Below are 55,810 nucleotides of genomic sequence, written 5' to 3'. Positions count from 1 at the left end.
GCCCTGCCCGAACTCATCGGCATGCTCGAGGAGTTCACTCCGGTCGTCGAGGCGCTGCCGCCCGACGGGGCGCTCGTGGACCTGCGGGGCGCCGAACGGTACTTCGGCCGGGGCGTCGTGGAACTCGCCTCGGTGATACGGGTGCGGGCCCTCGCGCGTCACGGCGTGGACTGTGTCATCGGGGCCGGCCCCGGACCGATGCTGGCGCGCATGGCCCTGCGGCAGGCCACGCGCGGCGGGACCCGGGTGGTGTCCGGCGATCCCGGCTCCGTCAGGGAGTTCCTCACGGACCAGCCGGTCGCCGCACTGCCCGGCGTCGGCGCCGCCACCGCCCGCACCCTGTGCGAGTACGGCCTCGACACCCTCGGCAAGGTCGCCGCCGCCCCCCTGTCCACCCTCCAGCGGCTCACCGGCGCCCGGGCCGGCCGCGAACTGCACGAGAAGGCCTCCGGCGTCGACCGCGGCCGCGTCGTCCCGAACGCCGCGGCGCGCTCGCTGGCGACGGAACGCCCCTTCGCGCAGGACGAGTTGGATCCCGGACGGCACCGCAGGGCGCTGCTCTCCGCGACTGAGGAGCTGGGCACCCGGCTGCGCTCGCTGGAGCAGGTGTGCCGCACGCTGACGCTCACCGTGCGCTACGCCGACCGCTCCGCGACGACCCGCAGCCGCACGCTGAAGGAGCCGACCGCCCACTCCTCGGCACTCACGGCCACCGCGTACCGCATGTACGAGGCGCTCGGCCTGCAACGCGCCCGGGTGCGGGCGGTCGTCCTGCGCGCCGAGGGGCTGGCCCCCGCCGAACAGGCCTCCTACCAGCTCACCTTCGATCCGGTGGACGAGAAGGTCCGCCGGGTCGAGGAGGCGGCGGACCGGGCGCGGGCCAGATTCGGACCGCATGTGATCGTGCCGGGGACGCTGGCCGCGTAGCCGGCCCCGCTCGCCGCGGCCTCAGTTGGCCCAAGGGGGCGTGATCCGTGTGCCGTCGGCCAGTTCCGCCTCCAGACCGACGGACGTGGTGACCCAGGAGACCGCCGGCTGCCCCGTGGGGTTCTCCACGCCGAGAGTCGCACCGGCGTTGACGATCAGGACGTCGCCCGCGGTGATCCGCTCGGTGCGGCCGTCGAGGGTGACCAGAAGCTCTCCGGAGACGAGGTGGAAGATCTCCTCGCGGTTCACGGTGTGCAGCGGGGCCCTGGTGCCCGCGGGGATCTCCCCGCGCCAGGCACACAGCTCCCGGCTGCCGCTGCGGGGAGCGGCGTACGAGAGGAAACGGGCGCCGTGCATCTCGTGGACGACGGCTTCGGACGAGCGGACGACGGGCATGGCGAACCTCCACTGGGACATATGGTCAAGTTGCTTGACTATATGGTCAGGCAGCTTGACCACTTCGTCAAGGGTGTTTCAATGCTCCTGTGCACAATTCCGAGGCCATGGCCCTGTCCGCCGCCCTGCTCGCCGTCGCCGGTGAGCTGACGCAGCGCATCCACGCCGGTGTCGTCGCGCGCGGCTTCGAGGGACTGCGTCCCGCACACGGCTTCGCGTTCGCCCGGCTCGCCCCGGACGGCGCGACGGCCACCGATGTCGCCGCCCATCTGGGGATCACCAAACAGGCCGCGAGCCAGCTCGTCGACGAGCTGGTCCGCAAGGGGTACGTCGAGCGCCGGCCGCACCCCGGGGACGCCCGCGCCCGGCTGCTCGTGCTGACCGAGCGGGGACGGGCCTGCACGCGAGCCGCGGAGGAGGCGGCGGCGGAGGCCGTGCGGCCGTGGGCCGAACTGCTGGGCGAGGACGAAGCCGACCGGCTGTGCACGCAGTTGACGCGCATCTCGCCCCGGGGCCCGATCCGCCCCGCGTGGTGAGGCCGAACCACAGGACCCGGTCACCCGTGCGAGTTTTTGCCGACGCGTAACTTCACACTTGCGCTACTCGTTCGTAACTTGACGAGTGAACAGCATCCTCGTGATCCGGATCACAGGGCGTACGCCGTCGCCACTCCCTTGAACCGCAAGGAGATCACACGATGCTGCCCTGGAAGCGTGCCCTCGGACCCCTGGCGGCCCTGCTGCTGGCCGCCGCCACCGCCGTCCCCGCCGCCACCGCCCAGGCGGACACCGCCACCGCCCAGGGCCGGGGCCGGGGCTGGAACGACTACTCCTGCAAGCCCTCGGCCGCCCACCCGCGCCCCGTCGTCCTCGTCCACGGCACCCTCTCCAACTCCGTCGACAACTGGCTGACCCTCGCCCCCCGTCTGGTGGACCGGGGCTACTGCGTCTACTCGCTCGACTACGGCCAACTGCCGGGCGTCCCGCACTTCCACGGCCTCGGCCCCGTCGACAAGTCGGCAGGACAGCTCCGGGTCTTCGTGGACAGGGTGCTCGCCGCGACCGGCGCCGCCGAGGCCGACCTCGTCGGCCACTCGCAGGGCGGCATGATGCCCCGCTACTACCTCAAGTTCCTCGGCGGGGCCGCCAAGGTGAACGCCCTCGTCGGAATCGCGCCCGACAACCACGGCACCACCCTCGACGGACTCGCCAAGCTCTTCCCGTACTTCCCGGGTGCCGAGGCCCTGCTGTCCGCGAGCACGCCGGGACTGGCCGACCAGGTGGCAGGCTCCGCCTTCCTCGCCAAGCTCAACGCGGGCGGTGACACAGTCGCCGGCGTCCACTACACGGTGATCGCCACCAAGTACGACGAGGTGGTCACGCCGTACGCCTCGCAGTTCCTCAGCGGCCCCGGCGTCCGCAATGTGCTGGTGCAGAAACTGTGCGCCGCCGACTTCTCCGGGCACGTGGCGATCGGCCTCCTCGACCGGGTCGCGTACCACGAGGTGGCGAACGCCCTCGATCCGGCGCACGCCACCGCGACCACCTGCGCGTCCGCGCTCGACTGACCACCTCGGCCGAGCAGTCCGGCCGCCGCGAGCGGGGTCCGCCCGGCCTGAGCCGCCGGGCGGACCCCGGACCCGTTCGCGACCGGGCGCGAAGTCGCGTCGCGTCAGCGGCCGTGGCGACCGCCGGCCACCGCGCGGCGCCTGACCGAGGCGAACAGCGCCGCGGCGCCGACGGCCAGGGCGGCCGCCCCGCCGACCGCGAGATACGAGGTGCCCGGATCGCCACCCGTTTCTGCCAGGTTCTCCGAAGTCCCCGCTGCGGCGGGCCGGTTCACGGTGCCGGCGGCCGGCTCGGCGTCGTCCGCGCCGGAAGCCGCGGGGAGCTCCGCGTCGTCCGCGCCCGAGGCCGCGATGGGCTCCGCCGACGTGTTGGCATCGTCGTCGCCGTGGCCGTGGTGCTCCACGGTCGACTTGTCGGCACCGTCCTCGATCTGCTCCTCGGAAGGCGCGGAGGCCGACGGGGCGGGGGCGGAACCGCCGCCGCTCCCCGCGGAACCGCTGCCCTCGTCGCTTCCGGCTCCGCCGCCGAAGGCGACGTCCGAGCAGGAGTAGAAGGCCTCCGGGCTGTCCGAGCGCTGCCAGACCGCGTACAGCAGCTGCTTGCCGGAGCGCTGCGGCAGCGTGCCGGAGAAGGTGTAGAAGCCGTTCGCCGCGGCCGGGTCGGTCTTCGCGGCGACCGGGTGAGCCAGGTCCAGGTCGCCCCAGCCGAGCGGCTTCGACGGGTCGTAGCCGTCCTTGGTGATGTAGACCTTGAACGTGCCCCTGTGCGGGGCGGTCACCCGGTACCTGAAGGTGTACGAGCCGCTGCTGACGCTCGTCGCCGGCCAGTCGGCGCGGGGCAGGTCGAGGCCCCTGAACTCGTCGTTGCCGGCGCTGCACAGCGTGCCGTCGGCGATCAGCCGCTGGTGCCGGCCGTCCGCGTCGCCGATCCGGATGCCGTTCCAGTCGTAGAGCGCCTGCGTGCCACCGGCCGCGACGGCCGCCTTGCAGGCGGCCGACTTCGGGCTCTCCGGGCCCTCCGCGTAGCACTGGGACACCCGGCTCACCGGGTCGCCCATCGTGCCGTGCGCCGCGGCCGGCGCGGTGGCGAGCGCGGTCAGCGCGAGCGGGACGACACCGGCGTAAGCGACCGCGGCGGCCGTGCGGCGAGCGGGCATGAAGACTCCTCGAAACGGTCCTGAACTGTGGGGCGCTCAGCAAGCTAGCCCGAGGAATCCGCGAAATCCCCTGCTGGGAGCGGGGCACGGCGATCTTTATGGTGGGGTTAAGGGGGCGCTGAGACTGCGATCAGGTAGGTAACGTTCCGGGTATGGACGAGGCTTCGACAGACGCAGGGGTGCCGGGGATCCGGCCGGCGGGTGCCGCGGACGTGGCCGCCGTCGCGGCCGTGACCGACGCGGCGTACCGGCCGTACATCGCGCGCATCGGTGTGGTGCCCCAGCCCATGGAGGCGGACCACGCGGCGCAGGTGGCGGCGGGGCGGGTGTTCGTCACGGGGGAGCCCGTCACGGGTCTGGTGGTGGTCGAGGCGCGCGTGGACCATCTGTTCCTCGACAGCATCGCCGTCCACCCCGACGCCCACGGGAAGGGCGTCGGGGGACGGCTGCTCGCCTTCGTCGACGCACGCGCGCGTGCGCTCGGGCTGTCCGAGGTCAGGCTTTGCACCAACGCGATGATGTGGGAGAACCAGAAGATCTATCCGAGGTTCGGCTACGAGGTCGTGGAGCGTCGTGTCGACGGTCCCTATGACCGCGTCCACTACCGAAAGCGGCTGCTCTGACGCTCTCCGCAGTTGTCCGGGGCGGTCGACGGTGGGCGGGGCTCAGGAAGGGCGGGCGTCCGGACGGCGTGGATCAGCCGTCGGGCCACCAGGTGCGGTGGATGTCCTTGCGGACCTCCGGGCGCTCCGTGGGGCGCTCGTCGGCCTCGTCCCGCACGCGACGGGAGTCCGACCTCTTCAGGGGCTTCTGCACGGTCACACGGCGCATGGCTGCCTCCTTGGCCTACCGGGTTCCGCGACTCCACGGAGGCAGACCCTGCTGGGGAGCGTTCCTCATCGGTCGGAATCTGTCAGTGGCGGTGGTCACGATCCGACGGTCCGCCGGACTGTCAGTGGTGGGTGTCACCCTGGCCACATGACCATTAACGGCGACGGCCAAACGTCGGGCGTCGACCGGGAAGCGGAGTCCGTCACTTTCGACGACGCGCCGGATCACGGTCTGCGTGGCCCCCCGGTGCGCGATTCCCGGGCCGCCCGGCTGCGGAAGTGGCTGCCGGAGTGGGCCTCGGACGTCCTCGACCTGGGACGGGGGCCGGGAAGTCTGTCACTCCTCGCCTTCGAGCAGGGGCACCGGGTCACCGGTGCCGACCTCTCCGTCCATGGTCTCTCAGGCCCGCGCGAAACTCGCGGGACGCGACGCGGTGTCCATGGCCGGTGACGCTGCGCTGCCACCGGTGAGGGAGGAGCGGTTCGACGTCGTCCTCGTGCGCCACGTCCTGTGGACGCTGCCCGATCCCGGGCGGGTGCTGCGCCACTGGCGCGGGCTGCTGCGTCCCGGCGGGCGGCTGGTGCTGACCGAGGACGAGCGGTACGCGGTGGTGGCGCCGCGTGAGGCGGTGCCGGAACCGAGGATCGCCGTGAGTGACGGGTACCGAGCCCGGCGGGCGCTGCCCGGGGGACTCGGCGACCCGTCGGGCGCGGTGGGTGACGGGTCGCCGGGGCCGAGCGCGCCCCGGCCGCCGCCCCGGTCTCCCGTCGAGCGGTGTTCGGCTCCGAGTCCAGTTGTCCCCGAGCGGTTCTAGAACGAGGACCGAACCGGCCCGGGGCTGTCGTCGGGCCACCGCCGGGCAGTACGGGCCCGGGCCCGGACGCGAGGCCGGCATGCCCGGTCCCGGGGCCGGGCGCGATACCGGGGCACTCCCCGCTCCGGCCCGGCGTCGGCGTCACGTCCCGGCGAGCAGCGCCTCGAAGTCGCCCTCCCGGGCGAGCCGTTCGAGTTCGTCGAGGGCGTGCTCGGCCGCGGCCGCCGCCGCTGGATCCGCCGCCGCGAGACCGCTCGCCGCGAACTCGTCCTCGTCCAGGCGCAGTACGGCCGTCCCGTCGGCCGACCGCCACAGGTCCAGGTCGAGATCCTCCACGACCAGCTCACCGGCGCGGACCACGGCCGGGCGGGTGATGTCGCAGTACCAGCCCTTCAGGGCGCCCCCGGCGTCGCGCACCTCCTTCACCGCGTACCAGCGGTCCCGCCAGTAGTGCTCGGTGAAGACGTCGCCCGGTTCGAACCGTACGAAGCCGAAGTCGCGGACCCCGTCACCGGCCCACGGAGCGCGCACCGTGACCCGGGTGCCGTCGTCGTCGACCAGCACGGCCGGGTAACGGATCTTGACCCGGCCGGACTTGACCAGGACCACCTCCACCTGACGTCCGGGCACCGCGGACCGCGCGTCAGCCGAGTTCGCGGACATACCTCACCTCCGTCGCGCAGACCTCGTATCCGAACCAGCGGTTGATCGCCATCATCGGTCCGTTGCCGCTGTCGTTGCCCGTGAACGCCTCCGTGAAGCCGGCGGCGCGGGCGCGGTGCAGTGAGTCGTTCTTCGCGAGCTTGGCCAGACCGCGCCCGCGATGGGCGCGGCCGGTGCCCGTCATCACGGTGCCGTAGCGGGTGCCGCCGTCGGTGCGCGCGGCGCTGAACGCCGCCGGCCGGCCGTCGACGACGGCGACCGAGGTCAGCTCCGGGCTGAACAGGGGGTGGCGCCAGGTCTCCTCGAGCCAGCTCTCGTAGTCCGTGAACTCGTGCGCGATGTCGCCCGGTTCGTCGTTCGACGTCTCCGCGTCCAGCGTGAAGAGGGGGCGCGGGTCGTCGGCGTAGTCGGACGCCTTGCGGAGTTCGACTCCGGGCGGGGGGTCCTGGAGAGGCGGCAGGGCGCCGTCCAACAGATCGAGGCGGAGGAAGTGCGCCGAGCGGCTCGCGCGGTAGCCGCGCTTCTCCGCGAACGTGCGGTTCGCCGGCTCGTCCAGCACCCAGGCGAACAGCCGCGTGGCACCGAGGGCGCTCAGATGTTCCTCGGCGGCGCGCACCAGCAGCGAGCCCGCCCCGCGACCGGTGCGGTCCGGGTGCACGTACACGTTCAGATAGCCCTGGCCGGGCTGCGGGCTGTCGTACGCGAGGCCGACCTGGGCCGTGCCGACCGGCTCGCCGTCCTGTTCGGCGACGAGGGGCCGGAAGCGGGCGTCGGGATGCGTGTGGGTGGCGTCGTACGCGACGGATTCGGAGGTGGACAACATGTAGGGAAGGGCGAGGCCCCGGATCCTGGCGAAGGCCTCGGTGTCCCGCGGGTCCCCCGGGCGGATGTCGCGAACGATCACTGTCATGGAGCCGCACGCTACGCGCGGTGCGGGTTGTGGTGCCTCCCATTTTCCGCCGCGGGCAGGCAGGCGGGGCGATTGCGCGCCGGGGCGTCCTGCGCCGCGCCTCGTGCGGGACAATCACCGCGTGACCCTGAAGATCCATATCGATGCGGGGGCCGCGCCCTACGAGCAGGTGCGCGCCCAGATCTCCGAGCAGGCCAGGTCGGGAGCGCTGCCGGTCGGCTACCGGCTGCCCACGGTGCGCGGTCTCGCCGAGTCCCTCGGCCTCGCGGCCAACACGGTCGCCAAGGCCTACCGGGCCCTGGAGGCGGACGGGGTGATCGAGACCCGCGGCCGCAACGGCACGGTCGTGGCCGCCGCCGGCCCGGCCGCCGAGCGCGAGGCCGCGTCCGCGGCGCAGGCGTACGCCGAGCGCGTCCGCCGCCTCGGTCTCGCCGAGGACGCCGCCCTCGCCGCCGTCCGCGACGCACTCCGCGCGGCCTACGGCGAGAACTGAGGGCCGGCCAGTGCTGTGACCCGGCAGACCTTTCCGGTCACAGCACTAGGAACCCACGGCCGGGGCCGCCGGCAGGTGCCGTGGGGTGCGGGTGACCGTCAGGCCCGACGCCGTCGCGGCCCTGGCGAACACCACCGCGTCCAGGACCGCCGCGGCATGCGGGTCGTTGTTGAAGTACGTGTACACGTCGTGGTCGTCGGACCAGGTCTCCGCGATCCGCCGGGCCCACGTCATCAGGGACTGCCGTCCGTAGTGCGGCCACCGCCGGGTGCGGCCGACGTGGAAGCGGACGTAGCCCCAGTCGGTGGTCCGCCACAGCGGGGTCACCGGCCGGGCCAGCACATCGGCCCAGCAGAGCGCGGCTCCCCGGGACTCCAGGACCTCGCGCACGGCGGGCGTCCACCAGGATTCGTGGCGCGGCTCGACGGCGACCCGGGTGCCAGCGGGAAAGCGGGCGAGGCAGTCGTCGAGGAGACCGGCGTCGCCGCGCAGCGTGGGCGGCAACTGGAGCAGGATTGGGCCGAGCCGGTCGCCGAGCCCCGCGGCGTGGCTCATCAGCCGCTGCACGGGCTCCTCCGGGTCGCGCAGCCGCTTGATGTGGGTGAGGAACCGGCTCGCCTTGACCGCGACGACGAAGTCCGCAGGAGTACGCTCCCGCCAGTTCTCGAAGGTCTCCCGCGCCGGCAGCCGGTAGAAGGCGTTGTTGACCTCGACGGTGGCGAACCGTGCCGCGTACGCCTCCAGCCAGAGCCGCGTCGGGACCCCGGCCGGGTACAGGACGTCGCGCCAGTCCTTGTACTGCCACCCCGACGTGCCCAGGAACACGGTCATACACCCATCAAAGCACCAGCCGTGGCACGCGACCTGCGGACGAGACCCGCGCGACCTGCGGACGAGACCCGCGCGGCCGCAGACGCGACCCCGGCCCGGCTACAGATACAGACCCGCGTCCGCGCCCTCCCGCTGGTCCGGTACGGACGTCGGCGACGTCCCCCGGCGCAGCGCGTACAACTCGGCCAGGGTCGCCCCCTCGCGTCCGACGCCCTCCTCCGTGCCCAGCCAGTTCACGGACTCCCGGCGGGTCAGCGGACCCACCTCGATCCGGGCGAGGCAGCGGCCGGGACGGACGACGGCGGGGTGCAGACGCTCCAGGTCCTCGTTCGTGGTCACGCCCACCAGCACGTTGCGCCCCTGGCCGAGCAGGCCGTCGGTCAGGTTGAGCAGGCGCGAGAGGGCCTGGCCCGCGGTGTGCTTCGCCTCGCCCCGGATCAGCTCGTCGCAGTCCTCCAGCAGGAGCAGCCGCCAGCGGCCCTTGCCCGTGCCGTCCTCCTCGCCGATCGCGATGTCCATCAGATAGCCGACGTCGCCGAACAGGCGCTCCGGGTCCAGGACGCAGTCGACCTGGCACCAGTCCCGCCAGGAACGGGCCAGCGTGCGCAGCGCGGACGTCTTGCCCGTGCCCGGCGGGCCGTGGAGCAGCAGCAGGCGGCCCGCGATGTCCTCCGGTGTCGTCTTCATCAGCCGGTCCATCGCCTCGGCGACCGGCGCGGTGTAGTTCGGCCGGACCTCCTCCCACGTGCCCGCGGAGATCTGGCGGGTCGTGCGGTGCGGGCCGCGCCTGGGGGAGACGTACCAGAACCCCATGGTCACGTTCTCCGGCTGCGGCTCGGGTTCGTCGGCGGCGCCGTCCGTGGCCTCGCCGAGGATCTTCAGGGCCAGCTCGGGGCTGGTCGCGGTGACAGTGACGTCGGCGCCGCGGTTCCAGCGGGACACCAGCAGGGTCCAGCCGTCGCCCTCGGCGAGCGTCGCGCTGCGGTCGTCGTCACGGGCGGAGCGCAGCACCCGGGACCCGGGCGGGAGCAGGGTCGCCCCGGAACGTACGCGGTCGATGTTCGCCGCGTGCGAGTGAGGCTGCTCGCCCGTCGCGAAGCGGCCGAGGAACAGCGCGTCGACGACGTCCGACGGTGAGTCGCTGTCGTCGACGTTGAGCCGGATCGGCAGAGCGTCGTGTGGGTTCGCAGACATGCCGCCATGATCCGTCACGCGGACGCCCCGTGCACCCGCTTTCCGCGGCGCGCCCCGTGTGCCGTGGCCGCGCCCGCTACTTCCGGTGCGTCCCGCCCACCCGGCTGTGCGCCGACGAGGCCTGTCTCCCGTCGGGCCCCGCCGCTACTGTTGCCGATGATGGGACGTCACGGGTGGAATTCGGGGCCGCTGCGGTGGCGGCTCACCGCGCTGATCGGCGTGGCGGCGGCCGCGCTGGCCCTGGTGCTGACGCTGCTCAACACCCTGCCCGGCGACGGCGGGAGCACCGCGGGGACGACCCCGGACGGGGACAAGGTGCACGGCACCCCCGCCGTCCCGCACGGCACGGTGGGACCGGAGGTGGGCTGGGGCCTCACCCACACCCAGTTCAGCGCCGACCAGGGCAGCGGCGCGGCCACCGCACGCGTGAAGGGACTGCTGTCGAAGCGCAGGCTGCCGCAGATCCAGCACATCATGGGCTGGGGGGCCGGCAACCCCGAGCCGGTCAAGGGGCGTTACGCCTTCGCGGAGATGGACCGCCGCATCGACTTCGTCCGCGCGACGGGCGGCACCCCGGTCGTCACCCTGTGCTGCTCCCCGGACTGGATGAAGGGCGGCGAGTCCGGTGCGGACAGCACCGACTGGAGTCGGGCGGCCCTGGAGAGGGCGCCCGACCGCGCGCACTACGGGGACTTCGCCGCGCTGGCCGCGACCGTCGCCAAGCGGTACCCGGACGTACGCCACTTCATCGTCTGGAACGAGTTCAAGGGCTTCTGGAACGAGTCCGAGGGCCGCTGGGACCACGAGGGCTACACCGAGCTCTACAACCTCGTCTACAAGGCGCTGAAGAAGGTCGACGAGGGCATCATGGTGGGCGGCCCCTACCTGGTCATGGACAGCGTCCATCCGCGCCAGCGGCAGAACGCGTCGACGACCGTCAGAGGGCCCTGGGGCGCCATGGACCAGCGCGTCCTGGACGCCTTCACCTACTGGAACGAGAAGAAGGCGGGCGCCGACTTCGTCGTCGTCGACGGCTCCAGCTACACCGGGGACGACGACCTGCTGCCCGACGAGTTCACCGCGACCGACAAACTCACGGCGGTCGGGACGTGGGTGCGCGAGCGGACGGGCGGTCTGCCGCTGTGGTGGGCCGAGTACTACGTCGAGCCGGCCGACGGGAAGGACGAGCGCACCGGCTGGTCGGAGACCCGTCGTGTCGCCGTGCAGGCGTCCGGACTGATGGCGATGGCCCGCGGTGGCGCCTCCTCCGGTTTCTACTGGAACCCCGAGAAGGAGAAGGGACCCGCGTGCGCGGGCTGCCTGTGGTCCCCGACGGCCGGCGACGACGGGGGCGGTGCCCTGCCGATGCTCGGGCTGATCTCCCGCTTCCACGAGGAGTTCCCGCCCGGCACCGCGTACGAGACGGTCTCCGTCGCGAAGGACGACCGGTCCGACGTCCGCGTCCTGGCCGACGACGAGGCGGTCCTCGTGGTGAACACCCGGGACCGCTCCGTCAGCGCGAAGGTCGACGGAAAGCGGTTCCACCTGGCGGCCTACGAGGTGAAGTGGCGCAACCGGTAGAGCACGTGCCCCCGGCCCACCGCCGCGCCGGTGCTCCGGCGCGCTACGACATCGTCATGAACCGCTGCGCCAGCGAGGCCAGCAGCACCGCGAGCAACGGCAGCGAGAACCAGAAGCTGCCCTGCAGCAGGCGCAGTTGCCGCACCCCGGGCCGTACCGCGACCCGCACGACCTCCCGCGCGGTGAGCAGCACGATCAGCGCGGTCGCCGCCAGCCCGCCGACCACCGACCAGGGAGTCCACGTCACCTGCGGCCCGATCGGCCCGGGGTCCGCCCTCGGGACCGCGCCCGCGGGCTGTTCGCGCAGCGCGTACATCGTCACGTCCTCGTTGGCGAAGACCCTCTTCAGGTCCTTGCGGCCGTCGAGGTGGCCGACCAGTCGCGACTCCCAGGCCGCCGGGTATCCGACGTCCATCCGGAGATAGACCACCTGACTGCGGTTGACCATCAGGTACGAGTTCGGGCCGGCGTCCTTGAGTCCCTTGACCAGCCCGGACACCAGGACCGGGTCGGCGGGTGCGAGCGTCGGCACGTACTCGACCTTCTCCATGTCCCGCGCGCCCCACGGCATCGCGGGCGTCACGTTGTCCACGGTGTCGTTGCTCAGCCACAGCAGCCGGACGGTCGGATCGTCGTGCGCGTACACGTAGTCCATCGCGGCGACCTCGCCCGGCCTGATCCGCTCGAAGGGCTCGTTGCCCCAACGGGCCACCAGGAAGCCGCCCATGAGGACGAGGCCCGCCATGAGCGCGGCCAGCGGCGCCGGGCCCACCCGGTCGCGCGCGCGGTCCCCGCCGGTGGCACCGGTGCGCGGGAAGAGGGCGAGGCCGGCGAGCAGCGCCGCTCCCGGCAGGGCGAACATGAAGACACGCAGGGCCATTTCGCCGCCGTACGACTGCATGCCGAAGCCCAGGAACGGAACGAACGTGAGGATCAGCAGGGAGCGCTCGCTGTACCGGTGGCGGCGCCGGCGCCACCAGCCACAGCAGGCGAGCGCCAGTACCCCGCCGGCGAGCAGCACGCGCGCGTAGAGGACGAGTTTGTGGGTCGGACTGCCGCCCTCGATACGGCCGGACACGGACGACGAGACGTTGCCGCCGACTCCGCCGATCCCGCCGAACAGCTCGTCGAAGTGGCCGGACCAGTACGGCTCGGCCATGAAGCCGACCCAGGAGACGACCAGGACGCCGAACAGCAGCGGCAGCCCGCGCAGTTCACTGCGGCCGGCCAGGACCAGGACCGCGAGTACGCCCAGCATCACGAACGGGGTGAGCTGGTGGGCCGGGACGGTCGCCGCGAACAGGGCGATCAGGACCGTCAGCAGGACGGCCCGCTGCCGGCGGTCGGCCGGTTCGACCTCCGCCTCGCCGGGCCGCAGCCGTGCCCACAGCACCCGCGGCGCCCGGAACCACACCAGCAGGACGGCCACGAAGACCAGGTAGAGGAGGTAGGTGAAGCCCTGCGGGGAGAAGTAGTCCTGGCCGACCCAGCCGCTGAGCACGAAGATCCAGATGCCGGTCCACTTGGCGCGCCAGTCCGCCCGCAACGAGCGCACCAGCAGGAACAGGGGTGGCAGGTAGAGGAGTTGCACGGTCAGCGGCCACCAGCGGATGACCTCCGTGAGATCACCGACCCCGCAGGCCCGGGCGAGGAACGCGGCCAGCGCGAAGAAGCCCGGCCAGCTCCAGCGCGCGTCCAGGTCGGGCACGGCCGACCCGGTCCGGTCGATGTGGTCCAGGAACCCGAGGTGCTGCCAGGCGGTGGCGAACCGGGGCTCGGTCTCGAGGACGGCGGGCAGGGCGTGCAGCGACACCACGGTGGCGAGCAGGGTGACGAGCAGCAGCCCCCGGTGCTCGCGCGCGGGCCACAGGAGTGAGGCGAACACGACGGCCAGCAGGGCGGCGCCTGCCAGCGTCGGCAGCGGCAGCACGGAGATCAGCCCGAGCCCGCCCATCCGGTCGAGGTCGGCCTCACCGAGACGCAGCGCGGGCAGCCAGTAGAGCAGCAGCGCCGCCGTCAGCAGACAGCCGGTCAGCGGGCCGGGCCGGGCGGGGTGGGTGAGCCGCTCCCGCATCGACCGCGAGGGTCCGGCAGGGGTGCCCCCCTGAACCACACCGGCGACACCGGCGACACCGGCGACACCGGCGACACCGGCGACACCGGCGACACCGGCGACACCGGCGACACCGGCGACACCGGCGACACCGGCGACACCGGCGACACCGGTCCCGGACACACGTGCCCCCACGGCCTCGCCGCCGCCGGACAGTTCGGCTTGCCGTCCGCCGGGCACCCCGGCCTCCCGTCGGCGCGGCACCCCGGTTTCCCCGGCGGCAGGTGTTCCGGCCTCGGCCTCCCGTCGGTCCGGCGCCCCGGTCTCCCCGCCGCCGGCCGGCCCGGCCCCCAGTCCGCCCGGCAGCCCGGCCCCCCGTGGGCCCGGACCCCCGGTCCGCACTCCGCCGGGCACCCCGGCACCCCGTAGGCCCGGCCCCTCGGCCGTCCGTACGGGCCACACCCCGCCCCTCGGCACGGCGGGCGCCCGGGCACCCGACGGCGCGTCGTCCCCCCGGACCGGCTCGGCCCGCCCCGGCGACACGTCTGCGCCGGGCTCCCACGCCTCAGTCGGCAGGCCCACCCGCTCCCGCGGTGCCGCCGGGGTCCCGCGGGCCCACGACGGCCGGCGGTCCGCCCGCACCGCCGGCGACCCGGTGGGCGGGGTCCCCGGACCCGGCCGTACGTCCGGCCTGCGCTCCAGGTGCTCGAAGTCGACGTGCAGCCCGAGACCGAGGGTGTCCGAGTCGAGGGCCCAGGCCGGCCCGCGCCTGTGCCCGCCGGTCCGGACCACCGCGATCTCGCGCGCCCCCAGGTCCGCGAGGTCCCCGTCCGGCGCGGCGTCCTCGGGCGGCGCCGGGGCCGGCGCGGTCCGCACGATCCGGTACAGCTTCGGCGCCGCGATCGCCACGATCACCACGAGGCTGACGACCTCCGCCACGCCCGCGCCGGTCAGGCCCGTGCGGGGCAGCAGGGCCACGGTCAGCCCCAGCACCAGTACGCACAACAGGCCCTGCAGATAAGCGAGTCCGGAGGTGCGGCTCTGCGCGCGCAGGACCGCGAAGTACGTCTCCATGACGACCCGCAGCACCGCGCCCACCGCGAAGCAGCGCAGCAACGGCGTCGCCGCGTCCGCGTAGCCCGCGCCGAACACCCGCAGGATGTACGGCGCCCCGAGGAACAGCAGCCCGCACACCGGGAGCATGATCCGTGCCATCCGGCGCAGCGCGGCCCGGGTGTTCGCGGAGAGCCGCGCCGGGTCGTGCGAGCCCTCGACGGTCAGCGAGGCGCCCATGTTGATGGCGAGCAGGTTGACCGTGCCGCCGATCGTCGTGGTGATGTAGAAGTACGCGTTGTCGGTGGAGCTGACCTGCGAGGCGACCAGCACCGGGACCAGGTAGACCACGGCGAGCGAGAAGAGGGAGCCGGTGTAGTCGCCCGCGAGGAAGCGGCCGACCTCCCTGAGCGTGGGCGGCCGCGCGCGGTCCTCGGTCGCCTGTGCGTGCCGGGGTGCCAGACGCCGGAACACCAGCCACCCGAGCGGCACCACGGACATCGCGATCGCGGCGACCCAGGAGACGAAGACACCGGTCGCCGGGATCACCGTGGCCAGGACGACGAGTAGCAGCAGCTTCACCGCGGAGAACACGGTGTTGCCCACCGGCACCCACAGCGCGCTGCGCAGCCCGGTCAGCACCCCGTCCTGCAGTGTCAGGAGCGACCAGGCGATCACCGCGAGGACGAACCCGAGCCCGTGCAGCGGCCCGTCCAGGAAGCGGTACGAGGGTCCCCAGACGTCCAGCGTGAGGAGGAAGACGACGGCCGCGAGACCCACGACTGCCGAACTGCCCGCGTACGTGCGGAGGATGAGACGGCCGGTGGCCCGGCCCGCGACGGGGATGAAGCGGGCGAGGGCGCCGGTCAGCGTCACCGCGGTGAGGCCCGCGAGCAGCTTCATCGCCGCGATCGCGGCGGAGCCCTGGCCGACGGCCGCCTCGGAGTAGTAGCGGGCCGCCACGAGCCAGTACCCGAGGCCCAGCACCGCGGAGATACCGGTGTTCAGCATCAGGGCGTAGGCGTTGCGGAACAGCTGGCTGCCGCCCGCGGCGCCGACCCGGCGGCGCAGGGGCAGCCGCAGCCGGCGTCCCGGCTGCCGCCCGGGTACCTCGGGCGCGGGCGTGTCGGCCTGGGTGGTGGTCGTGTCAGACACGGGAACGGATGGCCTTCCGGCGGACCTGTCGTGCTCTGCGGACCACGGCGTACCCCTTGGTGAGCGCGCGGTCCCTGGCGAAGTTGCGGGCGATCGCGCGGCCTTCGACCAGCCGCTCGAACTCCTCGATTCCGGTCGTACGGCGCACGGTGACCCGCTGCAGGGCGTACGGCCCCTGCCGGCGGCGCGCGAGGGCGTTGCCGACGGCGAGCGACTGGCTGAAGCCCGCCTCGCGCACCGTACGGCGCACCCGGCGGCTGGAGTAACCGTACGGGTACGCGAACGAGCGGGGCGGGGCGCCCAGTTCACCGGCGATGATCTCGTGGCAGCGCAGCAGCTCGGACCGGAGCGCGTCGTCCGGCAGGTCGTCGAGCCTCGGGTGCGTGTGGCTGTGCCCGCCGATCTCGGTCTGCTCGGCGGCGAGCGCGCGCACCTGGTCCCAGTCGAGCATGGTGTCGAGGGCGCCCCCGGTGTCGTGCGCGCCGCGCAGCCAGCCCGTCGAGACGAACAGCGTGGACGCGAACCCGTGCCGGGCGAGCACGGGCAGCGCGTGCCGGTGCACGCCCTCGTAGCCGTCGTCGAAGGTGACGAGGACGGGCCGCGGCGGCAGTGGGGGACGACAGCCCGTCGCCCGCCAGGAAGCGGCCAGGTGAGCCGTGGTGACGGGCTCGAAGCCGCGGTCCCGGAGCAGCGCCATCTGCTCCGCGAACGCCCCGGGGGCCACGGACAGCTCCCGCGTCGCCTCGTTGGGGGCCGTCGCCACGGAGTGGTACATGAGGATGGGAACGGCCGACGTCATCCGGCACCGCCCCCGGCGGGCGCCGAACCGGGCACGCCGTGCGCGCCGCCGCCGTACGGCAGCCGCATCCCGTGCCCCGGACCGCTCCCCGGGCCCGCCGCGCTCATGTCGCCGCCCCCTCGTCGCCCGGGACCCCCTCGATCCCGGCCACGGAGAACACGGCACCGCGCCTGCGCACCTGCAGGCTGCCCATGACGAACCCTCCGGCCGCCGTCACCACTCCGGCCACGATGGCACCCGCGCGTCCCGCCCCGCCGGGCCGGGCGAGCACGGCGTCACGCAGCCCGCGGGCGACCCCCGCGGGCAGCACACGGGTCGTGTAGCGGCGCTCCGACTCGAGGCCCTTGCCGGCGCCGACGCTGCGCGCGACCAGCGCCTTGGACAGGCCCTCGGCGTAGGTGCGCGCGCGGAAGTAGGCGAAGTGCTCGCGCGGCGCGGGCACCCGGTGATGGATGACCGCCCGGTCGTCGATCAGCAGGACGGCGTCCGGCCTGGCGCGGGTGAGCCGGATGCACAGCTCCGTCTCCTCGCAGCCCAGCGGGCGCCTGTCGCCGTCGCGGCCGATGCCGGTCGCGAAACCGCCCGCCACGTCGAACGCCGTGCGGCGGAAGGACGCGTTGCCGCCGAGGACGTTGCGCACCCGCACCCGGCCGGGCGGCAGGCCGCGGTACGTGCAGCCCACCACCCAGTCGAACTCCTCGGGGAACCAGCCGGGCCGGCGGCCCGACGCCCAGATGGGCACCGTCCGCCCGCCGACGGCCATGACCCGCGGATCCGCGTACCCCTCGGCGAAGTGCCGCAGCCAGTCCCGCTCGGCCACGGCGTCGTCGTCGAGGAACGCGATGACCTCGCCGCGCGCGGCGGCGATGCCGGTGTTGCGGCCCGCGGACAGGCCGCGGGGGCCCGCGTTGGCGAGCACCCGCACCCCGTCGGTCTCCTTGTACTCCCCGCTCAGTCGCTCCAGGAGCGGGGTGTTGTGGTCCACCACGAGGAGTGTCTCCAGGGCCGGCAGGGACTGCGCCCGCACCGAGGCGACCGCCGCGAGGATGTCCTCCCAGCGGTCCTCGGTGTAGACGCACACCACCACCGAGACGGCCGGCTCGCTCAAGAGACCTCTCCCCGGCCCAGGGTGAGTGCCTGCGCGTGCGATCTGCGCAGCGCGCGCCGGTTGGAGCGTTCCCCGAGGATCACCTTGAGCACCCGGATCCCGTCCCGCACGGCACGCAGGTTGCTCGTGCCGTGGATCCGCAGATACTCGTGGCTCGGTATCTCCTGGACCTTGAGGCCGGCCTTGACCACCCGGATGTTCATCAGGGTCTCGACCTCGAAGCCGGTGCAGTCGAGGTCGATCTTGTCGAGGCAGTGCCGCCAGAACGCGTTGTATCCGTAGCACAGGTCGGTGTACCGGGCGCCGAACTTCTTGTTGACGACCGTGCACAGCGCCCAGTTGCCGAGCTTGCGGACCGGCGTCATGTCGTCCGTGCCGCCGCCGTTGGCGAACCGGGAGCCCTTGGCGAAATCGGCCCCGGACACCAGCGCGGACACGTACGACACGATCTCGTGTCCGTCGGCGGAGCCGTCCGCGTCGACCATCACGATGATGTCGCCGGTGCACGCCTCGAACCCGGTGATCAGGGCATCGCCCTTGCCTCTGCCGCGCTGCTCGACGACCTTCACGCCGGGCCACAGGTCGCGTGCCACCTCCACGGTGCCGTCGGTGGAATTGCCGTCGACGAGAACCACTTCGTGTATCCAGTGCGGAAGCGTCTTGAAGACGTAGGGAAGATTCTCCGCCTCGTTCATCGCGGGAATCACCACGCTCACCGGCGGTGCGATCGCCAGGTGACAGGAGATCGGACGGTAGTTGCCGGCTGTTGGCTGATCTTGGTTCGAAAAGGCTGGGCGCAGGACTGAACTCATGAATGTGGTCCCTCTCGTCCGGTGGACCGCCCGCCCCCGGGCGGTCCGGCTCTGTGTCCGGTTCGAAAGGGGGGTTCTCACGGACGGCATGCGGGAATGGACCTCCGTGCATGCCGGGTGAGCTGGCAGAACTGGCCGGCTCCGACATCGGGGAAAGCGACATCGAAGACGGTCTCGCGGCACGTCTCGGCACAGGTGTGGTCACCGAGCACGGCACCCCCCTACCGCGCCCCGCGCCGGGGCCATCGCGGACCTGAGCCCTCCCCTGAGCCGCTTGATGATGGACCGGTGCGGGTGAGATGTACGACGGTATTGACGATTGCATCCGTATGGCAAGGCCTGGAACGAGGCCTCACGATTTTTGTAATTCTGGGCGTTATCAATTCCTCGAACGAATCCTTCCCATCCGTTTGAGGGCCCGGTCGGCCGGCTCGAAGAACTCCGGCCGGGACAGCACCGCATTGCGCAGTGCCCGGACAGGGGCGCGCCGCGCCCGGTGTCCGAGTGCGATCGGATGACGTCGTGTCACCCACCCTTCCGACACCTGGAGTTCGCGTGTCTTCAGGGAGTCCTTGTATTCCTTCTGGCCCCGGCCGAGATCCAGATAGGCGATGCCGTCCGCGGCGGCCGCCTCGGCCATGTGCAGATGCAGCGCCAGTCCCGGCGAGTACTTGGCGAAGGCCGGGTCGTATGCCGGGAACCAGCACGCCAGCACCCGCTCGCTGCGCAGCCCGAAGTGCGCGGCGACCGGGCTGCCGCCCGCGTAGAGGACCGACAGGATCCCCGCGAACGGCTCGGAGCGGGTGTGGAACAGCTGCTGCACCAGCCGGGTGATCCAGGGGTGCGCGAAGCGGTCGCTGCGTCCGGTCCTGCGGTACTGGGCGGACTTCCAGCCCATGAGCGTGCGCAGCGCCGCGGGGTCGCACTCGTCGTGCACGTAGCGCACCTCGCCGGCGTCCCGGCCGAGTCTGCGTTCCTTGGCGAGCGTGGTCCTGGTGAACTTCGGCGAGCGTTCCCGCAGCTCCCGCAGATAGGTCTCGTACCCCTGGTCGACGTCCATGACCGGGGAGGGGAAGGTGCCGGAGGCCTCCGCCTCGAACGGCGCCTGGCCCTCCGCCAGGTGGTCGAACTCCCATACGGCGAGCCCGCAGGCGCGCAGCAGCTCGTGGGCGTCCCAGGTGAACCCGGGGCGGTGCACCAGGCCCTGGCAGTCGGAGACGCCGAGGCCCACGGCCCGGCCGACCCCGGTGGCCGTGCGCTGGAACGGGAAGAACGCGACGGGTTCGCCGCCCTCGTGGACCACGCCGATGCGCACGCCGCGCCGGCAGCGGCCCATCGCGAGCGTGAACTCGGGGGAGAGGAAGGGGTTCGCGAGTCCGGGCGAGCCGCCGAGGTGGGCCTTCGACTGGAGGGCCGCCCAGGCCGCCCGGTCGGCGGCGCTCAGCTCGCCGGGGCGGTACACGCCGATGTCCACGTCAGGACGTCCCGTCCCGGCGCGCACGGCCACGCGGCCGCCGTGCCGCCACCAGCAGCAGGATGAGGCAGCTGATCGCGGCCACGGCCGCCACCCCGCCGGGCGCCGACCACCGGTGCACCGCCAGCATTCCCTGGGCCACCAGCATGTCGACCGCGACGGCGCCGGCGACCGACGTCACGACGCGGCCGAAGGCGGGCAGTCCGCGCAGCGCGGCGGCGATGGCCGCCGACGGGGCCGCGAGCAGGAAGAACAGGGTGAACGGCGCACGCAGGGGCGAGTCGATGTCCGCCAGCGCGAGGACCGCGCCGACGCCTCCGACCGCTGTCGCGGCACCTGCGAGCAGCGGCGGCAGGTCCCGTCCGGGACGCACTTCCGACCGAGCGGCACCGTCTGCCGACCGTGCCTTGATACGTATGGTCTGCATGGGCGACTTTGCCCCCCGAAGCGCCGGATGCCGGGCTTCAGAGTCGCGCAGGTTCTGGTGGCCCGTCAAGATGCCCCAGGCACCCGCCCGGCGGCTCCCGGCCTCCCTTGAACAGGTGTTCGTCTGGCCTGACGGTCACTCCCGGCAGGCGAGTTGAGAGCTTGTGTCGGTGAGGTCATGGGCATGTAGGCAAGGGCACGGCGAACGCGCCGGAGGATCCGGCGCGAGTGAAACAGAATTGGCATGGACACTTCCAGTCAACACGCGTAGCTGCTACCACAGTTGAGGCAGAGATCCTGCTAAAGGGAGGTTCCATGAGACGTTCCCGAATTACGGCATACGCGACCTCACTCCTCCTCGCCGTCGGTCTGGCCCTCACGGGGGCAGCGACGGCGCAGGCGTCCCAGACCGCCGCGGCCACCGGGTATGTGGCCCTCGGCGACTCCTACTCCTCCGGCGTCGGCGCGGGCAGCTACCTCAGCTCCAGCGGCGACTGCAAGCGCAGCACGAAGGCCTACCCCTACCTCTGGGCGGCCGCCCATTCACCCTCGTCGTTCGACTTCACGGCCTGCTCGGGCGCTCGTACGGGTGATGTTCTGGCCGGCCAGATGAGCCCCCTGAACACCGGCACGGGACTCGTCTCGATCAGCGTCGGCGGCAACGACGCGGGCTTCGCCGACGTCATGACGACCTGTGTGCTCCAGTCCGAGAGCTCCTGCCTGTCCCGGATCGCCACGGCCCGGGCCTACGTCGACTCCACACTCCCCGGCAAGCTCGACAGCGTCTACTCGGCGATCAGCGCCAAGGCCCCGTCGGCCCACGTGGTCGTCATCGGCTACCCCCGCTTCTACCAGCTCAGCGGCAACTGCATCGCCGGCCTCTCCGACACGGAGCGGTCCGCGATCAACAGTGCCGCCGACTACCTGGACAGCGCGATCGCCCGGCGTGCCGCCGCCCACGGCTTCACGTTCGGCGATGTCAGGACCACGTTCACCGGCCACGAGATCTGCTCCGGCAGTGCCTGGCTGCACAGCGTCAACTGGCTGAACATCGGCGAGTCGTACCACCCCACCGCCGCCGGACAGTCCGGCGGCTACCTCCCGGTCTTCACCGCCGGGGCCTGAGCACCGGCGTCCCGGCCCGGCCGCGCCGTCCGGCGCGGCCGGGCCCCGTCGTCGCATCCCCGCCGCCCGCCCGCAGGACAGACGGGAGTTCGACGGCGGACAGGCCCTAGGGAGAAGCGGACGAGGAGGCCCCGCCGGACGGCGTCTCCGTCTCGCACGTCACCGAGAACGGCACCCAGTCGGACGTCGTGTGCACGGGGCCGCGGACCTCGACACTGATCGCGTTCTCGTACGTCCCCTCCGCGTCGTACGTCGTCACCACGACCGACTTCTGCCTCGTCCTCCCGCCGTCCGCGGGGAACGAGAGGGTCTTCCAGCCGGAGTCGGACACCTCGCCCTTCTTCGTCACCCAGCGGTAGTCGACCTCCACCGGTACGACGCCCACCGTGAACGTCGCCGTGAACGCGGGCGCCTGGCCGGCGGGCGGGGGACAGGGCCCGGAGTAGTCGGTGTGCGTGCCGGTGACACTCACCGTGACGGACTGGGCGGGCGGAGGGGTCGAGTGCCGGGCGCTCGGAGACGTGCCGGAGGGACTCCCGCCGGTCGTGCCGTCGTCGTCACCGCCGCTGCCGTTGGCGCTGCCGCCGTCCCCGCTCTGCTCGTCGCCCCCGCCGGAACCGCTGCCGCCGGCGCTCGAAGCGGCCGAGCCGCCGCTGTCGCCCCCGCCCCCGCCTTCGTGGTTCACCAGCGTGTACACCAGGCCGGTCAGGGCCAGTGCCAGCGCGGCCAGGCCGGCGATCACGGCGAAGGCGGCCCGGCGACCGCGGTCGGGCCGTGCCGGTCCTGCCGTCTGCGCCGTCGCGGGCCCGGACGCGTGGGCGGGAACGGGCCGGGGCGGCGTCGGGGCCTCGTGGGGGAAGGCCACGACCGTCGGACTGCGGGGCGCCGGGGACGAACCCGTCCGGGGAGTTCCGCCCGCGCCGATCAGACGCAGGTCCTCCTCGGCCCGCTCGGCGGGGATGCGGTCCGCGGGGTCCTTGCGCAGCAGACGCTCGATGACCGGGGCCAGGGGTCCGGCTCGGTGCGGCGGCGGCAGTTCCTCGTCGACGACGGCGCGCAGGGTGCTCAGCGGAGTGTCGTGCCGGAAGGGCGAGTTGCCCTCGACCGCCGCGTACAGGAGCACGCCGAGGGACCACAGGTCGGACTCCGGCCCCGGGGTGCGGCCGAGCGCCCGTTCGGGTGCGAGGAATTCGGGTGAACCGATCACCTCGCCGGTCATGGTCAGCGCGGAGCTGCCCTCGACGGTCGCGATGCCGAAGTCGGTGAGGACGACCCGCCCGTCGTTCGACAGCAGGACGTTTCCCGGTTTGACGTCGCGGTGCAGGACCCCGGCCGCGTGGGCGGCGCGCAGGGCGGACAGCACCTCGGCGCCGATGTGCGCGGCGCGCCGCGGGGAGAGCGGGCCCTCCGCGTCCAGCAGGTCGGACAGGGCGATGCCGCGGATCAGCTCCATGACGATCCACGGGCGGCCGTCCTGCGTCGCCACGTCGTAGACGGTCACCACGTTGCGGTTCGCGACCCGGGCGGCCGCCCACGCCTCCCGCTCCAGACGCGCGTACATCCGCTCGACGTCGCTCGACGGGATCCCGGCGGGGGCGCGCACCTCCTTGACGGCGACCTCGCGGTGCAGCACCTCGTCGCGGGCCCGCCAGACGGTGCCCATGCCTCCCTCGCCCAGAGGGGACAGCAGACGGTACCGGCCCGCGATCATCCGTTCACCGCTCGGACCCTCGGACACGGGCGTCCCCCTCTCGCATCCGCGCGATTCCTCCCCAAAAGTAGCTCAGCCGAGTGCGGATGCCGCCCCCTTGAACACCAGTCCGGCTCCGAGAGCCACCACGACGCACGCCGAGCCGAGCGGCGCCGCCCTGCGCATCAGGGCCGCCAAGGGTCCGGAGGTCCACCGCGGGCGCCGCGCGAGCAGCCGTGCCATCCCGCCGCCGAGCCGGACCACGGCGAACCCGGCCGCGGTGAGCGTGAGGGCGAGCCCGGCGCCGTACGCCAGGACGAGCAGGAAGCCGAACCAGGCCTGTCCCAGCGCCGCGGCGCCCACCAGGACGACGACGGCGGACGGACTGGGCACCAGCCCGCCGGCGAAGCCGAGCAGGATCGTGCCGCGCAGGGTCGGCGCGGTGGGGTGGCTGTGCGTGAAGCCGCCGTGGGAGTGCTCGACCCCGGAGGCGTGGTCGTGGGTGTGGTCGTGACGGTGCCGGTGTGCCGACTCGGCGTGCTCGTGTCCGTGTCCGGGCTCGTGTGCGTGTCCGGGCTCGTGCTCGTGCCGGGATGCGTGACCGTGTGCGGACGCGGGTGTGCGGTTCCGCCAGGCCCGGCGTACGAGGGAGGCGCCCGCGAGGGTCACCAGGAGGCCGCTCGTGACGCCCAGCCAGGCGATCACGGAGGGCGCGGCGGCCGAGCCCGCGGTGATGAGCAGGCCGAGGGCGACCACACCCAGGGTGTGCGTGACCGTCACCGAGGCGGCCAGGGGCAGGACGTCGCGGAGGGTGGCCCGCCCGCGGGCGGCGGCGGTCGCGGCCATCAGTGTCTTGCCGTGTCCCGGCGCCAGGGCGTGCATCGCCCCGAGGGCGACGGAGACCAGCAGGGCGAGTGCCGCGAAGCCGAGCGTGAGGTCGTGCCGGGCGACGAGTCCGTCGAGGGCCCGGGTCCAGCGGTCGGCGCCACGCGGCAGCACCGACGCGGCGGGCGCGTCCCGGTCGTCCCGGGCGAGCGCCGGTCCGCCCGGACGGACCCGCAGGGAAGCGGACGCGGTGTCGGCCGGGGACGACAGCAGCCGCTCCGGATAGCCGGTCAGCCGCTTGGACACGGACGTCGTGGGGACGTCGGACCGGGTCAGCGTCGTGCGGTCGCCCCGCGCGGTGACCTCGCGCCAGCCGGGGCCCGAGCCGACGGCGGCGCGGAAGCGTACGGCGGCGGCGCGGTCCGGGAGGGGGGCCGTCAGCCGGCACTCCACGCGCAGGGTGTCGAGTCCCGCCTGTCCCGGCCGTACCCGTGCGTCGCTCGTGCCGACGGTGAGCGGGACGTCGCGCCCGCCGACCGTGACGCGGCTGTCCCGGGCCGCCGTCGCGCACCGCTGCCGGGCCCAGGCCGCCCTGCCCAGCCGCCGGACGTCCGGCTCGGCCTGGGTCGCGGGGATCTCCGCGAGATCCTCGACGTGGTCGATCCGCAGCAGGCCGGGGGCGGCCACGAGGCCGTCGTAGCGGTTGACCGTGAAGTTCCCGAGCGGGTGCGCGCTCGCGGTCCCCGAGGGGACCAGCACGAGCGCGACGGACGAGACGAGGACGGCCGCACCGGAGGCGAACGCGCGCCTCAGTGCCGTACGGGACCTCATTCCGCCTCCTTCAGGGCCGCCCGGGCCGCGCGGGCGCCGAGCGGCGAGAAGCCGGGGTTGAGGTCGAGCGCGCGGGTCAGCGAAGCCTTGGCAGCTTCGGAGCGGCCGGTGGCGCGCTCGATGGTGCCGCGGTGGTGGAGGAACGCGGCGTTGCGGTAGCCGGTCGCGGTGGCACGGCGGGCGTACGGAAGCGCCTCCCCGTCACGGCCGTTGACGTGCAGGGCCCAGGCGAGGGCGTCCGCGGTGTGCACCGTGTGCCGGCGGGCCCATTCGGCGCGGGCCGCCGTGAGCGCGGCCGCGTGGTCCCCGTGGTCGGCGGCGGCGAGGGCCGTGTCCAGGTCGGCGTTGACCCCGTTGGCGCGGGCCAGCGCGGTCCAGGCGTCCACGAGGGCGTACTGGTCGCGGGCCCTGCGGGCGTCGCCCCTCTCGCCCCGCGCCTCGTACAGCTCGCCGAGCACGACCAGGGACTGGGGCAGCGGCGAGCGGGACACGACGTCCTCCATGCCGCGGATCGCCTGCGCGCTGTCGCCCCGGGCGGCCTGGGCGCGGGCCCGGCCCTCCAGCGCCGGGAGATACGCGTCGTCGGCGGCCAGCGCCCGGGCGTAGTAGGTCAGCGCCGTCCCGTACCGGCCCTGGTTCCAGTGGAGTTGGCCCAGCGCCGTGGCCACGTACGCCACGTCGCCGCGTGACGTCGACGTGGCCAGGGCCTGTTCGAGGACCCGGCGGGCGGTCTTCACGTCGCCGCGCAGCTCGTGCACGTACGCGTAGCGCGTGAACACCGGCACCCCCGGGCGCCGGGAGTCGGCCAGGTCGGCGGCCTTCGACGCCTCGTCGTAGCGGCCGAGTTCGACCAGCGCGTCGATCCGGGAGGACAGCGCGCGCTCGCTGTAGGGATTCTGGGCCAGCGCCCGGTCGGCGTACTTCAGTGCTTCGGGGAACCGGTGCCGGGCCGCGGCGAGGGCGGCGCGGCCCGCGAGCGCCGGGTCGTTGTCGGGGCGCAGCCGCAGGGAGCGGTTCAGCGCCCGTTCCGCCTGCGGATAGCGCCCGGGGTCGCCCTTGGTGCGGGCCTGCTCCACGTACGCGAGTCCCAGCGTCGCCCAGGACCCGAAGTCTCTTGGCTGGGCGCGGAGATGGGCCTGCAACGAGAGGACGTTGGCGTCCAGTCCTGCGCTCGCGAGCAGCTGCGGCGAGGCGCCGGTGCCGGGTGCGGCGGCGACGGGTGCCGGGCCGCCGTCGCGGGCGCCGAGGACCACGCCCCCGGCGGTGAGCGCCACGGCCAGCGCGACGACGCAGCCGGCGAGCTGCGCCGCCCGCCACCGCCGTCCCGCGGCGGATCGCCGTCGCGGGGCCGCCACCTGATCGTCCGGGACCTCCACGGACACGCCCGCCCCGACGTCCGCCGGGTTTGCCGGTGCGCCGCTGCACCGGGCACGCGCGGCGCCGCCGGAGACGCGCTGCGTGGAATCGCAGGCACGTGCGGAACCGCCGGAGTCGCGGTCCGCCGGGCCGTCGACGTGACCGGCGTGCGCGACGCCGCTGGAGACGCCTTCCGCTGTATCGCAGGCATGGGCGGAGTCGTCGACAGCACCGTTTGCCGGGCCGTCGACGTCACCGGCCTGCGCACGGCCCCGGTTCTCGGAGTCACCGTCCGCCCGGCCTTCGGCATGCGCGGAGCCGACTGCGACACCGTCCGCCGAACTGCCCGCACGGGCGGCGCCGTCGCATTCCCTGCCCGAGGGGTCATCGACGTCACCGGCGTGCGCGGGGTTCTTCGAGACACCTTCCGCCAAGCCCCCTTCGGCACCCGCCGAGTCGCCGGGACGGCTCCCCCGGGCGCCGGTGCCGGGGGCGGGGGCCGCGGCCGACGGGTCGTCGCCGGTGCCGCCGCCGGCGGGGAGGCCGGCGGAGCTGGTGCCGGCGCCCGGCGGCGCGCTCTCGTTCGTACCCGGGGACATGCCCTCTCCTAGAAATACGTGGCCGCAACGGTCGTGGTCGGGGGGTTGGGGCGACGCGGCCCGCACCGTGGGGGGACGAGTGCGTGCGGGCCGCGCCGGTCAGTGGGCCGGGCCCGTGGGCCCGGCGGTGTGCCGGGTCAGTACGCCCGGTTGTGCATGCGCCGGCGCCACCACAGCACGCCGGTGCCGAGGAGCAGGAAGCCGGCCGCCCCGGCCGCCGCGGAACCGGCGATCAGCACGGTGTCCGTACCGCCGTCCGCACCGGCGGGAACCAGCCCGCCGTCCAGCTGGTTGCGCACGCTGTTGCCGCTGCCCTTGGCGGTCGCCCCGCGCGAACCCGAGGTCGGCTGGGCCAGGTACGGGAAGGAGTGGCCGAACTTCTTGTCGTTCTTGTCGACCGCGTCGCCCAGGTCGTTCTTGGAGCCGACCAGTTCACCCTCGACGACCTGGAGCGCGGCGTCGATCACGTCGTCGCCGAGCCGGCGCCCGTTCGGGAAGCCCGCGTTGTCGCCGTCGAGGACACCCAGCCGCTTGGGATGCGCGGCCGGCTTGATCGAGGTGTTGAGCCGCAGCTCCTCCGCGGCGCGCACGTGCGGCGGCTGGTTGAGACCCTCGACACCCTTCAGGAACACGTCGACCAGGTCGTTCCTGGGCTCCGCCGGAGCCTTGATCTTGTAGATCCCCTCGATGAGCTTCGGCAGCTCCGGGTTCGTCACGTTCTTCAGGAAGTCGCCGTCGTTGTACGGATCGGACGCGTTGAACTTGTCCTTGTCCTTCTGCGGGTTGACGACCTCGTTGACCAGCGGCATGCCGAGGCGCGAGACCTGGGTGTAGCCGCCGCGGGCGTCCTTGCGCTGCGTGGTGGACCAGATCCCCACGATCGGCTGGTCGGCCGACTCCTGGATCATCTCGGTGGGCACCTGGAGGGCGATCGAGTTGACGTTGTAGCCCTTGAGCGTGTCCCGGCCGACCTCGGACAGGTCGCCGCCGTAGAGCAGGTCGAAGACGCGCAGGTCGAGGAAGAACGGGTCGTCGGCCTGCCCGGCGAAGGTGGTGGACCCGCTCGCGAGCTTGTACACCGCCTGGTCGCGCAGCTTGCGGTAGTCCGGCATGGACGCCTTGCCGACGTTCGACGGCGCCACCGGTATGTCGTCGGCGACCTTCGTCCGGGAGACCAGCTTCTGGTCCCGCAGCCGCAGCAGGTCGATGTCGTACGTCTGCGTGATGTTCAGGTCGGGATCGTCGAGGCTGGTGACCGGACCCGTGTTGTAGAGGAACGTGTCGCCGTTCTTGCGATGCGTCCTGAAGGTGTAGCGGTAGACCAGATCGCCCTGCGCGTCACCGTCGCTGTCGATGTGGAGGTCGTACTGGGCGTCCTCGGCGAACGTGAAGAAGTTCGGGCCGCCGGCCGGCTCCTCGAAGGGGATCCAGTTCGCCACGATCGTCGTCGTGTCGGGTTTGTCCGGGCTCACGAACGCGTACACGTCCGTGTTGTCGTACTGGGGCTGCCCCGAGATCAACGGAGCCTCCCGGTGGCTGGAGGCGGCGGCCGCCCCCGGTTCCAGCACGGTCGCACCGGCGGCTGTGAGCCCCCCGGCAGCCAGCGCGCCACAGACGAGGGCCGTGCAAGTCCTGCGTCCCACGCCGATCCTGGAGATAGGTGTCATGCCGTCCGTCCTCAAGTCCAACTTGCCTGACGCACGCCATTCGGAGCGGTCGCCGGGGTGGATTGGTCGAATCCCAAACGTTCTTACGTGGACTGACGCCGGTCGTTTCAGCGAGGCCCTCACGTGTTGCGTTCGTTTCGCCGCCGGCGGACCCGCGTTTTCGGTGCGCCGATCCGTAACCCATCCGAAAGCGCACTCGCCGCGCACGGGTCCGTGAACTGACGGCCGGTACGCGGCCGGAGAGGGGGACGGGTGGAGACGGACGAACTTCTGGTGCTCGTGGCCGGGGGTGATCAGAGGGCATTCGAGGAGCTGTACGGACTGGTGTCCGGGCCGGTGTTCGGTCTGGTGCGCCGGGTGGTGCGCGACCCGGCCCAGTCGGAGGAGGTGGCCCAGGAGGTGCTGCTCGAACTCTGGCGCTCGGCCGGGCGGTTCGACCCGCGCCGGGGCAGCGCCCTGTCGTGGATCCTCACGCTCGCGCACCGGCGCGCGGTCGACCGGGTGCGCAGCGCCCGCGCCGCCACCGAGCGCGAACAGCGCGAGGGACGGCGGCTGCACCGGCCCGCCTTCGACCAGGTGGCCGAGGAGGTCGAGGCGGGACTCGAACGCGAGTGGGTGCGCCGCTGCCTGGACCGGCTCACCGCCCTGCAACGCCAGTCCGTCACCCTCGCCTACTACGACGGCTACACCTACCGTGAGGTCGCCGAACGGCTCTCTCTGCCGCTCGGGACCGTCAAGACCCGTATGCGCGACGGGCTTTCCCGGCTGCGCGACTGCCTGGGACGTGCCGCATGAGCACCCTGACATCCGCGGGCGACGCCGTGGCCCGCCCGGGAGGTGCCGCATGAGCCTCCTCGACCGGCTGCTCCGCCGTGACCTGCACTCGCTCGCCGCGCCGTACGCGCTGGACGCGCTCGAACCCGACGAGCGCCGGCGCTTCGAACGCCATCTGCACCGCTGCGACCGCTGCGCCGAGGAGGTACGGGCGCTGACCGAGGACGCCGTCCGGCTCGCCTGGTCCACGGCGGCCCCGGCGCCGCCCGCCCTGCGGGACCGGGTCCTCGCCGCCGTACGGACGACTCCGCAGGAACCGCCGGGCGCGTACACGGGCACCGCACCGCCTCGCGCCCGCGCGGCCCGTCGCCCCGCCCGCGCGCGCACTCCCCGCTTGCGCCCGCTGCTGGCCCCGCTCGCCACCGCCACGGCCGCCGCGGCCCTCGTCGTCGCGTCGCTCTTCGCGGTCCAGGCGACGCGGACCGAGGACAAGCTGGACCATGAGCGCGCCCGGGCACGTGAGATCGCGCACGTTCTCGCGGCGCCCGACGCCCGGGCGACCGGTGACCGGGACGGCCGGGGACGCGGTATCGGTGTCGTCGCGTCGGCCTCGCAGCGGCGCGCGGTCGTCACCGTGAGCGGTCTCGGTGCGCCCTCCGGAGGGCGCGTGCATCAACTGTGGCTCATGCGCCCTGGCGTGCAGCCACGCTCCCTCGGGCTGCTGCAAGTCGACACGCCCCTGGTCGCCGGCGGTCTCGACTCCACGGCGTCCTCACTCGCGGTGACCGTCGAACCGGACGGTGGTTCACCGCGGCCCACTACCGCACCAGTTGTCCAACTCGCCCTGGAATCTGTTGGATTCGGAGAGTAATCGTCAACGCCCTTACGGGGTAGGTGAATCCTGTGCCCGCGATACACGAGTGCCACGAGGGAGCGATAGGGTTAGCCTGCCCGGGCCGGGTGCCCTCGTATGGGTGGGGAGTGACATGGAACAGATAACAGTGCGCAGCAGGGCTCGAGTCCCTGCGATCACGTGCGGGAGCAGCGCGACCAGCTCGCGCCTCGACCGCCATCTCGCGGTGCTGGGTGGCCCTGCCGTCCCGCAGCGCGAGGCGGCCGAGGCCACGTTGCTGATGCGTGAGCTGACCGCGCGTGACACCGCGCACGACCGCAGCGGCATGGGTGCGCGAGTGAGGCGGGTCTCGCTCTTCGCCCCGCTGAGGCGGCTCAGCCGTTCGCTGTTCGGCGGCCGCTGAGCGGCGCGGGTCAGGCAGTCCCCGACCCGCGCTCAGGCGGTCACACCGTCCCGGCGCAGTGCTGCGATCTCATCGTCCGTCATCCCCACGGCACGCAGCAGCGTCTCGGTGTGCTGCCCGAGCGCGGGTACGGCTCCCATCCGTGCCTCGTCCCCGCCCGGCAGGCCGACCGGCGGCAGCAGCGCCTGCAACGGCCCCACCGGTGACTCCACTTCCCGCCACCGGTCCCTGGCCGCCAGCTGCGGATGCTCCGCCACCTCCCGTACGTCCCGCAGGCGTGCGCACGCGATGCCCGCCTCCTCCAGCCGGGCGACCGCCTCGTCCGCCGTCAGCACGGCCAGCGCACCGCCGACGAGCGCGTCGGTGCGCTCCCGGTTCGTGACCCGCGCCGCGTTCGTCGCGTACGCCGGGTCGGTGCCCAACTCCTGCTTCGCCAGCACCTGTTCGGCTAGCCGGCGCCACTCCCGGTCGTTCTGCACCGACAGCAGGACCCGGCTCCCGTCCGCCGTCGGATAGGCGTCGTACGGGGCGATGACGGCGTGCGCGAGGCCGGTGCGCGCCGGGGGAGTGCCGCCGTGCATCGCGTGGTGCAGCGGGTGGCCCATCCACTCGGCCAGCGCGTCCAGCATCGACACCTCGACCGGGCCCCCGCGTCCCGTCGTGCCGCGCCGGACCAGTGCCGCCAGCACTCCCGAGAAGGCGTACATGGCCGCCGCGATGTCGGCGGCGGGAATGCCCGCCTTCACCGGCTGCCCGGGGGTTCCGGTGACCGACACGAGACCGGCCTCGCACTGCACGAGCATGTCGTAGGCCCGCTTGTCCGCGTACGGCCCCGACGCCCCGTAGCCCGAGATGTCCACGGCGATCAGCCGGGGGTGGGCCGCGCACAGCGTGGCCGCGTCCAGGCCGAGCCGGGCTGCGGCGCCCTGGGCGAGGTTCTGCACGAAGACGTCGGCGCCCTCGACCAGCCGCCTCACCACCGCGAGCCCCCGCGGGTCCTTCAGGTCGAGGGCGATGGACTCCTTTCCCCGGTTGCACCACACGAAGTGCGAGGCGAGACCGGCCGCCGCGGTGTCGTAGCCGCGGGCGAAGTCCCCGCCGTCGATCCGCTCGACCTTGACGACCCGGGCGCCGAGATCGGCCAGCTGGCGGGTGGCGAAGGGGGCGGAGACGGCCTGCTCCACGGCGACGACGGTGATGCCTTCCAGAGGCAGGGGAAGTGGCTGCATGCGCTGGATCATGTCCCGTACGTGACGCCTTTGTCATGCGCGTACGCCGCCGGGCCGGTGCTCAGCGGCCGGCCCGGCGGGGCGCGCACCGGCGTCCGGCGGCCGCTGCGCCCGGGGCATCACCCGCCGCGGACCCGGGTCACCCCCGCGGGCGCCCGGGGGCACCGTCCGCCGGTCGCGTACCTGCGGACGGCGAGCGGCGAGCGGCGGGACCCCGCGAGGTGAGGTGCCCTAGACCAGGGCGAACTGCCCGTCGGGGCCCTCCTCGCGGTGGTCCAGGACCGTCGCGGGCCTGCGTGCCGTCTCCGGCACGGGGAACACGCCCGCCCTGCGCAGCCCGGTCCGGGTGAGCGGTGACTCCGCCGTCAACTCGGCCAGCTGCGGCCGCAGTTCCGCGAGCAGCGCCAGCACCGTGACCAGTTCCAGCAGCTCGGACGTCCACGCCTGCGGCCAGGCGGCGGGCCGGATCGCCTCCAGGGTGCCCGGTTCCGGCGGTCGCGTTCGCTCCGTGAACCACCGCTCCAGCACGCGCACACCGCCCGCCTCGAAGTCCCAGGCCTCCGGCGGCACGGGCGAGATACGGCCCTCGTCGACGTGCAGAACCTCCTCGTCGCGGTCGTAGCGCAGGTCGAGGACGGGAGCCCCGGCACTCGCGCGGACCCGGGCGAGGGGGAGCGCCGGGAGCGGAGCACGGACGTACGGCCGGCGGCCGCCGGGGAGCCTCGGGCGCTCGCCGTCGCGCCGCATCAGCCACAGCATCCGGCGCCCCAACTCCACACCGCGCGCCCACACGTCGGCATCGCCGGTGAGGGGCACCGTGCAGCCGTCCCGGCCGGGCCGGGACGCCGCCACCGTCCAGGCGAGGACGTCGACGGGCCCGGGGGAGCGGCCGAGGCGGGCGCCCAGGTGCTCCAGCAGGCCGGGCGCCAGGTTCGGTTCGCGGCCGCCGGGACGGCGGTACAGGGGGCGGACCCGGCCGCCGCGGCCGGCGCTCACCGGCAGCACGGAGGAGACCAGCAGAGCCGGGCCCGACGACCCGGGCACGACAGGCTGCTCGACCGCGAACATCTGCGGCTCGTCGGCCACCCGCCACAGCTCGGGGCGGGCCGCGTCGATCAGCCGGTGGTCCGGTATCAGCCACTGCTCGTCGAAGGGACCGCTGAGCACCCGCACCGGCTCCGGGCAGGGACCCGACTCGCGCGCCAGCCGTCCCGTCCCGCTGGACTGCCCCGGCAGCTGGGCGACCGCAGAGTGCAGGGTGCGCGAGCGCGTGGGCCCGAACAGCGCCTCGCGGTCCGGCCCTTCGGCCTTCAGCAGGGCGTTCCACCGGGCCTTCAGGGACGCGGGGTCGGGCGCCGTCGGCCACCCCCGGCCCGGCCGCACGGGCGCGACCGACCACGGCAGGAGGTCCGCGAGCAGCGGAGCGTCGTCGTGCGTCACGCACCGCATCGTACGGTGTGGGCCCCGGGCACCGGCCGCGGACGGGCCGGGCGGTCAGTGGGCGTCGAGGGTGACCGTGAAGGAGAAACGGTCGCCCCGGTAGTGGATGCGGGCCACGTCCAGGGCGCGCCCGTCCTCCCCGTGGACGATGCCGGTGTAGTGCAGGATCGGGCTCAGCAGCGGCACCCGCAGCAGCCGCGCCGTCTCCGGGTCCGCGAGCCGGGCCTCGACGGTGTCGGTGATCCGGCTGATGCGCGCGCCCACCACATCGCGCAGCACCTTGGTCATGGGCCAGCGGACCAGGTCCTCCGGGTCGATGAGCGCCGCGAGGTCGGGACGGACGTAGTTGCGGGCGTGATTGGTCGGCTCGCCGGTCTTCTCGTCGCTGCGCAGGCGGTGGTACGCCGTCACCTCGGCCAGTTCCGGGAAGTGCTCGGCCAGTTCGGCCGACACGGGCGTCGTGCCGTACTCCAGCAGCTCCGTCCGCATGCCCGACTGCTGGGCCACGATCGCGTCCACCGAACCGAGCAGCCGCACGGGAGCGCCCCGCTGCGCGCTCGGCTCGATGAACGTGCCCCGCCTGCGGTGCCGGGTGATCAGCCCCTCGGTCTCCAGCTCCTTGAGCGCCTGCCGCATCGTGAGCACACTCACCCCGTAGTGCCCGGCCAGCTGTTCCTCGGTGGGCAGCCGCAGCGGGTCCTGGGCGGACCGCCCGAGTATCGAGGCGCGCAGGGACTGCGACACCTGATACCAGAGCGGCAGCTTGCGGTTCAGGACGATCGAGTCCGGAGCGAAGGAGGTCACGAGGGTATCCGTACCGGTCGCGGGCGTTCAGTGCAACGGGCGGCGAGGGTCAGCCGGCGGGACGGAAGTGCCGCTGGAGGCCCTGCCACACGTCGTCGTAGCCGCGTTGCAGGTGCTCCGCACGGGCCGCCTGTGTGGTCGCGGTCACCGGCCAGCGCGTCTCGAACATGAAGGCGAGGCCGTCGTCGACCTTCTGCGGGCGCAGCTCGGCGGCACTGGCCCGGTCGAAGGTCTCCCGGTCCGGACCGTGCGCCGACATCATGTTGTGCAGCGATCCGCCGCCCGGCACGAACCCCTCCGCCTTCGCGTCGTAGGCGCCCTCGACGAGCCCCATGTACTCGCTCATCACGTTCCGGTGGAAGTACGGCGGCCGGAACGTGTCCTCGCCCACCAGCCAGCGCGGCGCGAAGACCACGAAGTCGACGTTGGCCAGGCCCGCCGTGTCGGTCGGCGAGGTCAGCACCGTGAAGATGGACGGGTCCGGGTGGTCGTGGCTGATGGTGCCCATCACATTGAAACGGCGCAGGTCGTAGACGTACGGCACGTGGTTGCCGTGCCAGGCGACCACGTCCAGCGGCGAGTGGTCGTACGTCGCCGTCCAGAGGTTGCCGCAGAACTTGTTCACCACCTCCACCGGCCCCTCCACGTCCTCGTACGCCGCGACCGGAGCGAGGAAGTCGCGTGCGTTGGCCAGTCCGTTGGCGCCGATCGGACCGAGGTCGGGCAGCTGGAAGGGCGCCCCGTAGTTCTCGCACACATAGCCGCGCGCCGAGCCGTCCGGCAGCTCCGCGCGGAAGCGGACACCCCGCGGGACCAGCGCGACATGGCCGGGCTCCACGCGCAGCAGCCCGAACTCGGTGCGCAGCAGCAGCCCGCCGCGTTCCGGGACGATCAGCAGCTCCCCGTCGGCGTCACTGAACACGCGCTCCATCGAGGAGTTGGCGTGATAGAGGTGCACGGCCATGCCGGTGCGCTGCGCCGCGTCGCCGTTGCCGCCCAGGGTCCACAGGCCCGCGAGGAAGTCGGTGCCCTCGGCGGGCTCCGGCAGCGGGTTCCAGCGCAGCCGGTTGGGGTCGGGGACGGTCTCCGTGAAGGGGGCCGTGCGGATCGCGCCGTTGTCGGTGCGGGTGAAGGCGGGGTGCGCGGCCGAGGGCCGGATCCGGTACAGCCACGAGCGCCGGTTGTGGGCGCGCGGCTCGGTGAAGGCCGTACCGCTCAGCTGCTCCGCGTACAGGCCGAGCGGTGCGCGCTGCGGCGAGTTGCGGCCCTGCGGCAGGGCGCCCGGGACCGCCTCCGAGCTGTGTTCGTTGCCGAATCCGGAGAGATACGCCGGTTCCCCGGCGGCCTTCCGTGCTCCCTCACGTTCGAACCCGCCCGCGTGGGCGGTGCCCGCATCGCTCATGATCGCTCCCTCGTCCCTATTCCTATGCATCACCGTAGGATTCGGCTTTTCCCCGCGCAAGGGGCAGCGCCGACCGGCGTACGGAACCGGCCGGGCCCGGACGGCGTTCCCGGCCCGCCGGGGCTCTGGTGCGCGTACGGCCCACGACCTGCGAACGACTCGAGAACCCGACCTGAGGGGGATCCGGCCGCCCGTGGTCCTGTTCTAATCTCCCGGCATGTCGTGGACGCGCGGACTGCTCGCCGCGCTCGCGATCTGCGCGTTGCTCGGCGGATCGGCGGGCTGCGGCACCGGTGACGCGCACGGGCGCGGGGGTGAAGTGCCCGCCTCGCCCGTGGGCAAGGTGCTGGACGACACGGACGAGGAGGGACGGCACTACCGTGAGATCGACGAGAAGGGCGCACCCGGTGTCGGGATCGAGGTGCAGCCGAACACCGACGAAAGCTGGGACGTACGGCTGACCGTCCGGAAGTTCCGCTTCTCGCCCGCCGGTACGCGCGCGGTCGCCGTGGCCGGCCGCGGCAGCGCCGTGCTGCTCCTGGACGGGCGGATCCTCACCCGGCTCCGCACCCCCGCCTACCGCCTCTCCGGTGACCTCGTCCCCCGGGGCACCCACCACCTCACCGCCCGCCTGTACGCGGACGACCGCACCGTGTGGGCCGTCGACGGCGTGCCCGTCGAGTGCACGGCGGACATCACGGCGTCCGGACCGGCACCGGCGCCGACGGCGGACGGCGGCGCGTCCGGACCGGCGTCGCGTCCGAGCGCGGACGGCGGCACGGGCCCGGGGGCGCCCGCGATGAATGGCGGGAACACCGGCGCGCGGCGCCCGCGGTGAGCGGCCGGTCAGCGGTGTGCGGGGCGCCCGCGATGAGTGGCGGGGGCGCCGGTTCGCGTACAGACGGGCGAGGTTCACCGGACCCCGGCGGAGAGGCATCATGGACAGCGTGCCCCGAGCGACCCCGCTGCGCCGCGCGCCCGTGCAGCGGCGCAGTGCCGAGCGACTGACCAGGATCCTCGACGCCTGCGCCGACCTCCTCGACGAAGTCGGCTACGACGGCCTGAGCACCCGGGCCGTGGCCCAGCGAGCGGGTGTCCCCATCGGTTCCGTCTACCGCTTCTTCGGCAACAAGCGGGCCATGGCCGACGCCCTCGCCCAGCGCAATCTCGACCGCTACGTCGAGCGCGTGAGGGGGCGCCTGGGGGAGGCCGGGGACGGCGGCGCCGCCCGGACGGACGGGGGCGGGAGTGGGGGAGGCTGGCGGGCCGCCATGGACGCCGTGCTCGACGAGTACCTCGCCATGAAGCGGACCGCGCCCGGCTTCACGCTGGTCGACTTCGGCAACCAGATCCCGGTCGGCTCCGGATGCGCGGAGCCCAACACACGGGTGGCCGACCGGCTCACGGAACTGCTCTCCGGCTATCTCGCCCGCGAGCCCGACGAGGATCTGCGGCGCGCCTTCCTGGTCGCCGTGGAGACCGCCGACACCCTCGTCCACCTCGCCTTCCGCCTCGACCCGTCCGGCGACGAACGCGTCATCGGGGAGATCCGGGTCCTGCTGCGCGCCTATCTGTCGCGTGTCCTGGACTGACGGACCGCCCCGCGGACTGTGACGGACCGCCCCGCCGGTGGTGACGGACCGGCCCCGGCGGTTTTCGGACCGGACCCCGCCGGACCCTCCCGAAGGTGCATACCGGTCGGTATGCTCGGGGGGCCCGTGCGTCACCGCTGCCGCCGCAACCCGGGAGGACCCCGTGTCCCGCACCACCGCCCCCACCCCAGACTCCCGTACCGCCCTGCGCATCTGCCCGCTCTGCGAGGCGACCTGCGGGCTGACGCTCACCGTCGAGGGCACCCGGGTGACCGGCGCCCGCGGTGACCGCGAGGACGTCTTCAGCAAGGGGTTCATCTGCCCCAAGGGCGCTGCCTTCGGCGCGGTCGACGCCGACCCCGACCGGCTGCGCACCCCCCTCGTGCGCGAGGACGGCGAGCTTCGGGAGGCCACCTGGGAGGAGGCCTTCGACGCCGTGGCCGCGGGGCTGCGGCCCGTCGTCGAGCGGCACGGCCCGCACGCCGTCGGCGTCGTCCTCGGCAACCCGAACGTGCACACCATGGCCGGTGCCCTCTACCCGCCCGTCCTGCTCTCGGCGCTGGGCACCCGCAGCCTCTTCACCGCCTCCACCGTCGACCAGATGCCCAAGCACGTGTCGAGCGGGCTCCTGTACGGCGACGCCCTGGCCATCCCCGTACCGGACCTCGACCGCACCGCCCATCTGCTGCTCATCGGCGCCAACCCCCTGGAGTCCAACGGGAGTCTGTGCACCGCCCCCGACTTCCCCGGCAGGCTCAGGGCGCTGCGGGCGCGCGGCGGCACGCTGACCGTCGTCGACCCCCGTCGCACGCGCACGGCCAAGCTCGCCGACCGGCACGTGGCGATCCGGCCCGGCACCGACGCCCTGCTCCTCGCCGCCATGGCCCACGTCCTCTTCGAGGAGAAGCTCGCCGACCTGGGCGACCTCACCCCGCACGTCGAGGGAACCGACGAACTCGCCGCCGCGCTGCGGGACTTCACGCCCGAGGCCGCGAGCGAGGCCTGTGACGTGCCGGCGGACACGATCCGGGCGCTCGCCCGGGAGCTGGCCGCCGCGCCCACCGCCGCGGTCTACGGCCGGATCGGCAGCTGCACCGTCGCGCACGGCACCCTGGCGAGCTGGCTGGTCGACGTCCTGAACATCCTCACCGGCAACCTCGACCGGCCGGGCGGTGCCCTCTTCCCCCAGGCCGCCACCGACCGCGCACCCCGGCCCGCCGGACCCGGCCGCGGCTTCGCGCTCGGCCGCTGGCACAGCCGGGTGAGCCGGCACCCCGAGGCCAAGGGGGAGCTGCCGCTGTCCGCGCTGGCCGAGGAGATCGACACCGCCACGGACGAGGGCAGCCCGGTCCGCGCCGTCATCGCCGTCGCCGCCAACCCCGTACTCTCCGCGCCGGACGGCGACCGTCTCGACAAGGCCCTCGGCGCGCTGGACTTCATGGTCAGCGTCGACCCGTACCTGAACGAGACCTCCCGCCACGCGCACGTCGTCCTGCCGCCGCCCCCGCCCTCGCAGAGCGCGCACCACGACTTCGCCTTCAACGCCTTCGCCGTGCACAACCAGGTCCGCTACACCCGGGCCGCCGTCCCGCTGGAGCCGGGCCGCATGGCGGAGACCGAGATCCTCGCGCGGCTCGTGCTCGCCGCGACCGGCATGCACGGCGCCGACCCCTCGGCCGTGGACGCGATGGTCGTCGAGAGCACCCTGGGCAAGGCCGTCGCCGACCCGCACTCGCCCGTGCACGGCCGTGACCCGGGCGAGCTCGCCGCACAACTGACCGGCGACAACGGTCCCGAGCGGCGACTGGACATGATGCTGCGCCTCGGCCCGTACGGCGACGGCTTCGGCACCCGGCCCGACGGGCTGAGCCTGGCGAGGCTGCTCGCCCACCCGCACGGCATCGACCTCGGTCCGCTGCGGCCGCGTCTGCCGCAGCCGCTGAAGACCCGCAGCGGCCGGATCGAACTGCTCCCGGGACCGATCGCCGGCGATCTGCCGCGGCTGCGGGACGCGCTGCGCGAGCGCCCGGCGGGCCTGGTGCTCGTCGGCCGGCGCCATCTGCGCTCCAACAACAGCTGGATGCACAACGTCCCCGCCCTGACCGGCGGTTCGAACCGCTGCACCCTGCACATCCACCCCGAGGACGCCGCCCGCCTCGGGATCGCCGACGGTGCGGCCGTGCGCGTCGGGGGCGCCGGGGGAGAGGTCACCGCCCCCGCCGAGATCACGGACGGAGTGCGGCGCGGTGTGGTGAGCCTGCCGCACGGCTGGGGGCACGACCGGCCGGGCACCCGGACGAGCCACGCCGCCCAGGACCCCGGCGTCAACGTGAACCAGCTGCTCGACGGCAGTTTGCTCGACCCGCTGTCGGGGACCGCCGTCCTCAACGGCGTCGCGGTCGAGCTGACGCCCGCCACCTGAGCAAAGCTGTGACCTGGAGTTCTGCGCTTATTGCTCGCACGTCAACATCTTGTTAACGCCTGCGGAACCGCCCTAACGTCACTCGCACCGCCGGCCCTGGTGGGAGTTCAAGGGCGAACGTTAGGTATCCATCCATGCTGACCATCCTCGGCTTCGCCATGATCGCGACCTTCCTGGTCCTGATCATGCTGAAGAAGATGTCGCCGATCGCGGCGCTCGTGCTGATCCCGGCACTCTTCTGCGTCTTCGTCGGAAAGGGCGCCAAGCTCGGTGACTACGTCATCGACGGCGTCACGAGCCTCGCCCCCACGGCGGCGATGCTGATGTTCGCGATCGTCTACTTCGGAGTGATGATCGACGTCGGGCTGTTCGACCCGATCGTGCGGGGCATCCTGCGCTTCTGCAGGGCGGACCCGCTGCGGATCGTGGTCGGCACGGCCGTGCTCGCCGCCATCGTCTCGCTCGACGGCGACGGCTCGACCACCTTCATGATCACGGTGTCGGCGATGTACCCGCTGTACAAGCGCCTGAAGATGAGCCTCGTCGTGATGACGGGCGTCGCCGCGATGGCCAACGGCGTGATGAACACCCTGCCCTGGGGCGGACCGACCGCCCGCGCCGCGACCGCCCTGAAGGTCGACGCGAGCGACATCTTCGTGCCGATGATCCCGGCCCTCGCCGTCGGCCTGCTCGGTGTCTTCGTCCTGGCGTACGTCCTCGGCCGCCGCGAGCGCACACGGCTCGGGGTGCTCAGCCTGGACGAGGTGCTCGTCGAGGAGAGGGAGCAGCAGAAGGAGCAGGAGAGGGAGCAGGAGAGGGAGCACGAGTCCGAGACGGTGCTGGTTGCGGCGGGCGGCTCCGGCGACGCCGCCCGTCCGGCGGGGACGTCCGGCGGTGCCGGGGCCGGCCCGGACACCGGCCGGCCCGGCGACGAAGCCGACGAGAACGACGACAAGGGACTTCAGGTCCTCGACCCGAACCGGCCCACCCTGCGTCCCCGGCTCTACTGGTTCAACGCCCTGCTCACGGTCGTCCTGCTCACCGCCATGATCATGGAGTGGCTGCCGATCCCGGTGCTGTTCCTGCTCGGTGCCGCGCTCGCACTCACCGTCAACTTCCCGAAGATGCCCGAGCAGAAGGCCCGCCTCGGCGCCCAGGCCGAGAACGTCCTCAACGTCGCCGGCATGGTCTTCGCCGCCGCCGTCTTCACCGGCGTCCTCCAGGGCACCGGCATGGTCGACCACATGGCCGACTGGCTCGTCGGCAACATCCCCGACGCGATGGGCCCGCACATGGCCTTCGTGACCGGCATCCTCAGCATTCCGCTCACGTACTTCATGTCCAACGACGGCTTCTACTTCGGCATCCTCCCGGTCCTCGCCGAGGCGGGCCAGGCCCACGGCGTCTCGTCCCTGGAGATCGCCCGCGCCTCGATCGTCGGCCAGCCGCTGCACATGTCCAGCCCGCTGGTGCCCGCCGTGTACGTCCTCGTCGGCATGGCCAGGGTCGAGTTCGGCGACCACACCCGCTTCGTGGTCAAGTGGGCCGCCCTCACCTCCCTGGTGGTACTCGCGGCCGGGATCCTCTTCGGCATCATCTGATGCCGGGAGCGCCCAACCCCGGAAAGCCCGGCAGGAGTTGGCTGCCGCGCCTCGTCATCGCCTTCGCCTCCGCGCAGGGGGCGGTGTCGATGGCGCGGCCCGCCGTCTCCTCCCGGGCTCTCGCCCTGGGCGCCGACGAGGCCGCGGTCGGCGTGATCGCCGGCGGGTACGCGCTGCTCCCGCTCTTCGCCGCTGTACCGCCGCGGCGGCGACCATCGCCTGCCGGCCGGTGATGACGCCGATGCTGCGGCTGCTCGGCCGGACCGCGCTGCTCACCGTGACCTGCCTGGGGGCGGGAGGTGCAGTTGTCGTCCGGGATCGCCCTGCGGGCGACCGGGAGGCCGGCGCCGGTCCGGGACCGAGGTGGCACACCCCGAAGGCGCGGGGCGGGACTGGGCCGGGCGAGGGACATCTGACGCGCCGTCCGGCGCTGCTCCCGTGCCTGCCGGTGCGGATGTGAAAGAGAGTCAGGTGAAAGAGCGATTTGTATGAAAATCGTCTCGTCTGACTCGGAGGAATCGCATGCCCACCTCGACCCTTCCACGCCGTGCCGCCGCCCTCGCGGCGCTGACCCTCGCGGGCTCCGCCCTGGCCGGAGCGCAGGCCGCCACTGCCGCCCCCGTCCCCGGTGCCGCCGGCGACGTCAAGATCCACAAGGTGGGCACGCCCTTCAGTGACCCCCGCGACGAGCCGATGGTGTGCGAGTTCTACCTCGACGCCACCAACTTCGACGTGGCCCCGAGTCTCACCTACATCATCCAGTCGCAGCCCCCGTCGCCGAGCGGCGCCACCCTGAACGGCACCATCGCGCTCGCGTCGGGCGGCGGCCACAGCGACCCGCTGGCGCTGCCGGACGGGCAGTACAAGCTCACGGTGACGGGTGGCACCGGCACCCCCAAGGAGAAGGTCTTCCACGTGGACTGCCCGACCGACCCGTCCGCGGCCCCGTCGAGAGCCCCGCAGGGCGGCGTCCACGCGGGCGGCGGCGGTCTCGCCGAGAGCAGCACGATCTCGCCGTTCGCCGGTGCCGCGGCCGTGGGGTTGGTCGTGGCCGGTGGAGTCGTGTACTTCCGCCTGCTGCGCCGTCGCCCCGATGGTGCGGCGTAGGCGCCGCAGGCCCTGGTACCGGACGCGCGCGTTCCGTCTCGCCAGGACGGCGGTCCTCACCGTCGTCCTGGTGACGGCCGGCATCCAGTGCGCTCAGGACGACGAGCCCGCTGAACCGGCTGCCGTCGGCGCGGTGGGGCACGGAGGCGCCCAGGCGTCGCCCCGCCCCGCCCCGGCCGTCCCGGACGCGCGCGGCGCGCCCCGGCCCCGTCCCGAGCAGTCGGCCCGGCAGACCCGGCGGCCCCCCGCACCCCGGCCTGCCCCCGCCCGCACCCGGACCCCCACTCCCACACCCGCCCCCCGACGCACCCTCACCCCGAGGCCGGCGCCCCCGCCCCGGCCGCTGCCCCGGTCCCGGCCGACCTCGCTCGACATCAGGTATCTCCGTCTGCACGCGCCGGTCATGGACCTGCGGCTCGACCGTCGGGGGCAGCTCACCACCCCGCCGGTGGACAACCCCAAGCTGGTGGGCTGGTACGCGGGCGGACCCTCCCCGGGCGAACCGGGGACCTCCGTCGTCGTCGGCCACCGCGACACCAGGACCGGCGCCGCCGTCTTCGCCGGGCTGGCCGCGCTCCGGCCCGGCAAGGTCGTCGAGGCCCGCCGCGCGGACGGGCGGACCGCCGTCTTCACGGTGGACGAGGTGCGGACGTACGAGAAGTCGCGCTTTCCCGACCGGAAGGTCTACGGCCCGAGCAGGCGTCCGGAGCTGCGCCTGATCACCTGCGGGGGCACGTACAGCGCGAAGACCGGGTACGCGAGCAACGTCGTGGTCTTCGCCCACCTGACGGCGACCCGCTGACCCCTCGCCCGGCGGCCGGAACCGGCCGGTCCGCCGCGAGGCCGGGGGTGGGTGGCCCCCGCTCCGCCGTGAGGCCGGGGGTGGGTGCCACCCGACGCGAGCGCGGAGGCGCGCGGGTGGCGCGCCGGGCGGAAGGCGGTCCGGAGGCCCGGCCGGCCGGCCCGCGGGTCGCAGAGAACCGGAGGGTCCGCTTTCGCGTACGCCGGACGGTCCGTCAGATCCGGCGCGCGTCTTCCCCTGGGCGTGTGCGGTCCGTTAACTTCCGTGACTCATACGTCCCGTACGACCCGCGCGGGACGTTCCGTCGCGGAGCACCAGCGCCCTGTGAGCCCCCGGGGGCACCAGCCATGACACGCGCCATCTCCCTGCACCAGGTCAGCAAGTCGTACACCCGTGGCGTCCGCGTGGTGGAACGGCTGTCGCTCGACATCCGCCCCGGTGAATTCCTCGTCCTGCTCGGCCCCTCCGGCTGCGGCAAGTCGACGGTCCTGCGCATGATCGCCGGGCTCGAGGAGGCCACCGAGGGCGAGATCCGGCTGGACGGCGAGTACGCCAACGATCTGCCGCCCTCCGGGCGGGACATGGCGATGGTCTTCCAGAACTTCGCCCTCTATCCGAGCATGACCAGCCGCGACAACATCGGCTTCCCGCTGCGGATCGAGACCCCCGGTACCGACCCCCGCCCGCGGGTCGACGCCACCGCCCGGATGCTCGGCATCGAGGACCTGCTCGACCGGTTCCCCAGCCAGCTCTCCGGCGGCGAACGCCAGCGGGTCGCCATGGGCAGGGCGATCGCCCGCCACCCCTCCGCCTTCCTGATGGACGAACCGCTGTCCAACCTCGACGCCAAGCTGCGCAACCACCTGCGGGCCGAGATCGCCAAACTCACCAGGGACCTGGGCGTCACCACGGTCTACGTCACCCACGACCAGACCGAGGCGATGTCGCTCGGCGACCGGGTCGCCGTGCTGCGCGGCGGAGTCCTCCAGCAACTGGGCACACCACGCACGGTCTACGCCCTGCCCGCCAACGTCTTCGTCGCCGCCTTCATCGGCACGCCCCGGATCAACCTGCTGCGCGGGCTCGTCCGGGCGCCGCTCGACGGCGCCATGTCGATCAGCCTCGGCCGGCAGTATCTGCGGCTGCCCGAACCGCTGTCCCTCGACCACCAGTTGCTCCGGGTGCAGCAGGGACGTGAGGTCATCGTCGGACTGCGTTCCGAGGCCGTGCGGATCGCCAGGCCCGCCGAGGCGCGCTCGGGCGAGGTGGCGATCACCGGTCTCGTCGAGCACGTCGAGTTCCAGGGCCACGAGGTCCTCGTCCACTTCAACACCGGCTCGCGGCCCGCCGTCGTACCGGAGCTCGAGGCGCCGCGGCCCTCCCGTGCGGTGCGCCGCCGCCGGGACGGCACCGTCCTGGACCGGTTGCGCGAGCGCGCCGGTTCGCTGCGGGCGGGACCGGTGGTGGTGCTGGAGCATCCCGGGGACGCGGAACCCGAGCCCGTGGAGACGGCACCCCCGGCCGGGCGGCTGCCCGGCGACCTCGTCGTCCGCACGACCCCCGACATCGAGCTCCGCCACGGCATGCAGGTGCCGCTCCTCGTCGACCTCGCCCACCTGTTCGTCTTCGACCAGCACGGCGAACGCATCTGCCCGGCGCCGGCGCGGCTGCCGGATCTGGAGGAGTGAGCCGGGCACGGGGAGCCGGGAGCCCGCGGGTGCCGGGAAGGAGCCGGAGGCCGGACCCCTCTGGCGCCCGAAAACTATCATCGCTAGTTTAGGGTGCGGACGACGCGGCCCCTCCCGGGAGGAACACGATGAAGGCACATGACGGCATGTACATCGACGGTGCCTGGCGCCCCGCCGCCGGCGGCGACACGATCGAGGTCGTGAACCCGGCCGACGAGCAGGTCGTCGGCCGGGTCCCGGCAGGAACGGCCGAGGACGTCGACGCCGCCGTACGGGCCGCGCGTGCCGCCTTCCCGGGATGGGCGGCCACGCCGCCGGCCGAGCGGGCGGCCCGCCTGGCCGCCCTGCGCGACGTGCTCGTCGCCCGCAAGGACGAGATCGCCGAGACCGTGACCGCGGAACTCGGCTCGCCCCTGCCGTTCTCGCAGGCGGTGCACGCGAGCGTGCCGATCCTGGTCGCGGGCTCGTACGCCGAGCTGGCCGCCACGTACGCCTTCGAGGAGAAGGTCGGCAACTCGACCGTCTACCAGGAGCCGGTCGGCGTCGTCGGAGCGATCACCCCCTGGAACTACCCGCTGCACCAGATCGTCGCGAAGGTGGCCCCCGCGCTCGCCGCGGGCTGCACTGTGGTGCTGAAGCCCGCCGAGGACACACCGCTCACCGCGCAGCTGTTCGCCGAGGCCGTGGCCGAGGCGGGCGTCCCGGCCGGCGTCTTCAACCTCGTCACCGGCCTCGGCCCGGTCGCAGGCCAGGCCCTCGCCGAGCACCCGGGCGTGGATCTCGTCTCCTTCACCGGCTCCACGGCCGTCGGCCGGCGGATCGGCGCGACCGCGGGCGCGGCGGTCAAGCGGGTCGCCCTGGAACTCGGCGGCAAGTCCGCCAACGTCATCCTGCCGAGCGCCGACCTCGCCAAGGCCGTCAACGTCGGCGTCGCCAACGTGATGTCCAACTCCGGACAGACGTGCAGTGCCTGGACCCGCATGCTGGTGCACACCTCGCAGTACGAGGAGGCGGTCGGGCTGGCCGCGGCCGCCGCCGCGAGGTACGGCGACCGCATCGGCCCCGTCGTCAACGCCAAGCAGCAGGAACGGGTACGGGGATACATCGAGAAGGGCGTCGCGGAGGGCGCGCGGCTCGTCGCGGGCGGTCCCGAATCTCCCCGAGAGCAGGGCTACTTCGTCAGCCCCACCGTCCTCGCCGACGTCACTCCCGGCATGACCGTCGCCCAGGAGGAGATCTTCGGGCCGGTCCTCACCATCCTGCGCTACGAGGACGAGGCGGACGCCCTGCGGATCGCCAACGGCACGGTGTACGGACTCGCGGGCGCGGTGTGGGCCGGCGAGGAGGCGGAGGCCGTCGCGTTCGCGCGGCGACTCGACACCGGCCAGGTCGACATCAACGGCGGACGCTTCAACCCCCTGGCACCCTTCGGCGGTTACAAGCAGTCCGGCGTGGGCCGCGAGCTGGGCACGCACGGACTGTCCGAGTACCTCCAGACCAAGTCCCTGCAGTTCTAGACGAGATCCGGGAGCCTTCCTCATCATGGTCCGCGCCGCTGTCCTGCCCGCCGTGGGTGCCCCGCTGGAGATCACCGAGATCGAGCTGCCCGAGCCCGGCCCCGGCCAGGTCCGGATCCGGCTCGCCGCCGCCGGGGTCTGCCACTCCGACCTGTCCCTGTCCGACGGCACCATGCGGGTGCCGGTCCCGGCCGTCCTCGGCCACGAGGGCGCCGGCACCGTCCTCTCCGTCGGTGAGGGCGTCACCCACGTCAAGCCGGGTGACGCGGTCGTCCTCAACTGGGCGCCCTCCTGCGGGAAGTGCCACGCCTGCTCGCTCGGCGAGGTCTGGCTGTGCGCCCACGCGCTGGCCGGCGCCGGGGACGTGTACGCACACAAGGCGGACGGCACGGACCTGCACCCCGGCCTGAACGTCGCCGCGTTCGCCGAGGAGACCGTCGTGGCCGCCGCGTGCGTCCTGCCCCTCCCCGAGGGGGTACCGCTGACCGACGCGGCCCTGCTCGGCTGCGCCGTGCTCACCGGCTACGGCGCCGTCCACCACTCGGCCCGGGTCCGGGAGGGCGAGACGGTGGCCGTCCTCGGAGTCGGCGGGGTCGGCCTCTCCGCGCTGCAGTCGGCCCGTCTGGCGGGCGCTTCGAAGATCGTCGCCGTGGACGTCTCCCCGGAGAAGGAGGCACTGGCCCGGGAGGCCGGCGCCACCGACTACGTCGTCGCCTCCGAGAACACCGCCCGCGAGATCCGCGGCCTCACCGGGAAACAGGGTGTCGACGTGGCCGTGGAGTGCGTGGGCCGCGCCGTCACCATCCGTACCGCCTGGGACTCCACGCGCCGCGGCGGCCGCACCACGGTCGTCGGCATCGGCGGCAAGGACCAGCAGGTCACCTTCAACGCCCTGGAGATCTTCCACTGGGGCAGGACCCTGTCGGGGTGCGTGTACGGCAACTCGGACCCCGCGCGGGACGTGCCGGTGCTGGCCGAGCTCGTCCGTGCCGGACGCCTCGACCTCGGCGTGCTGGTCACCGAGCGGATCGCCCTGGACGGCATCCCGGCGGCCTTCGACAACATGGTCGCGGGCAAGGGCGGCCGCGCGCTGGTGGTCTTCTAGGGGCGCCTCGGGGCGGCGAGCACCGGTGCCGGTACTGGTACCGCCACCGGCACCGGCACGGTTACTGGCACTGTTCCGCGACGTCAGCAAAGACAGCAGGGCCGACCACGTCGTGATCTACGACGGCGGCGCCATACGGTGCCGGCTCAACCGGGGCGGCAACACGAGCAGACCCCTGCCCCACCCCGCCGGCGCGTTCGTCGAGGCGGCCGGTCGCGGGCCGTTGGTGCGCCTCGGCACCCTGTAAGCAAGGGAGAGCGGGGCGTCACGCCGGTGACGTCGTGCGCGTACGTGCCGGACTGGCCATTGGGCAGTCCGGCACGTACGCGCATCGTCCCGGTGGGGCACAGTCAGCCGTCAGTCCTGGAGCCGCTCCACCGCTTGCTTCGCCTCGAGCAGACCAGCCCCGGTGGCTTCGCGGTACCTCTTGATCGCTGTGACGCCCTGTCCGGCGCGGGCCAGAGCCGCCACCTCCGCGAGGACGGGGTCGTCGTCCTGTATGCCCTCGTGCCGCAGCAGGAGGTCGACCTTGTGCTCGAGCCGCATCATCCGTCGGTCCAGCCGACTGGCTCGGCCCCCCACCGTTGCCACCGTCGTCAGTCCTACGAGGACGACGAGAAAACCTATGAGGTACATGACACCTTGCTCTCTGTGTGGATGCCGGGCGTGCTGCTGGTCCGGGCGCGTGGCAAGGGCGTAGTCGGAACGGCCGCGGCCTGGAACGATCAGTGGCTGCGGGGGGCTACCAGGCCCGAGTCGTAGGCGAGGATCACCGCCTGCACCCGGTCGCGCAGGTGGAATTTTTCCAGGATATGAGCGATGTGGGTCTTCACCGTCGTCTCGCCGATCCCCAGCTCGGCGGCGATCTCCGCGTTGGACAGCCCGCGGGCCAGGACGCGCAGTACGTCCACCTCACGTCCGGTCAGCACGTCCAGGCGCGGCGGGAGGGAGGGGGCGGCCTCGGAGGGCATTCGTGCGAACCGGTCCAGCAGGCGCCGGGTGACGCGGGGCGCGAGCACGGCCTCACCCGCGGCCACGGCACGGACGGCCGCCACCAGGGAGTCGGCCGGTCCGTCCTTGACGAGAAAGCTGCTGGCACCCGCCCGTAGGGCGTCGAGCACATGCTGGTCGAGGTCGAAGGTGGTCAGGATGATGACCCGGCCGCGCAGGCCCCCCTCGGCAATCAGGCGGGTGGCCTCGACGCCGTCCATCCGCGGCATGCGGATGTCCATGAGGACGACGTCCGGTGCGAGCCGCCGGGTCTCCTCGACGGCCTGGTGGCCGTCGGCGGCCTCGCCCACGACCTCGATGTCCGGCTCCGCTTCCAGGATGTAGCGGAAGCCGGTTCGGATCATCGGCTGGTCGTCAGCCAGCAGGACGCTGATGGGCCGCATGATGTGCAGTTCCTCCGGTGCTCGCGATGCCGTCGTGACCGGGCAGCTTCAGGACGGCGTGTACGCAGTATCCGCCGCCGGGCCGCGGCCCGGTGTGCAGGGTGCCACCCGTCGCGCCGACCCGCTCCCTCATCCCCAGCAGACCATGGCCGGTGCCGTCGGCGGCAACAGGAGGGCGTACCGCGGCCTCAGTGGCGCCGGCCGGTCCGTCGTCGCAGACGCGCACGTGCAGGCGTTGTGGGTCCTCCCCCCACAGCAGGCGCACGCGGGTGCGGGTCGCGCCCGCGTGCTTGACCGTGTTGGTCAGCGCCTCCTGCACGACGCGGTACACCGTCAGCTGGTAGCCGGCGGGCAGCGGCAGGGGCGTACCCGTCACCTCGTAGGTGACGTCGAGACCGGTGGCCCGTACGGCCGTGAGGAGCGCGGGCAGCGCTTCGACGGTCGGTTGCGGAGGCTCCTTCGACGGCGTGTCCTCGTTGTCTTCGTCGGTGCGCAGGACGTCCAGCAGTCGGCGCAGTTCGTTGACGGTGTCCCGGCCCGTCTGTTCGACGGCGGCGTGCAGCTCATGTGCTTTGTCGGGGGACCGGTCCTGGACGCGGTCGGCCGCGATGGTCTGCACGACCATGAGGCTCACGTTGTGGGCGACGATGTCGTGCAGTTCCCGGGCGATCCGTGCTCGTTCCTCCATGACCGCGGTCCGTGCGTTGGCGGCCTGTTCGCGCTCCAGGGCGGCGGCGCGCTGCATGGCCTCGTTCCGGACGGTCGTCTGCACCCGGGACAGCCGGCCCAGCGCCCAGGCCGCGAGCAGGAGTACGGCATCGACCAGCAGCGCGGCGAGTCGGTGCCCCTCGGGCGCGAGGAACGCTTCCGCCGTCGCGCTCAGCGGGATGAACACGGCGGCCACGAAGGTCGTCACCCACGGGCCGCGGCGTGCGGCCGTCAGGAACACGGCGGTCGCCACCGCCAGGTAGGTGGGTCCGATCGAGGTGCCCTCCGGCCCGGCGAGCTGAGGGATGTAGGACAGGTGCTGCAGCGTCCCGGACGCCACGGCCATCACCAGCAGGCTCGCCAAAGGGGCTCTGCGGTGCACAGCGAGGGGCAGACTCGACAGCAGCACCAGGACGAGCCACCGATGATCCGGCGACTGCAGGGGCTGCGCGCCGGGCGGGATCACTTCCGGCAGAGCGAGACACACCGCCGCCGCGAGGACGGCGAGGATCATGTCCGTCACCGCGGCAGGTACCTGGCGGCCCGCGAAGGACCCCGACTCTCTCATGGCTCAACGGTAAAGGGGCTGTTCATGGGCACCTGACCTCCCCAGGTCTGAGTCACGCAACCGTTCTTCCTCCTCCCGGCCCCCTCCTCGCGGAGGAGACGCACGGCGGGTGACCCCTGCGGATGCCGCGTGTCCTCCTCCGGACGGGGGAGGCCGTCGCCTCCCTCATCCGCCGGGCCGACCGTCCGGTTCGACGCGAAGACGGAGCCTTCGGGCGAGGGAAGCCGGTGGACTGAAGGCACCCACCTCTCGCCCCACCGAACCCGGAGTTCGACCATGTTCGGAACACGCAGCCGGAAACCGTCCCCTGGCGACCCCATCGGCATCGATCCGTCACGCGACGCCGTACGGCTGACCCAGGTGACCAAGGAGTACGGCCGCGGTGCCTCCGCCGTTGTCGCCCTCGACCAGGTGAGCACCGACATCAAGACCGGCAGCTTCACCGCCGTCATGGGCCCCTCCGGCTCGGGCAAGAGCACCTTCCTGCACTGCGCCGCCGGGCTCGACCGGCCCACATCCGGGACTGTCCGGCTCGGCGGTCAGAGTCTCGGCGAACTGGACGAAAAACAGCTCACCCGCTTCCGCCGCACCCGTATCGGGTTCGTCTTCCAGGCGTTCAACCTGCTGCCGGCGCTCACCGTCGAACAGAACATCACCCTGCCGCTGCGGCTCGCCGAAGCGGGCACGGGCCACGACTCGGTCCACAGCGTCACGGCCTCGGTGGGGCTCACCGGACTGCTCGGCCGGCGCCCCTCGGAGCTGTCCGGAGGGCAGCAGCAGCGGGTCGCCATCGCCCGCGCGCTCATCACCCGCCCCGAGGTGATCTTCGCCGACGAGCCGACCGGCGCTCTCGACCCGGACACGGCCGAGGACGTCCTCGCCCTGCTGCGGCAGGCGGTGACCGACCTGCACCAGACCGTCGTGATGGTCACGCACGACCCGGCCGCCGCCCAACACGCCGACCAGGTCGTCTTCCTCGCCGCCGGACGCGTGGTCCGCCGCGTGGACGCGCCCACCGCCACTCAGGTCAAGAGCGTCATGACCGAGCTGCGGAGGACCCGCTGATGCTGCGCCTCGCCCTCGCCACCCTGCGCGCCCGGCGCGGCGCCTTCGCCGCCACGTTCGCCGCGCTCCTGCTGGGCGCGGCCGTGATCAGCGCCTGCGGCGTGCTCCTGGAATCCGGACTGCGAAGCGCGCTGCCGCCCGAACGCTACGACAAGGCTCCGCTGATCGTCGCGGGCCGGCACTCCGTCGACCTCGACGTGAAGTCCGCCGACGGAACCGCCTACCGCAGCTCCCAGCCCCTTACCGAACGGCCGCAGCTCGATGCCTCCCTGGCCCGTGACCTCGGCGCGGTCGACGGTGTCGCCTCCGTGGTGCCCGACCGGGCGGCAACGGTCCGGCTGCTGGCCGGAGACGATACGGTGACCGGCGCCAACGGCGCCGTACCGCAAGCGCACACCTGGTCCAGCCATGTCCTGGGCGGCTTTCGCCTCACCGAGGGGCACAGCCCCCGAGGCGCCCGCCAAGCCGTCCTGGACACCGACCTCGCCGCCCGCGCAGGGCTGCACACCGGCGACACCGTACGACTGATGACCTCGTCCACCCCGCACACCTTCGAGGTGGCCGGCCTGGTCTCCCTCGACGACGGCCGCAGCCCCCGACAGTCAGTGCTGTACGTCTCCGGTGCCGCGTTGCAGCGCCTCGCGCCCCACGCGTCCATCTCCGCCTTCGGAGTGTTCACCGCATCCGGTGCCTCGCCCTCGACGGTGACATCCGGCATCGAACGCGTCCTGGCCGGACACCACGCGGCCGTGTACACGGGTGCGGGACGAGGCGAGGCGGAGTTCACCGACATCGCCGTCGGCGCGGCCAACCTCGTCGAACTGTCCACTGCCATCGGCGGGAACGTCCTGCTCGTGGCCGTGTTCGTGCTGTGCGCCACCACGTCCCTCGCCATCCGCCACCGGCACCGCGAGATGGCCCTGCTCCGCGCGATCGGCACCACTCCCGGACAGCTCTACCGCATGATCACGGCCGAGTCGGCCGCAGCCGGCCTCATCGCCGGGGTGCTCGGCTGTCCCCTCGGTGTCGCTGTGGTGCACTGGCTGAGCGGCCAGTTCGCCGGACGAGGCCTGGTACCTCCGGACTTCCGGCCGGTTGTCGGCCCGCTGCCGTTCCTCGCGGCCGTGGGCGCCACCGTCCTGACCGCCGTCACCGCCGCCCTCCTCGCCGCCCGGCGGGCGGCCCGCATCCGCCCCACGGAGGCACTGCGCGAGGCGTCTGCAGAACCGGCGCGCCTCGGTCGTGGACGCCTGATCACGGGCGGGGTCCTGCTCGCCCTGGCCGTCTCCGTGCTGGGTCTTGGCCTCGTTCACCGCACTGACTTCCTCACCCTGGTCGGCCTGGCCAATTCCCTGGTCCTGCTCCTCGTCGTCGCCGCCGCGGTCCTCGGCCCGCTGATCACCCGCGCCGCGCTGGCCGTCCTCACCCCCCTCCTGGACCGCACCGGTGTCACCGGCTGGCTCGCGGCAGCCAACTCCCGCGCCCGCGCCGCCCGTACGGCTGCCGCCGTCACCCCCCTCCTGCTGGCGGTGTCCTTCGCCGCGACCGTCGTCTTCACCCAGACCACCCAACTGGAGCGCGCCTCGGACGACATCCGCTCCGGCACGGTCGCCGACCACGTGCTCACCGCTCCCGCCGGGATCTCCCCCGACCTAGCGCACCGGGCGGCCGTACTGCCCGGGGTGAAGGCCGCGACCGGAGTGGTCCGGTCCAAAGCGGTCGGCGTGGGCTCGCTCCTCGGCACGCAGGAGACCGTCTCCCTGACCGCCCAGGGGCTCGACCCCTCAGCCCTGTCCGCCACCGTCGACCTGGACACGCGCGAGGGAGACGCCTCCGCCCTGGCCCCCGATACGGTCGCGCTCAGCACCTCGGCATCCTCCTGGCTCGGGCTCGACGTCGGCGACCGGATACATCTCCGCCTCGGGGACGGCACCCCCTTCACCGGCAAGGTCATCGCCGTGTACGACCGCGGGCTCGGCTTCGCCGATCTGACCTTCGACCATGACCTGCTCCTGTCCCACACCACCGCGGGCGTCGACCAGTCGGTGCTGATCCGCTCGCAGGCCGGCGCCGACACCATGCCCGAACTGTCTGCCCTGGCGAGCAGTTACCCGGGCAGTACGCTCAGCGGCGCGCTGGCGGTCGAGGAGCAGGTCAGGGAGCAGCGGGGGACGGCGTGGGTGAACTACGTGGTGGTCGGCGTCATCATGGCCTACACCGCGCTCACCATCGTCAACACCCAGGCGATGAACACCGTCACCCGCCGCCGCGAGTTCGCGCTGCTGCGGCTGACCGGCAGCAGCCGGTCACAGGTGCTGGCGATGATGCGCCGGGAGAGCTTCACGGTGGTGGCCGTGGGCGGCCTCGTCGGAACCCTGCTCGCCATCCCACCGCTCGCCCTGATCGCTCTGGCACTGACCGGCGGGCCCATACCGGCGGTGCCGGTGCTGGGCTGGCTCGCGATCGTGGGGACAACGGGATTGCTGGCGATGGCCGGAGCCATGCTGCCTGCCCGGCTCATGCTCCGAACCCGCCCGGTGGACGCCGCGGGCATGAAGGAGTGATCCATGAGCACGCGATCTGCGGCATGCTGCCATCGGCGCGCGGTTGGCACTCCTCCTCCCGTACCCCGGACCGACGCTCAGGCCCTGTCGGTCCCCGTCCCGGTCCCAGTCCCAGTCGCAGTCCCGGTCCCGGTCGCAGTCCCGGTCCCGGTCCCCGTCCCGACGTCGGTCTTCCTCCCCGAGGCAGGCTGCGCGGTCGCGGCCGGCTCGGGTACCGGCGCCGTGCACGCGGCCACCGTCGCCCGTGTGCGCGGCCGGGACCGGGAGACCGCCACCCCCGCCAGGCACAGCAGGCCGCCGCCGAGCGTGAACAGCCCCGGTACCTCGTCGAGGAACAGCCAGGACATCAGTACGACCAGCGCGGGCACGGCGTACGTGGTCGCGCCCATCCGGCTCGCCGTCGTACGGGCCAGCGCGTAGGCCCAGGTCGTGAAGGCCAGGGCGGTCGGGAAGATGCCCAGGTAGACCATGTTGAGGGTGGCCGACAGGGGTGCGTCGGCCGCGTCCCGCACCAGCTGCCCGGCGAACGGCAGACACAGGGCCGCCCCGACGAGACACCCGAAGGTCGTCACCTGAAGGGGACTGGCGCTGCCCAGCGCCGGCTTCTGGGCGACCACCCCGGCCGCGTACGCGCCCGCCGCGAGCAGGCACAGGACGACACCTAGGACCGACGAACCGCCGCCGCCCGACATCGACATCCCCACCGTGACGGCGCCGGCGAAGGAGACCGCCATGCCGGCGAGCAGTCGCGGCGGCATCGCGTCGCCCAGCAGCCGCGAGCCGAGCAGCGCGATCAGGATCGGCCCGGTGTTCACCACGAGTGCCGCCGTGCCGGCGTCCACCTGCTGCTCGCCCCAGTTGAGGGCCACCATGTAGAAGCCGAACCAGAGCACCCCGGATATCGCGATCCCGCGCCAGGCCGCCCGCGGCGGCAGCCCCTCCCTGCGGACGAGCCACAGCACCCCCAGCGCGAGGGCGCCGGCGAGCAGCCTCCCGAGGGCCAGCCCGCCCGGCGCGTACGCGGCGCCCGCACTGCGGATGGAGACGAAGGCGGACGCCCACAGCACGACGGTGACCGCGGCCGCACCCGCGGCGAGCAGTTCCGCACGGCGGCCGGGGGCGGACGGGGAAGTGTTCATCATGCTCCTGAGGCTAAAGGGGGCTACGGGGAAGGGCTCGCGGTTTTTGGCCGCCGTGGCGGGGAGGGGCTGTCGCGGACGCCGGACAGCGCGCAGCCGGTCGGGCGCTGGGCCCTCCGCGCGGCCCTTGGCGCGGGAGCCCCCGGTCAGCGCAGCGCCGCCGCGTCGATGCCCAGCAGCTCGGTCAGTACGCGCTCGCCCACGTCCGTGACCTTCACCGCCCGTTCCGAGCCGATGCGCACGCACCAGCCCGCCTCCAGCGCGTGGCGGCACAGGGCCGCGCCCGCGACGCCCGCGAGGTGCGGGCGGCGCTCGGTCCAGTCGAGGCAGGCCCGGGCCAGCGGGCGCCGCCCCGTGCGGACGAGCCCGATCCCGGTCTCCGCGAACCAGTCAAGCCCGTCGTCCGTCAGCGCGAACCCGGTGTCCTGGCGCAGCAGGCCCCGCTCGGTCAGGCCCTGCGTGACGGCGATGCCGAGCCGCCCCGCGAGGTGGTCGTAGCAGGTGCGCCCGCGTGCCATCGCGGACCCGGCGCTCGACTCCCGCAGGCTGCGCGGCCGTTCGGCGGCTCCGGGTGCCGTCTGGGCGGCGAGATCCTCGACGAGCTGCGCCACCCGCGCGTCCGCCAGCCGCACGTAGCGGTGGCGTCCCTGGCGTTCCTCGGCGAGCAGACCGCCCTGGACCAGCTTGCCCAGGTGCTCGCTGGCCGTGGAGGCGGCGACCCCGGCGTGCCGGGCCAGTTCACCGGCGGTCCACGCCCGCCCGTCGAGCAGCGCCAGCAGGAAGGCGGCCCGGGTCTCGTCGGCGACCAGTCCGGCGAGCCGGGCCAGCCGCGATGCCCGGCTGTCCCGGGACCCGCGTCGGCTCGTCATGCGCTCCAGCATGCCGCATCGACGGTTCGGCGCCCGCCGAACCGTACCCGACGGTGCCTATTCGCCCCGTCCCACTTGCCGGTACTGCTGTGCCAGTCCGTCCAGCAGGGCGGTGAGACCCGTCTCGAAGGCCCGTTCGTCGATCTTCTCCTGCTGCTCGGCGAGGAGGTGCGCCTGCCCGAGGTGCGGGTAGTCGGCCGGGTCGTAGGCCGTCTCGTCGTCCACGAAGCCCGCGGCGAAGGAGCCCAGCGCGGAACCCATGATGAAGTACCGCATCAGCGCGCCGATGGACGTGGCCTGGGCGGGTGGCCAGCCCGCGTCGACCATCGCGCCGAAGACGGCGTCGGCGAGGCGCAGACCCGCGGGTCTGCGGCCGGGGCCGCGCGCCAGGACCGGGACGATGTTCGGATGGGCGCGCAGGGCGGCC

The 55,810-nt window shown here is 73.2% G+C and carries 48 protein-coding genes and 2 pseudogenes (2 of these 50 only partly in view); 23 read left to right on the top strand and 27 right to left on the bottom strand.

From position 1 onward, the window contains the following. Positions 1-927 carry the 3' portion of a DNA polymerase Y family protein gene (locus AC0ZLC_RS13670; protein WP_476752197.1) on the top strand. It extends 48 nt beyond the left edge of the window, so 927 of the gene's 975 nt are visible here — the last part of the coding sequence; its start codon lies off the left edge, out of view; the stop codon is at positions 925-927. 21 nt (positions 928-948) lie between these two features. On the opposite strand, the gene AC0ZLC_RS13665 is transcribed toward AC0ZLC_RS13670, so the two are convergent. Then, positions 949-1,323: a cupin domain-containing protein gene (locus AC0ZLC_RS13665; protein WP_358855582.1), complete on the bottom strand. Its 375-nt coding sequence runs from the start codon at positions 1,321-1,323 to the stop codon at positions 949-951. 89 nt (positions 1,324-1,412) lie between these two features. On the opposite strand from AC0ZLC_RS13665, the gene AC0ZLC_RS13660 reads away from it, so the two are divergent. Both AC0ZLC_RS13660 and AC0ZLC_RS13655 read left to right on the top strand, forming a co-directional pair. After that, positions 1,413-1,859, top strand: a complete 447-nt coding sequence (locus AC0ZLC_RS13660) for a MarR family winged helix-turn-helix transcriptional regulator (protein ID WP_476752196.1) — start codon at positions 1,413-1,415, stop codon at positions 1,857-1,859. Positions 1,860-2,020: 161 nt separating this feature from the next. After that, positions 2,021-2,890 carry an esterase/lipase family protein gene (locus AC0ZLC_RS13655; RefSeq protein WP_476752195.1) on the top strand — a complete coding sequence of 290 codons (870 nt, stop codon included), beginning with the start codon at positions 2,021-2,023 and terminating at the stop codon, positions 2,888-2,890. Positions 2,891-2,994: 104 nt separating this feature from the next. On the opposite strand, the gene AC0ZLC_RS13650 is transcribed toward AC0ZLC_RS13655, so the two are convergent. After that, the gene (locus AC0ZLC_RS13650; protein WP_476752194.1) at positions 2,995-4,047 is read right to left on the bottom strand and encodes a lytic polysaccharide monooxygenase auxiliary activity family 9 protein; all 1,053 of its coding nucleotides are present in this window, start codon (positions 4,045-4,047) and stop codon (positions 2,995-2,997) included. 152 nt (positions 4,048-4,199) lie between these two features. On the opposite strand from AC0ZLC_RS13650, the gene AC0ZLC_RS13645 reads away from it, so the two are divergent. Continuing rightward, positions 4,200-4,670, top strand: coding sequence for a GNAT family N-acetyltransferase (locus AC0ZLC_RS13645; protein WP_476752193.1), 471 nt, complete (start codon positions 4,200-4,202; stop codon positions 4,668-4,670). A gap of 73 nt (positions 4,671-4,743) precedes the next feature. Here the strand turns inward: AC0ZLC_RS13645 and AC0ZLC_RS13640 are convergent, their stop codons facing one another. Further along, positions 4,744-4,878: a hypothetical protein gene (locus tag AC0ZLC_RS13640; RefSeq protein ID WP_358855575.1), complete on the bottom strand. Its 135-nt coding sequence runs from the start codon at positions 4,876-4,878 to the stop codon at positions 4,744-4,746. Between the two features lie 147 nt (positions 4,879-5,025). On the opposite strand from AC0ZLC_RS13640, the pseudogene AC0ZLC_RS13635 reads away from it, so the two are divergent. After that, positions 5,026-5,692: pseudogene (locus AC0ZLC_RS13635) on the top strand (class I SAM-dependent methyltransferase). 141 nt (positions 5,693-5,833) lie between these two features. Here the strand turns inward: AC0ZLC_RS13635 and AC0ZLC_RS13630 are convergent. Together AC0ZLC_RS13630 and AC0ZLC_RS13625 are read right to left on the bottom strand one after the other, a co-directional pair. After that, a complete protein-coding gene (locus AC0ZLC_RS13630; RefSeq protein WP_476752192.1) occupies positions 5,834-6,355 on the bottom strand; it encodes a ribonuclease FAU-1 family protein in 522 nt (173 codons plus the stop codon). Further along, a complete protein-coding gene (locus tag AC0ZLC_RS13625; protein ID WP_476752191.1) occupies positions 6,336-7,265 on the bottom strand; it encodes a GNAT family N-acetyltransferase in 930 nt (309 codons plus the stop codon). Before AC0ZLC_RS13625 ends, AC0ZLC_RS13630 begins: the two co-directional genes overlap by 20 nt. A 121-nt stretch (positions 7,266-7,386) precedes the next feature. Here AC0ZLC_RS13625 and AC0ZLC_RS13620 point away from each other — a divergent pair, with 121 nt between their 5' ends. Next, positions 7,387-7,758 (top strand): GntR family transcriptional regulator, encoded by a 372-nt coding sequence (locus AC0ZLC_RS13620; protein WP_476752190.1) that lies wholly within the window; start codon positions 7,387-7,389, stop codon positions 7,756-7,758. A gap of 45 nt (positions 7,759-7,803) precedes the next feature. Here AC0ZLC_RS13620 and AC0ZLC_RS13615 read toward each other — a convergent pair whose 3' ends face one another. Together AC0ZLC_RS13615 and AC0ZLC_RS13610 are read right to left on the bottom strand one after the other, a co-directional pair. Further along, positions 7,804-8,589, bottom strand: coding sequence for a DUF72 domain-containing protein (locus AC0ZLC_RS13615; RefSeq protein WP_476752189.1), 786 nt, complete (start codon positions 8,587-8,589; stop codon positions 7,804-7,806). A 99-nt stretch (positions 8,590-8,688) separates the two neighbouring features. After that, complete coding sequence (locus AC0ZLC_RS13610; protein WP_476752188.1) at positions 8,689-9,783, bottom strand: DUF5925 domain-containing protein; 1,095 nt, start codon at positions 9,781-9,783, stop codon at positions 8,689-8,691. Positions 9,784-9,942: 159 nt separating this feature from the next. Between AC0ZLC_RS13610 and AC0ZLC_RS13605 the strand changes: the two genes are divergently transcribed. Beyond that, positions 9,943-11,364, top strand: a complete 1,422-nt coding sequence (locus AC0ZLC_RS13605) for a GH39 family glycosyl hydrolase (protein ID WP_476752187.1) — start codon at positions 9,943-9,945, stop codon at positions 11,362-11,364. A gap of 43 nt (positions 11,365-11,407) precedes the next feature. Here the strand turns inward: AC0ZLC_RS13605 and AC0ZLC_RS13600 are convergent, their stop codons facing one another. The 6 genes from AC0ZLC_RS13600 to AC0ZLC_RS13575 all read right to left on the bottom strand — a co-directional run bounded on the left by AC0ZLC_RS13600 (position 11,408) and on the right by AC0ZLC_RS13575 (position 20,245). Further along, positions 11,408-15,625 (bottom strand): lipopolysaccharide biosynthesis protein, encoded by a 4,218-nt coding sequence (locus AC0ZLC_RS13600; RefSeq protein WP_476752186.1) that lies wholly within the window; start codon positions 15,623-15,625, stop codon positions 11,408-11,410. Beyond that, positions 15,618-16,424, bottom strand: coding sequence for a polysaccharide deacetylase family protein (locus tag AC0ZLC_RS13595; RefSeq protein WP_476752185.1), 807 nt, complete (start codon positions 16,422-16,424; stop codon positions 15,618-15,620). Before AC0ZLC_RS13595 ends, AC0ZLC_RS13600 begins: the two co-directional genes overlap by 8 nt. Before the next feature lie 103 nt (positions 16,425-16,527). After that, positions 16,528-17,532: a glycosyltransferase family 2 protein gene (locus tag AC0ZLC_RS13590; RefSeq protein ID WP_476752184.1), complete on the bottom strand. Its 1,005-nt coding sequence runs from the start codon at positions 17,530-17,532 to the stop codon at positions 16,528-16,530. Beyond that, entirely contained in the window at positions 17,529-18,344 is an 816-nt protein-coding gene (locus tag AC0ZLC_RS13585) for a glycosyltransferase family 2 protein (RefSeq protein WP_476752183.1), read from the bottom strand. The genes AC0ZLC_RS13590 and AC0ZLC_RS13585 overlap by 4 nt, the downstream gene beginning before the upstream one ends. Positions 18,345-18,723: 379 nt before the next feature. Then, positions 18,724-19,818, bottom strand: a complete 1,095-nt coding sequence (locus tag AC0ZLC_RS13580) for a GNAT family N-acetyltransferase (protein WP_476752182.1) — start codon at positions 19,816-19,818, stop codon at positions 18,724-18,726. Position 19,819: 1 nt separating this feature from the next. After that, positions 19,820-20,245, bottom strand: a complete 426-nt coding sequence (locus AC0ZLC_RS13575) for a hypothetical protein (protein WP_476752181.1) — start codon at positions 20,243-20,245, stop codon at positions 19,820-19,822. 314 nt (positions 20,246-20,559) lie between these two features. Here AC0ZLC_RS13575 and AC0ZLC_RS13570 point away from each other — a divergent pair, with 314 nt between their 5' ends. Next, positions 20,560-21,369, top strand: a complete 810-nt coding sequence (locus AC0ZLC_RS13570) for an SGNH/GDSL hydrolase family protein (protein WP_476752180.1) — start codon at positions 20,560-20,562, stop codon at positions 21,367-21,369. A gap of 106 nt (positions 21,370-21,475) precedes the next feature. Here the strand turns inward: AC0ZLC_RS13570 and AC0ZLC_RS13565 are convergent, their stop codons facing one another. The 4 genes from AC0ZLC_RS13565 to AC0ZLC_RS13550 all read right to left on the bottom strand — a co-directional run bounded on the left by AC0ZLC_RS13565 (position 21,476) and on the right by AC0ZLC_RS13550 (position 28,337). Next, positions 21,476-23,080 (bottom strand): serine/threonine-protein kinase, encoded by a 1,605-nt coding sequence (locus AC0ZLC_RS13565; protein ID WP_476752259.1) that lies wholly within the window; start codon positions 23,078-23,080, stop codon positions 21,476-21,478. A 72-nt stretch (positions 23,081-23,152) separates the two neighbouring features. Then, positions 23,153-24,715 carry a HoxN/HupN/NixA family nickel/cobalt transporter gene (locus tag AC0ZLC_RS13560; protein WP_476752179.1) on the bottom strand — a complete coding sequence of 521 codons (1,563 nt, stop codon included), beginning with the start codon at positions 24,713-24,715 and terminating at the stop codon, positions 23,153-23,155. Continuing rightward, positions 24,712-26,670, bottom strand: coding sequence for a tetratricopeptide repeat protein (locus AC0ZLC_RS13555; protein WP_476752178.1), 1,959 nt, complete (start codon positions 26,668-26,670; stop codon positions 24,712-24,714). Before AC0ZLC_RS13555 ends, AC0ZLC_RS13560 begins: the two co-directional genes overlap by 4 nt. 137 nt (positions 26,671-26,807) lie before the next feature. Continuing rightward, positions 26,808-28,337: a DUF4331 domain-containing protein gene (locus tag AC0ZLC_RS13550; protein WP_476752177.1), complete on the bottom strand. Its 1,530-nt coding sequence runs from the start codon at positions 28,335-28,337 to the stop codon at positions 26,808-26,810. Between the two features lie 252 nt (positions 28,338-28,589). Here AC0ZLC_RS13550 and AC0ZLC_RS13545 point away from each other — a divergent pair, with 252 nt between their 5' ends. From AC0ZLC_RS13545 to AC0ZLC_RS13535, 3 genes are all read left to right on the top strand, one after another. Continuing rightward, complete coding sequence (locus AC0ZLC_RS13545) at positions 28,590-29,132, top strand: sigma-70 family RNA polymerase sigma factor (protein ID WP_476752176.1); 543 nt, start codon at positions 28,590-28,592, stop codon at positions 29,130-29,132. A 49-nt stretch (positions 29,133-29,181) separates the two neighbouring features. Beyond that, positions 29,182-29,982 carry an anti-sigma factor gene (locus AC0ZLC_RS13540; RefSeq protein ID WP_476752175.1) on the top strand — a complete coding sequence of 267 codons (801 nt, stop codon included), beginning with the start codon at positions 29,182-29,184 and terminating at the stop codon, positions 29,980-29,982. 115 nt (positions 29,983-30,097) lie between these two features. Next, a complete protein-coding gene (locus tag AC0ZLC_RS13535; RefSeq protein ID WP_476752174.1) occupies positions 30,098-30,367 on the top strand; it encodes a hypothetical protein in 270 nt (89 codons plus the stop codon). A gap of 32 nt (positions 30,368-30,399) precedes the next feature. On the opposite strand, the gene AC0ZLC_RS13530 is transcribed toward AC0ZLC_RS13535, so the two are convergent. The 4 genes from AC0ZLC_RS13530 to hmgA all read right to left on the bottom strand — a co-directional run bounded on the left by AC0ZLC_RS13530 (position 30,400) and on the right by hmgA (position 35,242). Then, on the bottom strand, positions 30,400-31,608 hold the full coding sequence (locus AC0ZLC_RS13530; protein WP_476752173.1) for a CaiB/BaiF CoA transferase family protein: 1,209 nt from the start codon (positions 31,606-31,608) through the stop codon (positions 30,400-30,402). 219 nt (positions 31,609-31,827) lie between these two features. Next, positions 31,828-33,045 (bottom strand): type ISP restriction/modification enzyme, encoded by a 1,218-nt coding sequence (locus AC0ZLC_RS13525; protein WP_476752172.1) that lies wholly within the window; start codon positions 33,043-33,045, stop codon positions 31,828-31,830. 45 nt (positions 33,046-33,090) lie between these two features. After that, positions 33,091-33,840, bottom strand: a complete 750-nt coding sequence (locus AC0ZLC_RS13520; protein ID WP_476752171.1) for a GntR family transcriptional regulator — start codon at positions 33,838-33,840, stop codon at positions 33,091-33,093. Between the two features lie 49 nt (positions 33,841-33,889). After that, on the bottom strand, positions 33,890-35,242 hold the full coding sequence (hmgA, locus tag AC0ZLC_RS13515) for a homogentisate 1,2-dioxygenase (protein ID WP_476752170.1): 1,353 nt from the start codon (positions 35,240-35,242) through the stop codon (positions 33,890-33,892). 217 nt (positions 35,243-35,459) lie between these two features. Between hmgA and AC0ZLC_RS13510 the strand changes: the two genes are divergently transcribed. The 10 genes and pseudogenes from AC0ZLC_RS13510 (at position 35,460) to AC0ZLC_RS13465 (ending at position 47,076) form a co-directional block, all read left to right on the top strand. Further along, the gene (locus AC0ZLC_RS13510; RefSeq protein WP_476752169.1) at positions 35,460-36,080 is read left to right on the top strand and encodes a nuclear transport factor 2 family protein; all 621 of its coding nucleotides are present in this window, start codon (positions 35,460-35,462) and stop codon (positions 36,078-36,080) included. Between the two features lie 100 nt (positions 36,081-36,180). Further along, on the top strand, positions 36,181-36,834 hold the full coding sequence (locus tag AC0ZLC_RS13505; protein ID WP_476752168.1) for a TetR/AcrR family transcriptional regulator: 654 nt from the start codon (positions 36,181-36,183) through the stop codon (positions 36,832-36,834). 163 nt (positions 36,835-36,997) lie between these two features. Next, positions 36,998-39,256, top strand: coding sequence for a molybdopterin oxidoreductase family protein (locus tag AC0ZLC_RS13500; RefSeq protein ID WP_476752167.1), 2,259 nt, complete (start codon positions 36,998-37,000; stop codon positions 39,254-39,256). A gap of 134 nt (positions 39,257-39,390) precedes the next feature. Further along, positions 39,391-40,857: a CitMHS family transporter gene (locus AC0ZLC_RS13495; RefSeq protein WP_476752166.1), complete on the top strand. Its 1,467-nt coding sequence runs from the start codon at positions 39,391-39,393 to the stop codon at positions 40,855-40,857. Beyond that, positions 40,857-41,069 (top strand): annotated as a pseudogene (locus AC0ZLC_RS13490) (MFS transporter); the annotation flags it as partial. The gene AC0ZLC_RS13495 and the pseudogene AC0ZLC_RS13490, both read left to right, overlap by 1 nt. A gap of 310 nt (positions 41,070-41,379) precedes the next feature. Further along, positions 41,380-41,964: a hypothetical protein gene (locus tag AC0ZLC_RS13485; RefSeq protein ID WP_476752165.1), complete on the top strand. Its 585-nt coding sequence runs from the start codon at positions 41,380-41,382 to the stop codon at positions 41,962-41,964. Next, positions 41,951-42,766 carry a class F sortase gene (locus AC0ZLC_RS13480; protein WP_476752164.1) on the top strand — a complete coding sequence of 272 codons (816 nt, stop codon included), beginning with the start codon at positions 41,951-41,953 and terminating at the stop codon, positions 42,764-42,766. Before AC0ZLC_RS13485 ends, AC0ZLC_RS13480 begins: the two co-directional genes overlap by 14 nt. Positions 42,767-43,113: 347 nt before the next feature. Further along, entirely contained in the window at positions 43,114-44,454 is a 1,341-nt protein-coding gene (locus AC0ZLC_RS13475) for an ABC transporter ATP-binding protein (protein ID WP_476752163.1), read from the top strand. Between the two features lie 128 nt (positions 44,455-44,582). Further along, on the top strand, positions 44,583-45,971 hold the full coding sequence (locus AC0ZLC_RS13470; protein ID WP_476752162.1) for an aldehyde dehydrogenase family protein: 1,389 nt from the start codon (positions 44,583-44,585) through the stop codon (positions 45,969-45,971). Between the two features lie 25 nt (positions 45,972-45,996). Next, on the top strand, positions 45,997-47,076 hold the full coding sequence (locus AC0ZLC_RS13465) for a Zn-dependent alcohol dehydrogenase (RefSeq protein ID WP_476752161.1): 1,080 nt from the start codon (positions 45,997-45,999) through the stop codon (positions 47,074-47,076). Between the two features lie 357 nt (positions 47,077-47,433). Here the strand turns inward: AC0ZLC_RS13465 and AC0ZLC_RS13460 are convergent, their stop codons facing one another. From AC0ZLC_RS13460 to AC0ZLC_RS13450, 3 genes are all read right to left on the bottom strand, one after another. Continuing rightward, positions 47,434-47,712 carry a hypothetical protein gene (locus AC0ZLC_RS13460; protein ID WP_476752160.1) on the bottom strand — a complete coding sequence of 93 codons (279 nt, stop codon included), beginning with the start codon at positions 47,710-47,712 and terminating at the stop codon, positions 47,434-47,436. Between the two features lie 89 nt (positions 47,713-47,801). After that, the gene (locus AC0ZLC_RS13455; RefSeq protein ID WP_476752159.1) at positions 47,802-48,470 is read right to left on the bottom strand and encodes a response regulator; all 669 of its coding nucleotides are present in this window, start codon (positions 48,468-48,470) and stop codon (positions 47,802-47,804) included. After that, positions 48,442-49,746 (bottom strand): sensor histidine kinase, encoded by a 1,305-nt coding sequence (locus AC0ZLC_RS13450; RefSeq protein ID WP_476752158.1) that lies wholly within the window; start codon positions 49,744-49,746, stop codon positions 48,442-48,444. The genes AC0ZLC_RS13455 and AC0ZLC_RS13450 overlap by 29 nt, the downstream gene beginning before the upstream one ends. 276 nt (positions 49,747-50,022) lie before the next feature. On the opposite strand from AC0ZLC_RS13450, the gene AC0ZLC_RS13445 reads away from it, so the two are divergent. Together AC0ZLC_RS13445 and AC0ZLC_RS13440 are read left to right on the top strand one after the other, a co-directional pair. After that, positions 50,023-50,811, top strand: coding sequence for an ABC transporter ATP-binding protein (locus tag AC0ZLC_RS13445; RefSeq protein ID WP_476752157.1), 789 nt, complete (start codon positions 50,023-50,025; stop codon positions 50,809-50,811). Then, entirely contained in the window at positions 50,811-53,375 is a 2,565-nt protein-coding gene (locus AC0ZLC_RS13440; RefSeq protein ID WP_476752156.1) for an FtsX-like permease family protein, read from the top strand. The genes AC0ZLC_RS13445 and AC0ZLC_RS13440 overlap by 1 nt, the downstream gene beginning before the upstream one ends. Before the next feature lie 77 nt (positions 53,376-53,452). Here the strand turns inward: AC0ZLC_RS13440 and AC0ZLC_RS13435 are convergent, their stop codons facing one another. The 3 genes from AC0ZLC_RS13435 to AC0ZLC_RS13425 all read right to left on the bottom strand — a co-directional run. Further along, positions 53,453-54,517, bottom strand: a complete 1,065-nt coding sequence (locus AC0ZLC_RS13435; RefSeq protein WP_476752155.1) for a DMT family transporter — start codon at positions 54,515-54,517, stop codon at positions 53,453-53,455. A gap of 143 nt (positions 54,518-54,660) precedes the next feature. Further along, complete coding sequence (locus AC0ZLC_RS13430) at positions 54,661-55,383, bottom strand: ArsR/SmtB family transcription factor (protein WP_476752154.1); 723 nt, start codon at positions 55,381-55,383, stop codon at positions 54,661-54,663. Positions 55,384-55,440: 57 nt separating this feature from the next. After that, positions 55,441-55,810 carry the 3' portion of a TetR/AcrR family transcriptional regulator gene (locus AC0ZLC_RS13425; RefSeq protein ID WP_476752153.1) on the bottom strand. It continues 272 nt past the right edge of the window, so only the last 370 of its 642 coding nucleotides appear in the window; the start codon falls outside the window, past its right edge; its stop codon occupies positions 55,441-55,443.

It is taken from the genome of Streptomyces sp. GLSS-08, from assembly GCF_056387915.1.
Note: the sequence above shows the minus strand (reverse complement) of the source record. Positions and strands in the feature narration are given on the sequence as shown.

Excerpts from the sequence above, each read along its gene's own strand:
- AC0ZLC_RS13665 (WP_358855582.1), bottom strand. The coding sequence starts at position 1,323 with ATGCCCGTCGTCCGCTCGTCCGAAGCCGTCGTCCACGAGATGCACGGC.
- AC0ZLC_RS13655 (WP_476752195.1), top strand. The coding sequence starts at position 2,021 with ATGCTGCCCTGGAAGCGTGCCCTCGGACCCCTGGCGGCCCTGCTGCTG.
- AC0ZLC_RS13650 (WP_476752194.1), bottom strand. The coding sequence starts at position 4,047 with ATGCCCGCTCGCCGCACGGCCGCCGCGGTCGCTTACGCCGGTGTCGTC.
- AC0ZLC_RS13645 (WP_476752193.1), top strand. The coding sequence starts at position 4,200 with ATGGACGAGGCTTCGACAGACGCAGGGGTGCCGGGGATCCGGCCGGCG.
- AC0ZLC_RS13640 (WP_358855575.1), bottom strand. The coding sequence starts at position 4,878 with ATGCGCCGTGTGACCGTGCAGAAGCCCCTGAAGAGGTCGGACTCCCGT.
- AC0ZLC_RS13630 (WP_476752192.1), bottom strand. The coding sequence starts at position 6,355 with ATGTCCGCGAACTCGGCTGACGCGCGGTCCGCGGTGCCCGGACGTCAG.
- AC0ZLC_RS13625 (WP_476752191.1), bottom strand. The coding sequence starts at position 7,265 with ATGACAGTGATCGTTCGCGACATCCGCCCGGGGGACCCGCGGGACACC.
- AC0ZLC_RS13615 (WP_476752189.1), bottom strand. The coding sequence starts at position 8,589 with ATGACCGTGTTCCTGGGCACGTCGGGGTGGCAGTACAAGGACTGGCGC.
- AC0ZLC_RS13610 (WP_476752188.1), bottom strand. The coding sequence starts at position 9,783 with ATGTCTGCGAACCCACACGACGCTCTGCCGATCCGGCTCAACGTCGAC.
- AC0ZLC_RS13605 (WP_476752187.1), top strand. The coding sequence starts at position 9,943 with ATGGGACGTCACGGGTGGAATTCGGGGCCGCTGCGGTGGCGGCTCACC.
- AC0ZLC_RS13595 (WP_476752185.1), bottom strand. The coding sequence starts at position 16,424 with ATGACGTCGGCCGTTCCCATCCTCATGTACCACTCCGTGGCGACGGCC.
- AC0ZLC_RS13585 (WP_476752183.1), bottom strand. The coding sequence starts at position 18,344 with ATGAGTTCAGTCCTGCGCCCAGCCTTTTCGAACCAAGATCAGCCAACA.
- AC0ZLC_RS13575 (WP_476752181.1), bottom strand. The coding sequence starts at position 20,245 with ATGCAGACCATACGTATCAAGGCACGGTCGGCAGACGGTGCCGCTCGG.
- AC0ZLC_RS13570 (WP_476752180.1), top strand. The coding sequence starts at position 20,560 with ATGAGACGTTCCCGAATTACGGCATACGCGACCTCACTCCTCCTCGCC.
- AC0ZLC_RS13565 (WP_476752259.1), bottom strand. The coding sequence starts at position 23,080 with ATGATCGCGGGCCGGTACCGTCTGCTGTCCCCTCTGGGCGAGGGAGGC.
- AC0ZLC_RS13560 (WP_476752179.1), bottom strand. The coding sequence starts at position 24,715 with ATGAGGTCCCGTACGGCACTGAGGCGCGCGTTCGCCTCCGGTGCGGCC.
- AC0ZLC_RS13555 (WP_476752178.1), bottom strand. The coding sequence starts at position 26,670 with ATGTCCCCGGGTACGAACGAGAGCGCGCCGCCGGGCGCCGGCACCAGC.
- AC0ZLC_RS13550 (WP_476752177.1), bottom strand. The coding sequence starts at position 28,337 with ATGACACCTATCTCCAGGATCGGCGTGGGACGCAGGACTTGCACGGCC.
- AC0ZLC_RS13540 (WP_476752175.1), top strand. The coding sequence starts at position 29,182 with ATGAGCCTCCTCGACCGGCTGCTCCGCCGTGACCTGCACTCGCTCGCC.
- AC0ZLC_RS13535 (WP_476752174.1), top strand. The coding sequence starts at position 30,098 with ATGGAACAGATAACAGTGCGCAGCAGGGCTCGAGTCCCTGCGATCACG.
- AC0ZLC_RS13530 (WP_476752173.1), bottom strand. The coding sequence starts at position 31,608 with ATGATCCAGCGCATGCAGCCACTTCCCCTGCCTCTGGAAGGCATCACC.
- AC0ZLC_RS13525 (WP_476752172.1), bottom strand. The coding sequence starts at position 33,045 with ATGCGGTGCGTGACGCACGACGACGCTCCGCTGCTCGCGGACCTCCTG.
- hmgA (WP_476752170.1), bottom strand. The coding sequence starts at position 35,242 with ATGAGCGATGCGGGCACCGCCCACGCGGGCGGGTTCGAACGTGAGGGA.
- AC0ZLC_RS13510 (WP_476752169.1), top strand. The coding sequence starts at position 35,460 with ATGTCGTGGACGCGCGGACTGCTCGCCGCGCTCGCGATCTGCGCGTTG.
- AC0ZLC_RS13505 (WP_476752168.1), top strand. The coding sequence starts at position 36,181 with ATGGACAGCGTGCCCCGAGCGACCCCGCTGCGCCGCGCGCCCGTGCAG.
- AC0ZLC_RS13495 (WP_476752166.1), top strand. The coding sequence starts at position 39,391 with ATGCTGACCATCCTCGGCTTCGCCATGATCGCGACCTTCCTGGTCCTG.
- AC0ZLC_RS13485 (WP_476752165.1), top strand. The coding sequence starts at position 41,380 with ATGCCCACCTCGACCCTTCCACGCCGTGCCGCCGCCCTCGCGGCGCTG.
- AC0ZLC_RS13480 (WP_476752164.1), top strand. The coding sequence starts at position 41,951 with ATGGTGCGGCGTAGGCGCCGCAGGCCCTGGTACCGGACGCGCGCGTTC.
- AC0ZLC_RS13475 (WP_476752163.1), top strand. The coding sequence starts at position 43,114 with ATGACACGCGCCATCTCCCTGCACCAGGTCAGCAAGTCGTACACCCGT.
- AC0ZLC_RS13470 (WP_476752162.1), top strand. The coding sequence starts at position 44,583 with ATGAAGGCACATGACGGCATGTACATCGACGGTGCCTGGCGCCCCGCC.
- AC0ZLC_RS13465 (WP_476752161.1), top strand. The coding sequence starts at position 45,997 with ATGGTCCGCGCCGCTGTCCTGCCCGCCGTGGGTGCCCCGCTGGAGATC.
- AC0ZLC_RS13460 (WP_476752160.1), bottom strand. The coding sequence starts at position 47,712 with ATGTACCTCATAGGTTTTCTCGTCGTCCTCGTAGGACTGACGACGGTG.
- AC0ZLC_RS13455 (WP_476752159.1), bottom strand. The coding sequence starts at position 48,470 with ATGCGGCCCATCAGCGTCCTGCTGGCTGACGACCAGCCGATGATCCGA.
- AC0ZLC_RS13450 (WP_476752158.1), bottom strand. The coding sequence starts at position 49,746 with ATGAGAGAGTCGGGGTCCTTCGCGGGCCGCCAGGTACCTGCCGCGGTG.
- AC0ZLC_RS13445 (WP_476752157.1), top strand. The coding sequence starts at position 50,023 with ATGTTCGGAACACGCAGCCGGAAACCGTCCCCTGGCGACCCCATCGGC.
- AC0ZLC_RS13440 (WP_476752156.1), top strand. The coding sequence starts at position 50,811 with ATGCTGCGCCTCGCCCTCGCCACCCTGCGCGCCCGGCGCGGCGCCTTC.
- AC0ZLC_RS13435 (WP_476752155.1), bottom strand. The coding sequence starts at position 54,517 with ATGATGAACACTTCCCCGTCCGCCCCCGGCCGCCGTGCGGAACTGCTC.
- AC0ZLC_RS13430 (WP_476752154.1), bottom strand. The coding sequence starts at position 55,383 with ATGACGAGCCGACGCGGGTCCCGGGACAGCCGGGCATCGCGGCTGGCC.